Here is a 51,703-nt window from a genome sequence, read left to right as displayed (position 1 = left end):
GCACTTCAATTTTAAATCGAGGTTTTTTAATCTTCTGTAATAGCTTGATATTCGTTATCAACCCTATTTCGATTTTGCAGACGTTTATTAATTTCTAGCACAATCGTTGGAATAAACATCGTTACAACGACAATCAACCAAGCCATTGGTGGTAATGAAACTAACTCAAATAGATTTTGGAGTGGCGGTAAAATTGCAACTGCCAGAACTAGCACAACCGCAATGGTCATCCCCATGTTCAACGTTGGGTTTGATTTAAAACTCGCAACTCTGAGACTTTCTCTCGTTTTAATTGCGTAGATATCAATCATTGACCCCAAGGCTAGAACTAAGAAGAGCATTGTCATTCCTATAGCTGCGCCACCATTTGACATCCCAAAACGACCAAACGCGTAAATACTAAGGGTTAAAATAGTAAACGTGACGGCTCTAATCGCAACGCGCGTTCCTAATCCATTTGCAAATATACTCGTTAACTGAGTAATTGGCTTTTGTTTCATAACGGACTTTTCGCCTGGTTCACGACTTAGGTAGAAGCCTGGAATCCCGTCAGCAAGCACGTTAATTAATAATAGTTGCTCAGCAATTAGTGGCGCGCCCCACCCGATTGCCACGGAAAAGATCATAAGGAACAGTTGGGCAAAGTTAACCCCAATTAAAAATTCAACTGCTTTCAATATATTTTGATAGACTGTTCGTCCTTCTGAAACCGCAGCAACAATGGTGGCAAAGTTATCATCCGTTAGCACCATATCAGCGGCTCCCTTAGAAACTTCGGTACCCGTAATTCCCATTGCGATCCCCACGTTTGCGGCCTTCAGTGCGGGCGCATCGTTCACGCCATCTCCAGTCATGGCCACAACGGCACCTTGCTCCTGCCAAGCGGTCACAATCCGAATTTTATCTTCAGGTGATACTCTAGCGAATACCGTTGTCCCCTCAATTTGGTCCATTAGCTGCTCATCCGATAGCTTTCGTAATTCCGTACCCGTTAGGACGCTATCACCAGCATTTAAGATCCCAATTTTTTTAGCAATTGCTTTCGCAGTTTCTAAATGATCTCCCGTAATCATGACGGTTTTTATTCCAGCGCCATGCGCTTCACTAATTGCAGCTATTACTTCTTCTCTAGGTGGATCAATCATCCCTACTAAACCTAATAAGTCTACTTCATCCTGTAAGTTCTCAATCGATTCAGTTGGAACACCATCAAAAACTTTATATCCAACTGCTAGTACTCGTAAGGCTTCACGACCAAAAGCATCGTGATTTTTAAGTGCCTCCGCATATTCAGCCGTATCTCGATTAATCGGTAACCGGTCAAAGGCACCTTTGACAATGAGTAAGCTTTTATTATTTGGTAGCTTTTGTAAAGTTGCCATTGTTTTCTTTGTTGAATCAAATGGATCTTCAGCCAACCTCGGCGAATCATTTTCCAAAGAATTTCGGGACATTCCAAATTTGTGTAGTAATCTAACGATTGCTAATTCAGTTGAATCCCCGATTTCAAGCGCCAAATCATTTTCATCCTTGGTAATTTGAGCATTTGTCGCGAGTCCAAACATTTTTAAAAGTTTGGCTTGATGATCATCTAATACATCGACTTCATTGACCGCTGTAAGACCACCTTCGTTTACCCACAATTTAGTAATCGTCATTTTATTTTGGGTAAGGGTTCCAGTCTTGTCAGAGGCAATGACGTTAACATTTCCAATTGTTTCAACCGCACTAACCCGACGCATAATCGCATTTCGTTTTGCCATTTTTTTGACACCATGGGCAAGACTAATTGTGACGATAATTGGTAACGTTTCCGGTACGGCTGCAACCGCAAGTGAAACGCCAATCATTAGGCTACTTGCTAGTGGGTCACCATGAAGAAACATCCCTAGAAGAAAAATAATGATTCCTCCCGCAATGGCAACTCCAGATAAAGAGCTGACCAATCGGTTCAATCGATTTTGAAGCGGTGTTTGCTTGACCTTTGTTTGATTCAACATGCCAGCAATGGATCCTAACTCAGTCTGCATACCAATTTCGGTAACCACAGCCGTCGCATTTCCTTGGGTAACAGCAGTTCCCGAGAAAACAATATTTTGATAATCTCCAATTTCTTCGGGTTCTTCTCGTAACGGCTCTGAAATCTTATCCACAGGCAAACTTTCACCCGTTAGAATTGCTTCGTCTATTGAAAGGTTACTTGCCGTAATAAGGCGCGCATCCGCAGGAACCTGACTTCCTGGTTCAAGTAAAATAACGTCTCCGACCACTAATTCTGTTGCATCAAGCATTATTTTTTGGCCATTTCTCAACACTTGAACTTCATGCACACTGAGTTTCTTTAACGCAGATAAGGCCTGCTCTGCACTATGTTCCTGATACATGCCAATCATAACGTTAAGAACTAAAATACTTCCAATCACAATTGGCTTTGTCCAACCGCTATCAGTTGTTAATGCTAAATAAATTGATAAAACAACTGCAAACAGTAAAACAAGTGACGCGATGTCGGAAATATGTCGACCAATTTGCTGAAAAATATTGGGCTTCTTCGCCTCTGTTAAAACATTTTTTCCGTTTTCTTCCTGTCGACGAACAACCTCGGCGTCGTTTAAGCCGCTAGTTTGATTCGTCGAATAGTTCTGTACAATTTCTTCTATGGGTAGCTGGGTATTGGTCATCTTCATCTCTGACAGTCCTTTCTTGGTACTCTGTTAGGGATCAATAATCAAACTCGCTTATTGATATAGTTTCGTTAATTCCTCTAACTATCATTCTAAAGGAAAATCCACTTTTTAACAACTATTAATTATCGTTACCATAAAATAAATCTAATATAATTCACAATTTGGACAAACAAAAAGACTTCCCATCAGCGATGTGAAGTCTCTTCGATATCATTCAGGCCTCTTGCTTTGCCTGATTCGTCTTTAACTCTTTTTGCTTTTGTAATTCGGCCAAATGCACTTCATGCGTTAAAAATGCGTGAGTTCGTGCAGCATAGTCATTTTCTTTTCCTAATTTAACGAGGTAGCCATTAATGAAATCAACTTCCGTTGGGCGATAATTATGCATATCCTGATACATTGAGGGATAGTGCAGTGGATTAGCAACTTTACTAACATAATTAACGCTGTCTAATTCTTCTTGACGTGTATTAATCATCTTGACACCGGCTCGTTCACAAACATCATATGCTTCATTAATTAATTGTCGACTCATATCATCTGCACCTTTGTACGCAGCATATTCGCCCATTGTCATTTCAAACATGGTACATAACGTGTTCACAACTGAATTAAAAACGACCTTTGCCATCAATGTTCCTTTAAAGTTTGTCGTCAACGTCGGATTAAACTGTGCTTTTTCTAATTCAGTCACCAATTTATGCGTGAAATCATCAGGTTTTTCAGTATAATTCGCTAAATTCATTGTTCCGGCACCGCGCGCACCGATGAAATCGACATCGCCTGGCCCGTTTAATACGGTCGCAACCAAGGCTGTTCCGGCAATTAGTTTCTCTGGCGCAAAGTAGTTAAGTAATTTTTCTACGTGTCCCATCCCATTCATGCAGGTAAAAGCGTATTGAGTTGGCTTAAAAAATGCGTGACACCGTTTCAAAACGTCCGCTAGTTGCATTTGCTTCGTGAAAAAAATGTAGCAATCGGGATCTCCCTTATATTCTTCCGGATAATAGACATTAACGGGTACTAATTCCCGATCTTGATGATCACGTGAAACGTAAACGCCACCCTGCTCACGCATCTTTTCGACATGCGGTTCCCAGGTATCCACAAAATCAACCTGATTTCCTGCCTCTTGTAGTAAAACGCCATAACGCAATCCCATTGCGCCTGAACCAACAACCGTAAATTTCATATGTATGTCTCTCCTTATCATTTGACCTAATTATGTATGCCTTAAATTGGATCCTTTAATATCTAAAATTTCCAATCAAGTTAGGTAATAATTTAAGCCTAAAAATGTGAGAAGTCAAATTAATTTATAATCATATTTTAATAATATTGAAGGTATCAAAAAAACCTATCTCGAAAGATAGGCTTTGATGTTTAAAGATTAATATCCATATTAAAGGTTAGTTTTGAAAGATTCAGGCTCTCTGAAAGTAAGTCATAGGTAAATTGCGTTGTTTTCTCATTCATTTCCGTCGCAATTTCATGGTTCTGACGAGTTAAGAAAGCAGTCAATTTTTCTCCACTAAGTGAACTGGCTTCTCGATCTGCATCAGCAATATGAGTTCGGAATCGTTCCTTCGCTGCTGTCACAAAATCGGTGTCTGATTCAATAAATTGTTGGTAATGAGATTCCACCACCGCTGATAACTTTCGGTACGTCCAGTAAGCACTCTTACCATCCATTTTAACCGGAGTAGTTTGGTAACTAACATCTGTATCCGTTGCATTTGCGTAAAAGGGAACGTATGGACTAAATGCCGGAACGCCAAAGTTCAACCAGAAAATAGCTGATTGTGCTTCCGGTACATCATTTCTAATTTGTAACACGTGTGAGTTTTGCGTCCGATTCATTGAAATTGGTCGGAACTTCGTCTTCAATTCCTCTGGACCATTTCCTAATGGATCATAGTCCGTTTCATTATAGTGAGAGCTTAAGATATACTCAATATCCTCAACACTAATCTTTTTATCTGTATGGCAAATAAATGGTAATTCATTCGAATCTGGTTCCTGTTCGATTTCTGGATTTAAGTAACGTTGGCCAAACCATACTCTAGGTGTATTGTAATGGCGGTCTTTTTCATTACTTGTGCCAAAAATATGGCGGAAATTCCAGCCCTTTGCATCAGGATTTAGGTGATTTTTCTTAACAAATTCCTGGATACCTTCTGAAAACTTAAAATTGATGGCATCATCAAAGTCAACGTTTTGAATGGCAACTTGATTTGCAGTAATCACGTATGCATCATCAGGGATTCGTTGGGCAACCCAGTGGTGTCCCGTTACAATTTCCATATACCAAACTTCGTCCTTATCACTAAAAAGAACCCCGTTTCCTTCAGGAGAGCCAAACTTTGCAATTAAATTACCAAGATAGTCTACGCCCTCCGCTGCAGAATCAATAAAAGGTAAAACCATCGTCTGAAGTGAATCTTCAGCCAATCCATTTTTAACGAGCGGATCATAAGCGAGTGATTTAGCGTTTCCGTAGACACTTTCAGTCGCACTCATTGCAACGTTATGCTCGTTAAAACCGCTCTCATCGTACACGCCCTCTTTATCGATGTTAACGTTTGGCGTTGCCATGTAACGATAACCATTTTCAGGTAATTCAGCCGTGAACCCATTTTGATTGGAAACTAGGGTCTCATGACGATCACTGACAGCCTCATGAACGTAGAATCGTTGTGGCGTTAGTGGCAAAAATGTATCATCATTTCGGGCAATCAAAGTGGATCCGTCAATCGACGCTTTTTTCCCGACTAAAACGGATGTACAAGCTGATAAATGTTTCTTTTTCATAATTAGGACTCCTCAAAAATTTAGATAGTTTCATTTTACACCTTTCACAAAGAATATTTAGATCCCCCATTAATAAAAGACCGGAAATTCTCATGATATCGAAAATGAAAGCGTTGACATTTATGCTATATCGTTTAAAATAAAATTGTAGGCAATTAGTTTATTCCTACTTGTGATTTTTATTACAAGCTTTAGAGTATCTATATTTGGGAGGCAATATCATGAAGGTTATTGTTATTGGCTGTACGCATGCCGGAACATTTGCAACACAACAAATTTTAACGGAACACCCTGACTTTGATGTCACTGTATATGAAAGAAATGATAATCTCTCGTTTCTTTCCTGCGGGATTGCCCTTTGGGTCGGCGATCACGTTTCAGATCCAGATAAAATGTTCTATTCATCTCCAGAAGCACTTACTTCACTTGGCGCAAGCATGAAGATGCAACACGATGTTTTGAGTGTTGATACAGATGCCAAAACACTCGAAGTCAAAGATTTAGTTAGTGATGAAACTAGTACTGAAAGCTACGATAAGTTAGTCATCACCACTGGTTCTGCCCCTGTCATTCCACCTATTGAAGGTGTTAAAGATAATGACAAGGTAAAGCTTTGCAAAAACTTTGCGGATGCTAAATCTATTAAGGCTGCTTCAAACAACATTAAATCTGCAGTTGTGATTGGTGCTGGTTATATTGGTGCTGAACTTGCAGAACAATTTGCTGTAACTGGTAAGAAGGTTACCTTAATTGATGGCTTAGATACCGTTTTGGCTAAAAATTTTGATTCAGAAATTTCAGACAGAGTTGCTAAAGATTATACCGACAACGGTGTTACCTTAGCAATGGGCGAAATGGTTAAATCATTCTCTAATGATGGCGATCAAATTACGGTCACCACTACAAAGAGAAGTTACACGGCTGATTTAGCTGTCCTTTCAGCTGGATTCCGTCCACGGACCGAATTAATGAAGGGCAAACTAGATATGCTGGATAACGGCGCAATTATCACTGATGAATATATGCAAACCTCTAATCCAGACATCTTCGCAGCAGGCGACTCATCAGTTGTTAAATACAATCCAACGGGTAAGGATGACTATATTCCTTTGGCCACTAACGCTGTTCGACAAGGTATCTTAATTGGCCATAATATCGTTAAACCAACTGTTAAATATCTAGGCACCCAAGCCTCATCAGCAGTTGCCCTCTTTGGTAAAACCTTAGCTTCATCAGGCTTAACTGTCGGCGGTGCAAAAGCTCGTGGCGTTGAGGTTGATAGTGTAACTCTCGAACAAAATTATCGTCCAGAGTTCATGCTTTCAACAACCCCAATTCTCATGCGCTTAGTTTGGGATCCTAAAACTCACGTCGTCCTAGGTGGTGCTTTCTATAGCGAATATGATTGTGCTCAATCTGCCAACCTCATTTCACTTGCCATCCAAAACAAGATGACTATTGAAGACTTATCAATGGTCGACATGTTATTCCAACCAAACTATGACCAACCATTAAACTACGTAAACGCTGTGGCAATGCAAGCTGTTGCTAAAGCAACGAATGCTTAAAAACATCATGGTAATCAAAAAAGTGGCCGAGACAAAACATTAGTTTTGTCTCGGCCACATCTTTTTACTATTACTTTTCCTAATCAGGCTCCAAAAGGCACTAACTTCGTGTCGTTGTCGATTGCACTAAGCCAAAGATCGGCAAGTGTAAGTCGCAACTCCCTACGCCTAACTACGATTAACAAACAATCCAGGTACGGGATTATTCGTTAATCTAGGCTACGCTCGGAAGCTAACCACCTTTTGTCACACCTTCTTTTACAACTTTTCTGATAACTCAACGTTCGGATACTTATCCTTAAACCAATTTTCAGCAAATCGATTTTCAAATAGGAATAACGGATCTCCATTACGATCTTTAACCAAAATATTTCGACTTGATCCCATCTTTTCATCAAGTTGATCCGGATTTATCCATCGGGCCTTTTTGGTACCCATTGGTTCCATAATAACATCGGAATTGTATTCATTTTTCATTCTAAACTGGAAAACTTCAAATTGAAGTTGACCAACTGCTCCCAAGATATAATCACCAGTTGAGTATGATGTATAGAGCTGAACCGCCCCTTCTTGAACTAGCTGTTGGATCCCTTTGTGGAATGATTTTTGCTTCATCACATTTTTTGCGGAAACTCTGACAAATATTTCCGGCGTAAATTGTGGTAATTTATCAAACTTAACATCATTTTTGCCAGTATAGATACTATCGCCAATTTGGTAATTTCCAGTATCGTAGAGACCAATGATGTCACCGGCAACTGCACTATCGACGTTTTCACGCGTATCCGCCATAAACTGAGTGACGTTTGAAAGTCTCATTTTTTTTGACGTTCGCTCTAAGGTAACGTCCATCCCATGCGTAAACTTGCCAGAACAAATTCTCACAAATGCAATCCGATCTCGATGATTAGGATTCATGTTCGCCTGAATTTTAAAGACAAATCCTGAAAAGTTTTCGTCAGTAGGTTCAATTTCACCATCATTTTGCGTGCTATGGGCAGCCGGTCGTGGCGCATACTTCAAGTATATTTCGAGGAACGTTTTCACGCCAAAGTTCGCCAACGCAGACCCAAAGAAAACTGGTGTTTGATCGCCAGAGATAATCTTATCTTCATCAAATGAATTCCCAGCGTCTTCGATGAGTTCCATATTATCGCGAGCGTCTTGATACCAAGAATCCTGTTTTAGCTCCTCGTCATCACTTAAATCACCATTTTCATCAAGAGCTAAATGATCTGAATCGGCATTTGCACCCTCGCCAGATTTAAATAGTGTAACTTGGTGATTGTAGCGATCATATAGTCCCTTTAATTCTTTACCCATCCCAATGGGCCAGTTCATAGGGTAAGCTTCTATCCCCAAAACTTCCTCTAATTCACCAATCAAATCCATTGGTTCGCGACTATCACGATCCATCTTATTCATAAAGGTAAAAATCGGGATACCTCGCATTTTACATATTTGGAAAAGCTTCTTTGTTTGGGGCTCAATTCCCTTAGCAGCATCAATAACCATGACAGCTGAGTCCACGGCCATTAGGGTTCGGTAGGTATCTTCAGAAAAGTCCTCATGTCCTGGTGTATCCAAAATGTTAATTCGTTTGCCTTCATAGTCAAACTGCATGACCGAACTTGTCACAGAAATACCACGTTTTTGCTCGATTTCCATCCAATCCGATTTAGCGAAGTTGCCACTTTTACGGGCTTTAACAGTCCCCGCCTCTCGGACAACGCCTCCATACAGCAATAATTGTTCCGTAATGGTTGTTTTCCCCGCATCAGGGTGAGATATGATGGCAAACGTTCTTCTTGAGTTCACAGCGTCTGCTAATTTAACTTCACTCATGTTAGTCTCCTTTTTTCGGTCAAAACCGAAACTCGATATTCAATCACAATGCTTGTATTGTACCACAAACTGGACTTTTCTCGCTGATATTTTAACGACCTATGCTAAACTAGAAACATTAAAACGAATCGGGTGATATTATCTTTGCAAATACTCAAATTTATATTTTAAAATCAATCTTAATAATAGGGCTTTTTATCCTTGCAGTGGGTGCGGTGGGCTTTTTGATACGGAAGCGAAAACACACCTCCCAAACTGGCCCTATCGGTTTTATAATGATTGGTGCTTTAATCTCGCTCATTTCAATTATCATTATGGTTACTTTCTTCAAATCATATGCAGGCGTTCCACTTAAGAAAGCGGATTATTACGAAGTAACCAGCTATGTCAAAAATATGAAGATTGCAATGAACTCCCATAGCTCGCAAAAGGAAAATCAAGCAGAAGATAATATTGTCTATCTTGCAAAAGCCAGTAAGTTTAGTGCTTCAACGATAGCCCTAACTAAGACTGCTAAAAAATCAAGCAACCTTCAAACTAAAAAAACATCCTACACAAAATTTTCAACTGACTTAGTTCAAAAACTAACTGATAATCCAGATGAGCAAAAGATCTTAATCCATCAAATTAAAAGTCATGCTAAATTAGATTAACTAGATTACGCTATTTAAAATTAAGCCCACCGAAAAGCCCCTGATAATGGATTTTATGCCATTATCAAGGGCTTTTTTATTAACTATTTTTCTCAATTTGATGGACTACATAGTTCACAACTTTAAGTGAACTTAATCCGTCATTTATGGCACAGAAGCGTTTGTAAAACTTCATGAATTTCTTATTTTCAGCCATATCTGAATTTGCTAATCCAGCTTGAATACCGTCTAAAAGTTCCGATTCATTTTGGGCAATCTGACCAGGAAGTTCCCGTTCATAATCAAGATAAAAGCCCCGTAGTTCATCCTTATACAAGTGATAATCATATGGATAAAATAAAATTGGTCGTTTCAAATAGGCGTAATCGAAGAATACTGATGAATAATCTGTAATCAGCATGTCTGAGACTAAATACAAATCCGATATATTTGGATAACTTGAGTAATCATAAACAAAATCCTGATAATCACTAATGTCTAACGCGTTCGAAATTAAGTAGTGCATTCTTAAAATCAAGACCGTATCTTCGCCAAACTTTTTCTTAAAGTCAGACAAGCTAAATGGTAGCTCAAATGTGTATTTACCCTTCGCAGCAAATTGGTTATCACGATAAGTCGGAGCATACATGACAACTTTTTTATCTAACGGTATCCCAAGCTTAATTTTCAATTCACGGACATCATCTTTTGAAGAATTAATTAATTCATCATTTCTAGGATATCCAACTTTTAAGATTTGGTTATTGTACCCAAACGCCGAACGAAAGATTCGTGTGGAATAATCATTAGGTGAGACCAATGCATCCCATCTATTTGCTTCCTTCACAAAGTTCACGTGATACTTCGCCGTTGTCGTACCAGGCATCGACACATTTTCAATGTCCAATCCTAATTTTTTCAGAGGTGTTCCATGCCAAGTTTGAATATAAGTCAGGTAATTTGGCTTTCTTACCCAAGAAGGAAAACGGGCATTACTGATCCAATATTGCGCTTTTTCCAATGTGCGGACCCATTTAGCGGTTCGTCGAATAATGTAAGCAATCCCGTTCTCTTTACAGAACGCCTTCTGACTCCGATCAATCGACCAGATGAAATTAAATCCAGGATATAATTCCTTAAATAGCTTATAGATTGCGTATGGACTATCACTAACCTGACGTCCTCCAAAGCTTTCAAAAATAATAGTAGATTGATCAAATGGCCGGTGTCCACGTTTAAATAATCTCCGTAAGCGCACCAAGTTTACTTTTTCCATGAGGTCGCGTCCCGTTTGTGCACCATTAGCAGCCTTTTCCGGAATCGTGGCTAATTTTTCACTGAATGTTGGTGCGGGAAAGCTCTTAATTAATAGTCCGTTATCTAAGCTCTTATCTAACATCAAGACCTGTTCCTTGGTAAGCTGAGCCTGAATATTTTGACCAGCCAGCGTTTTTGCAAGCATGATTCGTTGCTCTAAAAGTTGACCATCATAGTTAAATTGAATATATATTTCTTGAATCGAATCAGATGGAATATCTTTCAGCGGTATTCTCGCAATAAATAAACCCTTAAGACCACTCTTTTCAATCGGGTACTCCATATGGCTAGTTGTATCTTTGCCGCGAAGAATCATTTTCATGTTTTCCAAGGGAATTCCATCAATTAATCGATGACCCGTAATCTGTAGTTGATCTTCAGATAAATTGGCTGCACTGGCCGTGAAAGCCATCTTTGATTGATGGGTATGTAAATTCAACACTGCCATTTCTGCACTATCGGCGCTCGCCTGAATATAACTCTCTAGTGAGGTTTGATGGCGATCACTCAGGTATTCACTTTCCACCTGAATCATATAATCATTATCTGAATTGGTGAAACTTAGGTAAATTTGCCAATTAAATTCACTTTGACCATTATTTTCAAATTCAAATTTTATTGGATTAATTTTTATCCTAAATATATTATCCTGGTCCATTTTAGTAACCGGTATATTAATTGATGCTAGGCTACTCTTTTCAAGAAAATTTACCGTTAACTTTTCAAGAGGGCTTGGCACATCAATCAGTTCAAATTCCAGTTCTTGTTCTTGTTTTAACTGACGTAAATCTGAAAGTATTACTCGCACAATTAACGGCTCCTTAATAATTAAAAATCAGTTGTTCTGATAAATAAGTTGCTAGTCTAATGTTGTCATCCATATCAACATAAAAATCTGCATTAGAATCTGCACACTGCTTAAGCACCATGATGTAAAACTTAAAGACGTCTTGATATTGCTCAAATGTCTCATTATCCAGCACTTCGAAATCTCGAATTTCCTGGCTAAATTGAGAAACGATTTCCATCTGACTATCCACTACTTTATTATTTGACTCATTGTCGTTAGTTAAACGAACTGCTGCAGGCAACTTGATGACTGAACTGCTACCTAAACTATATGTCAATTGTTGCTGGCAACTTTGATCAATGAATTGGAAAGTAACTTCACCCTTTTGGTTTAGCAGCTGACTTTCTTCTAATCGTCCTTGATTAAAATAATTCAGACTAATTAATTTTCCATCTGCATTATAGTTAGCACTACGGAAAGGCTGATGGCTCTCGTTAAATTGGGTAACTCTTACCAGATGACCATTCGTTGCGTTCACTATTTTTTCAGCTTTAATATTTCCAGTCTGAATAAACCGAGTAGCGGTCAATTGATCAGTCATCTTAAACTCAAACTTAGTTAATGATTCATCAACGACCACGGCTTCATCCCCTTGTAGGGCAATTCCAGGTTTGGACGCAAATATTTCGCTTAAATCTTGAACATTAATCTTAGCGAGTTGCTTTTCTTTAAAGGCTTGATTGAAAAGTTCTCGTGCCTTACGAGTTCCAGACATATTTACAAGTGCCAATACAACCTTAATTTCATAATTACGATCCAATAATTGCTTAATTTTTCTTTTTAACCGATTTTTTTGCACACCGTTTAAGGACGTTATCAAAAATACTGCTTGATTCATTATTTGCCTCCGCATGAAAATAATAAAATATCCCTAGCCGTGACTGGGGATATTAAGCGTTCATTCAGTTATTCTATTCTTTCCAGTCTTTTTTATCTTGCAATCCTAGGTCCTGCTTAATCTTAGTTGTTGAAATTCCTTCAGTTCTTGGAAGATAAATAACTTCACAATAATCTTTCAAGAAATCAAATTTACCTTCCCAGTCATCACCCATAACGAACGTGTCAATATCGTACTTTTGCACATCCTTTATTTTTTGATCCCAGTTAGTTTCCGGAATTACTTCATCAACATAGCGAATTGCTTCCAAAATATACTTGCGATCTTCGTATGAAGTATAAGCACGTTTCCCTTTTTCAGCGTTGAATTCATCTGATGAAACGCATACTGTCAAATGATCGCCAAGAGCTTTTGCGCGCTTGAGCAATCTAATGTGGCCCTTGTGTAGTAAATCAAAGGTTCCATAAGTAATTACTTTTTTCATATTATCTCCTGCTTAATTATAAATTAATACACTTATTATATCATGAATTGACACTCTTATCACAACACCATAAATACTAGCATATTTAGCTCTAAGGTCAACAAAATTTAAAAAATCATGCTTTTTCTTTAGGCTTTTCAGGTTCACTTTTCCTAGACTCTGACTGCAGTTGCCAAATGTTATAGAAATATTGAACCATTACCTTCACAACCGCATATAACGGTATTGCCAATATCATTCCCATTAAACCAGCAATGTTCCCCGCAGCCAGTAATATCACAATAATCGTTAGTGGATGAATTTTAAGTGTCTTTCCAATGATGTTTGGATAGACGACGTTGCCGTCCACTTGCTGCACAACCAAAACAACAATAACTACGTAAAGAATTTGTAAAGTACTATCTCCAAATGCCACGATTAAGGCCGGTAGAATGCCAATGTAGGGCCCAACATACGGAATGATGTTACAAATACCCGCAAAAACGCCAAGTAATAGTGCGTACCCTTGTCCAACCAAAACATAACCAATGGCCGTGAACGTCCCAACGAATAGACACTCAATAATTTGCCCACCAATGTATTTAGAAATCGTTTTACTCATTTTAGACAGCAGGTCAATCGTTTGATCCGCATGGCGAGTTGGAATTATTTTTTTGATTGAAGGTAAAAACTTATGCCCATCTTTCAACATGTAGAACAACATTACGGGTACCGTAATTGCCACAACTGCAAAGCTCGTAATGGTACTGATAACAGTCCCAATACTTTCAGTTAATTTATTTAAAAAACTACTTGCATAAGAGGATGCCGATTTTTCAACTTCATTCATATACTGACTCAAATCAACATTTTTTAACCACGGTTGATTGGCCATTTTCTCAACCAAGTCCTGAGTTGTCGAAGCCAAAGCCGGTATATTTGAAATCATGTTTGCAACTTGCTGGATTAATCGTGGTAAGAGCCAAACTAAGCCAAGAATCAAAACAGCTAATAATACAAGAAATACAACGGTAACTGACCACGTATGGCTAATATGTTTTCCTCGTATTTTGATTTTTTCGAGTAGCCGAACAACTGGACTTAGTAAATAATATAAAATTCCTGCTAACAAAATTGGGATGAAAACCACTTGGAAAAATGTGCCAATTGGCGCAAATAAGAAGCTAATTTTCGTGCAAGCCCAAATAACTGCCACAACAATCAGGATTTCCAACGACCAAAACATCATGGGTGAATTTTTTATTCTTGAATACAACGTCATTCCCCTCTCCTGAACTAATTAGGGCTTATTATACAATACTGACCTTACTTTTCCCACGAAAAAAAGGTTGCCCATCTTATAAATGTGCAACCTGTTCCTCTTACCCTTTAAAATACGGAAATTAATCTGACTGATTTAGTCCTAAAATACCATTAATATCACTCTCAAAAATAGGGCTATTTTTGCAAAACAAAAAGCGAGACTATAAAAATCTCGCTTTTTCGACCTGAAGGTAATGATATAAATGGACAGCTTACTTATGTTGCGAAAGGTCTTTATACCGCTTGTACCATAGATTTACGTACTCTTCTGAAAACGGGCCCTTTTTATTATTAATCCAATCGACCAACGTTAGTACGTTGCCCTTTAAAATTCGATCAATCTCGGGTCCATAATTCCAACGTTTACTAAAATCTTCATACTCATCAGCATCCAATAGCCGCTTCTCACCATCTGGAAAAACTTTAACGTCTAAGTCGTAATCGATATACTTTAAAGCTTCTTTATCCAGAACAAATGGTGAAGCTAAATTACAGTAATAAGAGATCCCATTATCACGAATCATCGCAATAACATTGAACCAGTAGTGCTTGTGGAAATAGACGACTGCGGGCTCTCTAGTCACCCAGCGGCGGCCATCATCTTCGGTGACCAATGTATGGTCATTTACCCCAATAATGGCATTTTCACTTGTTTTAAGTACCATCGTATCGCGCCAAGTTCGATGTAAGCTGCCATCGTGCTTATAGCTTTTTATAGCTACAAAGTCACCTTCTCTAGGTCCCTTAACTTCACGCGCCATCATAACCCTGCTTTCTGCGTATAGCGGGTAATTAACAATTCTTTGACATTATATCAGATATTCGGATTATTGCGTAGTTTTTTGGCTAATCGCCGCTAGAAATAAGCTTCTCAATCAACCCGTTAATGTCTTCCATTGTGAAGCCTTTACGAAACAGCGCTTGTTTCGTTTTCATGATGCGCGTTCCCTCGCGTTCACCGCGAAAATGATGCCAGCTTTTCTCCCCTTGCTTTTGAAGGAGTTCTGCTTGCTTATCCATATCAGGTTTTACTTCGAGTTCACTCATTATTTGGGTAACGACATCCCCACCAAATCCGTTCGACATTAACCCTTGTCGAATCTTCTGATTCATCATTGATAACGGATTTTTTTCATACCGCTTAGCTAATTTTTGACCAAGTTTGAGTCCATTTTCGACCTGAACTTTTTCTGGATAATCTTGTAGTCCCTTTTCGATATCTATCTCTCCAATTCCCTTTTGACGCAAATGGGTTGTTATTGTTCTGGGACCTTTTGTTTCCAATCGAACCTGCGTATGAACATAACTTTCAGCATAGTTCGTATCATCTACAAAATTTTGTTCACGCAGTTTTTTTAAAACCTGTTCAATAACCTCTGGTGAAATATCAATTCCCAAAAGTTTATCGCTGACTTCCTTTTCTGATCTAAGTTGTGATGCAATGTAGTCGAGTGCTCGATTATACGCCTTGGAAACCTCATCCGCCTTGGTTAGCTCCGCAATCAAGTCGTCAGTCAATTCCATCCCTTTGAAAACTCTAAATTTAATCATGACTGATTCGCTAATTGGAAAGGCATATTTATCATTTACGTAGACGTTATATCTACCTTTACGTTTTTGCGTCTCAATTTTTGAAATAACCTTGCTCAACTAAACCCCTCCTAATTAATAGCCAAAAATTCACAATTGACCAAATTTTTGCTATACTTCATAGCGTAGAAATTGAAAGAATGAGGATGACTAAATGGCAACTGCACATGTAGTATACGCAACGATTACTGGCAATAACGAAGATGTTGCCGACATTATCACTGAACAATTTGAAGACTTAGGAATCGATGTTACTGAGACCGAAATTTCTCAAACAGATGTAACCGTCTTTAGTGACGTCGATATTTGCGTTATTTGTCCATACACTTACGATGAGGGTGCACTTCCTGAAGAAGGCATGGACTTCTTCGAAGACTTACAGGAATTAGACCTTTCAGGTAAGATTTTTGGCGTTGCCGGATCCGGTGATGTTTTCTATGAAGATGATTACAACGTTGCAGTTGATAAGTTTGCGGACGCCTTTAAAAAAGCCGGCGCAAATCAAGGTAGCAATGCCGTTAAAATTAACCTTGAACCCGACGAAAAAGACATTGACGCCCTTGATCACTTTACAAATGAGTTAGCTTCTAAAATTAACTAGATCCGTTTCTGTGGTTTCTTAACCGGAGTCCGTTTAACCTGCTTAGGTTGAATGGGCTTCTTTTTTGTCGGAACGGGTGCTTGTTTTCGATTATTCCTTCTAAACTTAACCGTTTGCGCCCGAGTTCGATTAATGAGCCTTGAAAAATTTAAATCTTGCTCTTCAATTTGACCAGTAAACAACTCCTGAACCGCTGAATTAATGACTGCTCCAATCAACAATATTTCGCCAAGATAATTTAGCCAGAACATCAATACAATGAAGGTTCCAATAGTCTTGTAACCAGTAATACTTCTTGCAAAATAACGGAGATAAACGGTAAACAGTTGTGACAACAGTATCCAGCCCGTAGTCGTAACAATTGCTCCCGGCCAAACGTAACGCCACTTTACTTTCGCGGTAGGCACAAAGTAAAAAAGAAGTAAGGACAGCACAAACACACTTAGCATCGATAAGGGCCACTTAATGTTAGCAAAGGTATTCGTAATATAGCCCGGTATCTCAACGAAATTTCGAAGCCCTTCTAATGCTAATTGTCCAAAACTGAAGACCACCATAATTAAGAATAGAAAAACAATTAATAGTAACGTCCAAACAAATGAAATTAGTCGATTGAGGATGGCGTTGGGTTTCTTGATTCCATACGCTAAATTAACCGTTCGTTGAAACGCCGCAATAGCCCGACTTGCCGACCATAGTGTCACCACAATCCCGATCGACAGAACGCCACTACCCCCCTGCCCTAAAAATGAATCAACAATTGGTTTTAGGGTGTTGAAAACCGTTGTCGGGATAACTGGCTTAACGTATGACATGATGTGACTTGTGCTAATATTGAAGTACGGTAGCATACTCCCAATCACCAATAGGATTGGTAAGGTTGAAAGTAAGGTATAGTACGCCAAAACGACCGACGAATCAGACACGTTGGCCATTTTAAAGTGTTTAATTGTAATCTGGATAAGGTCCTTCGTTTGATTTTTAAGCCTTTCCCACATGACAATTTCCTCTCGTTAACTAAATTGTTTTTTAATGGCAGCTAAGATTCGCTCTGCAGCATGACCATCGCCATACGGATTTTTCGCATCCGCCATCTCTTTATAAACTTCGTGATTTGTGAGTAATTCCATCATTGCAGATCGAACTTTTTCAGGATCCGTTCCAACTAATTTTAACGTACCTGCGTCAACTCCCTCAGGCCGTTCGGTTTCATCTCGTAAAACAAGAACAGGTTTCCCTAAGGATGGTGCTTCTTCCTGTACGCCGCCAGAATCAGTCATAATAAAATAGCTTCGGGCTGCCATGTTATGAAAATCCACTACATCTAAAGGCTCAATCAGGTGGATTCTTGGATCTTCGCCTAACTCTGCCTTTGCAGCTTCTTGAACTACTGGACTTAGATGAACTGGGTAGACAACCTCAACGTCTGGATGCTCGTCAACTACCTGACGAATAGCCTTGAAAACCCGTCTCATTGGCTCACCTTGATTTTCTCGCCGATGCATCGTCAACAATATTAGTTTGTTTCCCTTAGCAACTTGACCTAACACTGGATGATCGTATGACTCAGAAACGGTTTGTTTAAGAGCATCAATCGCTGTATTCCCAGTGACCACAATATTTTGAGCGTCGTGATTTTCTTTAATCAAATTAGCACGGCTTAAATCAGTTGGTGCAAAATACATATCTGCAAGGACGTCTGTCAGTTGGCGGTTCATTTCTTCAGGATAAGGTGAATACTTATCCCAGGTTCGTAATCCTGCCTCCACATGTCCCACCTTTGTTTGATGGTAAAAGGCACTAATGCTTGCAGCAAATGTCGTTGTTGTATCGCCATGCACTAAAACAATATCTGGCTTTTCGGTTTCAAGAATGTCATCAAGCTTCAACATCACTCGGCTGGTAATTTGACTAAGTGACTGATTTGGTTTCATAATATTTAAATCATAGTCAGGTTTAATTTTAAAAATTTCAAGAACTTGATCCAGCATTTCTCTATGCTGTGCCGTGACAACCGTAATCGGTATGAAATCAGCTTTATTTTTCTGCAGCTCTAGCACGATTGGTGCCATTTTAATTGCTTCGGGACGAGTCCCAAAAACGGACATTACTTTGATTGCCATTATAAAATAACTCCTATAGTCTTTTCTCTTATTATAGCAGACCCAATCTTCAGAGACCATTTGGCTGCCGCCATAAATATTGGCATTAATGCTTCAAAGAAGTTTCAAATACATTAATTTACTCTCATTTAGCTTTATTAAATATATTATATTGGATAGAATAGGACATGATGTTTGTTAATTGAACACAAAAGGGGCGGATTCAAATGAGTACCATTAGTATCGTTGTGCCATGTTACAACGAAGAGGAATCAATTAACCTCTTTTATAATGAGGTTGAAAAAGTCTTTACACAAATGCATGACTCAAACATGCCATATGAGCCAGAATACTGGTTCGTAAATGATGGATCCTCGGACAACACTTTAAAAATACTTCAAGACTTACAAAGTCGCGAATCTCAAAATGTCCATTTTATTTCATTTTCACGAAATTTTGGAAAAGAAGCAGCTCTTGCGGCAGGCCTAACTGCTACCACTGGTGAGCTAGTAACCGTTATGGATGTTGATCTTCAAGATCCCCCAGAGTTACTTCCAAAAATGATTAAACTAATTGAAACTGAAAACTATGATTGTGTTGGCACGATTCAGCATGACCGAGCTGGTCAAGGTAAAGTTCGTGCCTTCCTGTCTAGTGCTTTTTATCGAGTCGTTAACTGGGTTTCGAATGTTCGGATTGAACCCAATGCTCGCGATTACCGCTTAATGACCCGTCAAATGGTAAATTCAGTGTTATCTCTCCCTGAGTACAATCGTTTCTCAAAAGGAATTTTCGCGTGGGTGGGATTCAAGACCACTTATATCCAATACGAAAGCCAGCCACGTGCTGCAGGAAAAACTCACTGGTCAATGAGTCAGCTACTAGAATATTCACTTGAAGGAATTATCGATTTTTCTGATGTCCCCTTGAAGTTAGCCACATGGATTGGCGCAATATCATTCCTACTCTCGATATTTGGCCTCATCTTTGTTGTGTTAAGAGCTTTAATCGTAGGTGGTTCGGTTGCAGGCTGGGCATCACTGGTTTCAATTGTTCTACTACTTGGCGGTATTCAATTATTCTGTCTTGGGCTCTTGGGAAATTATATTAGTAAAATTTACTTAGAAACAAAGCATCGACCAAAGTACATTATTAAGGAACAAAAATAGGGGCGAAATGTTGGATAATCTTAAATCACTTTGGTATAAATACCATGACATCATTACTTACGTTTTCTTTGGCGGCATTACAACGCTTGTCAACATCGTTGTTTTCGACCTTTGCAATTACGTGATGAACTATCAAATTGCCAACATCATCGCCTGGTTTGCATCTGTAATCGTTGCCTACGTTACGAACAAGCTTTGGGTTTTCAATTCTCACTATGATAATTGGAATGCGGTCTTTAAGGAGTTATTTCTCTTCTTCGGTCTCAGAATTGCTTCATTAGTTTTGGATCAAGCAATTATGACGGTTGGTATTTCCCTTCTAGGCTGGGATGCATTACTTGTGAAGATTCTGGATCAAGTTGTTGTCATTGCTTCAAATTACATTTTTTCTAAATATTTTATCTTTAAATCAAAAAAATGAACGCCAAAAATGGCGTTCATTTTTTTATTTTAAATATTTTGCTAAAAACTCTGGATCCTGTGACGTTAGAATTTCGGGACCATCGTCCGTAATGACTAAAGTATGCTCATATTGACAGCTCAAACTTCCATCAAGGGTTCTAACGGTCCAGCCGTCCTTTTCATCTGGATCATCGGCTTCCCAGCCACCCACGTTGACCATGGGTTCAATTGTAATCGTCATCCCAGCCTTTAATCGTAATCCGTGACCGGCATTCCCATAATGAGGAACGTTGGGTTCTTCATGCATTGTAGGTCCAATTCCGTGACCAACATATTCACGAACATCGCCATAACCGTTATCATCTTCAACATACTTTTGGATAGCGGCACCAATATCGCCAATCCGATTACCAACAACGGCTTGTTCAATTCCTAAATCCAGTGCCTTTTTGGTAACCTTCATCAATCTTTTTACTTCATCGCTAGGCGTTCCAACAGCGAAGGCCCATGCTGAATCTGCCATATAGCCATCAACACTGATAACTGTGTCAACCTTGACCAAATCGCCATCCTTTAACAGAACATCTTTTCTGGGAATAGCGTGACAAATTTCATCATTGATACTAACACAGGTGGCATATTTATAGCCTTCAAAGCCCATTTCTTCAGCCTTAGCGTGGTGTTCGTTGATCCACTTTCGACTAAACCGTTCAATTTCCCAACTCGTAATACCGGGCTTAATAATATCTCTCAAAGCTACGTGCATCCCGGCTAATACAGCGCCTGCTCGACGCATCCCCTCGATTTCTCGTGGTGATTTTAACGTAATCAAATAGATTCCTTCTCTCAAATATTTAGTGATTATTTCTTAAATCCAACAAAAATTTAGAAACGATTGTTAACTCTTCCATTGAATAGTTTTTGACCATTTCTCGGTGCTGCTTATCAATGATAACATCCATCTCAGCTTCAGCCGCGACAATTTCACGCCCAATCGCTGTTAATTGGAACGGGACGTCTTGTCGGTGAGCGGTTGATTGCACTTTATTAATAATTTCATCGTGCATTAACATCTTAACTGATTTATTAATTACACCTTCTGCAAAGCCTAATTGACTAACAAGTTCATTTTCACTGATAATTTTTTGTTCGCCAATTGTTCTTAACACTTTTAAACTCATCTGCGAAAGTTTAGAAATTGCATGCTGAACTTCATGACTTTTTACATGAATTTCTAGCCATTGACGCTTAAAATTGTCATCCTGTGAGTGAACGTTGATAATTTCAGTTAATGGATTCTCAATGCTTTCTTGGAAGTATTCAAATTTGTCCACCGACCTCATCCTTTCATACAGTTCACCTAAAACTATATCACAAAAATGCATCGCTTGTTACTTTCTACCACTTATCATGATTATTTTGAAAACACTTCTCCATCCAGCTCGCATCATTTTTCATTTTGATCAATTTTAAAAAAATTTTAGAGATAAAAAATGTTTGTCTCTTTGTCTCCAGTCGGTACTTTCGACATGTTGATCAGCTACTTTGTCTCTTAAATAAAAAAAGGCAGTGACATTTTCATCACTGCTTAAAAGTTATATTAATATGATAAGTTATGATAAGTGTTGTAAAGGGCCTTCACATCACCACTAGAAATAGATATCTTGTTACTGATATATGGATACATAATTGATGGTCGCTTTGAATTATGCTTCATCCCAATTGCATGACCTAACTCGTGAATCGCCGTGCGTCTGAGATTTCCATTTGTAATATGAAACTTCTTAATATTATCCGTTAGAAGGTAACTCGTTGCACCCTTAACTAACGTATCACTTGACTTGTAATATGATGTATACGTTAATCCAATAACATTTTTTCCAGAACTATAATCGCCCAAAATCTTCAATGACTTTTGACGAAGGTAGATATCTGGTTTCTCAGAACCACTCGATACAAACTTAACAACGTGCACATTGTTTCAGCTCTTTATCGCGTAGTTATAGGCTGATTTATATTTACCAGACATTCCAACAAACTTATACGTAATCTTTCGTACTGACCAATGACTGCCATGATTGACCTGCATAGGTGTTAAAGCTGAAACATCAATCTTTGGATTGGAACTTCCTGCTGGTAATGCAGGATTAGCAGTGGATAATTTTACCTTTTTAATGGCATCAACTCGTGTCTCAACAAGTAGATTTTTGGCAGTATATGAAGTTAAGTCAATGTTTGCAGCAGATGCTCGGGTTGAAAAAATGAAAATCAGGCTCATTAGGGAAACAGACAGCAAAAATAGGAAACGAGTAACGTTTCGGGAGTTAAAACTTTTTATCAAGAAAAATCTTCCTTTAATTTAATAACTAGAAAGTCCAATGCTCCCTCATCGGACTCCCTAATCAATCGTTTTTACTTAAGTTGATAAAATCATAAACCAAAGTGGTTTCCCTAGATAATTGACAATTCAAGCATGGCTTCTATTATACGTTTATTCTCTACTTTGTCAATGCGTTTTTTTAATTATTGCTTATTATTTCAATAATTACATACAAAAAAAGACAAACGCTTTCATTTTGTCTTTTTGTGAATTCCTATACAAGTATTTATCTAACAATCATAACGGAAATTGGTGCGTATTTAGCCATATAGGCTGCTTGGCTACCAAAGTACTTACGAACCCCATCCTTGGACAAGGATCCAACAACAAGTAAATCCGGATTGACTGCGGGAATAACCTTTTTAACGATTGTCTCTCCAGGATCACCTTCCGCAATGACGGTTCGAACATTTTCAACGCCGAAACCTTCAGCCAACTTTCGATAATCTTCCAAGTGATTTTCAAGGTCACCTCGTTTACCATGAACATAGTCTTTGCTCATGATTTGGTAAACACTCATTTCATCTGATTCTAAGACCGAACAAATAAATAGCTCAGCTGAATCTTGCTTCGCCCTGTTCATTGCATACCTAAAAGCTAATTGAGCATCTGGTGAATCATCCACCCCAACCAAAATTCTATGGACTTGTTTGGGATCAAAATTTGGTATCTCTGACATGTCATCAACCTCGTTTCTTAAGACGTGATTTTCTCTACGCTTATTATACCAGCTTTCTCATTCAGACATTACAATTTAGCAAGATTAGGCCACCAAAAAGGGCATTACGTATTTGCGTAATGCCCTTTTATGTTCCCACCCGGACTCGAACCGGGATCAGCCGCTTAGGAGGCGGGTGCCCTATCCAGTTGTGCTATGGGAACAAAACTGAATCCAAACAATATTTTCGCATGGATTCAGACGAAAGTAAAGCTACACTTTGTCAGATTGTTCACGACGCTTCTTCCGCATCCCTTTATTTTTTTGGTGCTTTTTGTGCCCTTTTTTCTTAATTGGCGTTTCAACTACTTTAGCAGAGCTATATGGTTCTCGCTTAGCACGCTCTGCCCCTTTATGGGTTTCCCGACCAGTTGGTGTAGAAGTTGAGTTGGTGGTGCTGGCCTCAACTCGTGCTTTGGGCTGATCTGGAATTCGTTCAACTAGTGCCTTCTTAAAGAAGTAAACTCGTTTATATTCGTAATCACTTTTAGCCATTTGGTGTCGAAAATCACGCAAATCATGATCGTCTCCCATTGAAACCACTAACCCTGGTTCACCCATTCGACCTGTTCGTCCAGCTCTGTGAACATAGGTATTAGGAGTTGATGGAAGGTCAAAGTTCACAACTGCCGGTAGCTTAGGAATATCTAGTCCCCTAGCTGCCACATCAGTCGTCAAAAGTAACTTGACCCTGCCTAATCTGAAATCTTTTAGGGCCTTTTCTCGCTGTACCTGTCGTGCATCACTTGTCAGTTCAGCAAAGGCAACGTGTTCATGCCGGAAACGGCTAACGACATACTTTAACGTACTCATTTGATTGAAGAAAACAAGTGCTCGAAAGTTTTCCATCGTTGAGAGTTTCTTAAGTGATTCTACGCGTTTTTTAGGTGATATTTGAAGCAAATCATGTGCAACTTGTCCCTGAGTATCATCTATCAAACGGACATCAAAGGTTTCCACCTCTTGACCAAACCACTTTGGTAATTCATGCAGGATTGGCGTTTCCGTAGCTGAGAAGAAGCCTAGTTGAACGTCTGCCGGTGCTTGTTCAACTGTATTTCTAACCGTTTCTAGCGTCTCACCTGCTAATAAATCGTCGGCCTCATCGATGATAATCGTCTGCATTAGATGCAGCTTTAATTTACGGTCCTCCACCAAGTTAAGAACTCGACCTGGCGTACCAATAATAATTTCTGGCCGTTTTCTCAATTGCTCCATTTGGCGTTTAACATTCGCACCACCGGTTAGCGCCAGCACCTTAACATCGTACGACTTCGCCCAATCACGAATGACACTCGTCGTTTGCATTGCTAATTCTTGAGAGGGTGAAAGAATCAAAATTTGACTGCCATCCCCCGGTACCACTTCACCTAAAATGGGTAAAATAAAGGCAACCGTTTTTCCAGAGCCCGTTGGTGCAAGTCCTAACACACTCTTATGTTGACTCATTGGTTCAAACACAGCCTCCTGAATTGCAGTTGGCTTTTCATACCCGCGTTTTTCAAATTGTTCCTTAAATTGTTCTAACATTCATATGCTCCGATCATTAATCATCTGGAAATTCTAGTTTACCAGATTGACGTAAATTAAATAGTACTTTATTAACGTTAATACTTAAACTTAACCATTTTTCATAGTTTTCTCGATTCTTTGGTGCTTCTGGCGCCTCTAATATCTCTGCAAAGTCATTAGCTTCATCAACCATTGGATTGCCTTCAGGCGTGTCACCAATTTGTGTCACCTTACCATCTTCATCGTGGTATTGGACGTCCGTTAACTCGCCGGCATCGTCAATGACAATCGTATCCTTCATACCATAAATTTCTGAACTAGCAAATGAATTGGTAATCTTACCGAAGTTTAAGGTTACATCAAATTCGGGATATCGAAGGATTGCCGTTCCTTTTCCGTCAACCTGAGTACTAATAAACTGTGGATAGTAGGCAACATCATCAGGCATCCCAAATAGTGCAATTGCATCATATGCTGTATACACACCAAGATCTTGTAAGGCGCCACCGGCAAATTTAAGGGTGAAAATATTTGGCGTTTCACCAGCCAGAACTTGATCATATCTAGAAGAATACTTCATATAAGTGAAGCTGGCTCCTTGGATGCGATCCATCGCTACAACCTGTTTTTTGATTGCGCTGAAATTCTTCGTATGAACATTTCTCGCGGCTTCAAGTAGGTGAACACTGGGATTTTTAGTTAATAGTTCTTGAATTTTCTGCATTTGCTTTTGGTTTGTAAACGCAGGCTTTTCCACTATAATGTTTTTCCCGTGATCTATGGCCAGCTTTGCCTGTGCAAAATGAAGACTATTTGGTGAGGCAATGTAAACCGTATCAAACGTGTCCGATTTAAAGAACTCAGTCAAATCATCAAAGAATTTTGTTGCGCCATTTTTTTTGCCAAAATCTTTGGCCTTTGCTAACGTTCTTGAGTAGACGCTAACCAGTTCATACCGCTTTGTTTCAGCTGCCGCTTCTACAAATTGTTGCGTAATCCAATTTGTCCCAATAATACCTAATTTTAACATTTAATATGCCCTCCAATTAGCTAACAATCGTTAACTTCATGATAACAGTTAATTTACCTAAAGTGTATTTAAACCATTTTCACAGTAATTTACAATCCGTTTGCTATTCTCAGTCAAATAATCATGTTATAGTTGACGTGGAAGAGTTGGCTCTGTAGGGGAGGATGATCATATGAACAACAATAATGACGGATTACGGCACGGATTGTTTGACCAGTTCAAACGCCGCCTATCCAAACGTGATCGTTCTCACGTGAAAGAACCACTAACTGATGATGTCTCCCCACTATTTTATTCAGGAACCTGGCGTTACGTGGATGATCAACATAATCGTATCCACCAACTCGAAATTAGTCCTGACATGTCGGTGAAGATTGATCACCAGCCATTGCAGGTTACCGTGAAAAGTATGACAAAGGAATCGTTAATCTTCATCGATAAGTTCGGTTACCGCTTGGTTTTAACCGCAAATGACAAGCAGCCCACTCACCTATTTGATGAAGCCGATAATCAGGATTATTTAATCTTGATTGCAGATAAATAAAATAAAACCGTTCGAAAAGCAGGAGCCCTGGATAAAGTAACCTTTATCCGAGACGCCTGCTTTTTCTGTTTATTTAGTATTCGTAATTGCATTTAGATAGTTACGCCACTGCTTCTGATTGCCAGTAAAGACACTCTGTGACACCTGTTGTTCACTGCCACTTAACGTCATTTTGCCTTTGGGATTATATTCAATAAATGGCATCCGATCATTCGTCCGTTTTAACTTGCCATCCGCCATCCAGAAGGCTGCCTTTGGAACGCTTGCCTTCACCCATGTGTGCCAAATTGAGTCAGTGGTCCAAATAACAACACTTCTCTGGTAATGAGTAGAAATGAGGTTAGCCAGTTTTTTTAATTTTACCTGTTGGGCCGATTGATTAATGCTGTTTTCAGAATACGAACCATAATAGCTGACTTGCAGAGCTATTGGAAGGACGCCATCCGACTTTCCGATTGCCCGACGAAAGTTTACGTATTGGGCTGATGCAGAACTGGAAAAACTGAACATGTGGTAAACGCCAATTTTCAAATCCGTTCCTTGAAACTGGCTAAATGAATTACTAAATTGGTCATCAATGAAGCTTGCTCCTGAACTTGCTCTGAGATAGGTAAATTTAACACCTTTTTGTGCCAGCTGGTGAAAATCAATATAGCCGTCATCCTGACTTAACGTCACTCCCTTTACTGGATAGTGACTCAACTGCTTATTCTGGTGCTTTTGAAACAGCCAAAATCCACCAATCAAAATAATTAGAAGAATCAGAACTGTCAAAATCCGTGTTCTACGACGTGTACTTCGATGACGATACGTTGATTCATATATAGGTTGAACTTTCTTGCCCATAAACGACACTCACCCCCCGAAACATCTTTGCTCTATCCTATTTTAACACGGATCACTTTAATGACGCGTTTTCTCAATAACATCATGAACGGACTTCATGACGCCTTCCATATCATGAGAAATTCGAACGGCCGACATCATGAAGAGCGTATCCATAATTGTCATTTGGGCAATTAAAGAATACATTCCTTCAGATCGATAGTTAACTTCCTCTGCTAATGATAGTAAGGTTACATCCGCCTCATTTGCCAAGGTTGAATTAGCGAAGCTTGTAATCCCGATTATCGGGGTTCCCTGTTCCTTTAGTGTTTCAACGAGTAACAAGGTCTCATGATTTTCTCCTGAATGGGAAATAACGATGGCACAATCATCCTCGTTCATTCTGGCTGCTTGCATCAATTGAATATCATAGTCAGGATGGAAAACGCAATTTAAAGAGGTTCTTAAAAATTTATGATAGCCATCTAAGGCAACGATAGATGAGGCGCCAAGGCCAAAAAAGTTTAGTTGTTTTGATTTAATAATTTTTAGGACAGCACGGGCCAATTCAGATTCTTTAAGGGCAGCCTGTGTCGACTCAAGCGCACTGATTTGTGAATGAAATGTCTTCTGAGTAATTGTTGCAAGGGAATCCCCCCTGTCAATTTCTTTGAAGATTGTCTGACCACTCGTTGAATTTGTCTCAATCTGGGCAAGTTCAACTGAAAACTCACGAAAATTATGATAGCCCACTCGTTTCACAAATCTTGAAATAGAAGCGGTTGAGACGCCTACTGTGGCCGCCAAACTCTTGATGGTTTCTCGGCCAGACTTATTTGGATTTTTCAAAACATAGTTAGCTATTTTTCGATCCGTTTGACTTAAATTCGGAAAATAGGAGCGAATATTACTTAACGTTGAATGCATGATTATGTATCCCCCAATTGATACTTTTTTTCATTTTGTAAATATTTTACACTAAAACACTTGAAATGTGAAAAGTATTTTCATATAATAGTTTCGTTACTAAATTTTTGCTAAGGAGCGTTATTAATAATGAAGCTAGGATTAGTTGGTTTAGGAAAAATGGGTTTGAACCTTGCAAAGAATGCAATGGATCACAACCACGAAATCGTTGGTTTTGATTTAAGTCAAGACAACGTTAAAGAAGCAGTTGCTGCAGGTGCTGAAGGCGCCGACAGTTTGAAAGACATGGTTTCCAAATTACCATCACCAAAGATTGTTTGGGTTATGGTACCTGCTGGCAAACCAACCGATTCAACTATCGAAGATTTAAGCAACTTATTGGGTGCCGGTGACATCTTAATCGATGGCGGTAACTCATTCTACAAGGACTCACTTCGTCACAACGAATTATTAAAGAACAAGGACATTATTTTCTTTGATTCTGGTACATCTGGTGGTATGGAAGGCGCTCGTTCACACGGTAACTTCATGATTGGTGGCGACAACAAGGAAGCATTTGAAACAATTCGCCCATTATATGAAGATATTTCCGAAGAAGACGGTTACCTTTACACTGGCCGTGCTGCTTCAGGCCACTACCTTAAGATGGTTCATAACGGTATCGAATATGGTGAAATGCAAGCTATCGCTGAAGGTTTTGAAGTTCTTGAAGCAAGCGATTTTGACTACGACAACGAAGCAGTTGCAAAGGTTTGGAGCCATGGTTCAGTTATTCGTGGATGGCTCATGGAATTAGCAGAAGAAGCATTTGCTAAAGATCCAGAACTTGAACAAATTGCTGGTCGTATGCACTCATCTGGTGAAGGTGCTTGGACACTTGAAGAAGCACTTAGCCACAAGGTTCCAACGCCAGTTATTGCAATGGCTTTGATGACTCGTTACCGTTCAATGCAAGATGACACATTCACTGGTAAGGTTGTTGCAGCCCTTCGTAACGGCTTCGGTGGACACGCAATGGACAAACCTGGTAAATAATTAACTTAAATTGACCTTAGGTTATACGCACTATTTGAAAAGGGGTAAATCAATTGGATTACATGATTGGTATTGACATTGGAACAACCAGTGTCAAAACAGTACTTTATGATACTGCGGGTAAGGTATTAGGCTACTCCAATAACCTCTATCCCCTCTATCAAGATCAACCAGATATGGCTGAAGAAGATCCAGAAGAGATCTTCTCCGGCGTTCTGGATGGTTTAACAGCCGTTTTAAGAAAAGCTGACCTGAAGACTGGAACATTAAAAGGTGTTTCTTTCTCAGCTGCCATGCATAGTTTGATTCTACTGGATGAAAACTACAAACCATTAACGCGAGCTATCACTTGGGCGGACAATCGAGCCGTTAAGTATGCTGATGAATTACGTGAAAATGGCGTTGGTAAACAGCTTTACGAAAAGACTGGAACACCGATTCACCCAATGACACCACTTTCTAAATTAATCTGGCTCAGAAATGACCAACCTGATTTATTTAAGAAAGCTTCATGGTTCGTTGGAATAAAGGAATACGTTCTTTATAAGTTGTTTGGACAACTCAAAGAAGAGTATTCAACTGCTAATGCAACAGGGATGTTCAACATCTTCAATATGGATTGGGATGACCAAGCGCTAGAAGTTGCTGGTGTAACTCGTGATCAACTACCTGAATTAGTGGACACCACTGATAAGATGGTTGGCTTACGTGATGAATATGCACGAGTAATTGGCATCGAAAAAGACGTCCCATTCATTATGGGTGCGACTGACGGTCCTCTTTCTAACCTTGGCGTAAATGCAATCGACCCTGGTGTCGTCGCAGTTACCATTGGTACTTCAGGCGCCGTTCGGGTTATTACCGACAAGCCTCGCATTGATCCAAAGGCCCGTGTTTTCTGTTACTATCTTGCCCCTAACAAATGGGTGGTTGGTGGTCCAGTCAACAATGGAGGAATTGTCTTCCGTTGGGTTAGAGATCAACTATTTGCACCAGAAAAGATTACCGCTGAACAAATGCAAATTGATTCATACGATTTGTTAACGCAAATTGCAGAAAAAATTCCAGCTGGTTCTGATGGTTTGATTTTCCACCCATTCTTAGGTGGCGAACGTGCCCCAATTTGGGATGCAAATGCACGAGGCTCATTCTTCGGTCTAACTAGAACTCATACACGTGCTCATATGGTTCGCGCTGCGCTAGAAGGAATTGTTTACAATCTTTACACCGTTATGTTGGCGTTAGAGGAAGTCGTTGGAAAACCCAAGAGTATCCAAGCTACCGGTGGTTTTGCACGATCAGCTCTTTGGCGTCAAATGTTGGCTGATATCTTTGAACAGGACGTGACTATTCCCGAGAGTTTCGAGGGAACTGCTTTAGGCGCCGCTGTCTTGGGTATGTATAGTTTGGGAATCATTGATGACCTAAGCGAAGTTAAGAAGTTCGTTGGGGTTACAAATGTCCACCATCCTAATCCAGAAACATTTGAAGCATATCGGACATTGGTTCCAATTTATATTCGTCTTAGTCGTTTACTTCAGACTGAATACAAGAATATTGCTGAATTTCAGCGTAATGAGGAACAAAAAAAGCAAAATCAGAATGACGACTAGTTATTCAAAACTTATTCACTTGCCTTTCTCAAAAAAAGGCGTATATTAAAAGGTCTTAAAGCTAGTGGCTCATCCGAGTCACTACTTTATAAATAAACAATGAAAGGGCTTACTATCTCATGGCAATTCTTGCACTCGTTATCGGTGTCGTATTTCTACTTTTGTTAATCATTCGCTTTAAAGTAAACACATTCGTTGCTTTAATTCTTACGTCCGTTCTTACCGCCCTTCTTCTTGGTATGGACATGACTAAAATTGCAACCAGTATTCAAGATGGTATTGGAAGCCAACTTGGTGAATTATCACTAGTCTTTGGTTTTGGTGCTATGCTTGGTCGATTGGTTGCTGATGCTGGTGGTGCTCACACCATCGCAACTACCTTAATTGATAAATTTGGTCGCAAACGGCTTCAACTAGCCATCATGCTTGCCTCATTTATCATTGGTATCGCCTTATTCTTCGAAGTTGGTATGGTTCTCTTGATTCCTATCGTCTTCGCAATCGCTCTTGAAGCCGGCGTACCAATTCTTTACCTAGGTATTTCAATGGCAGCTGCTTTATCAGTTACTCACGGATTCTTACCACCTCATCCAGCGCCAGTTGCTATTTCAGCAGCATTGAACGCAAACACTGGTAAAGTCCTTATCTTTGGTTTAGTTGTCGCAATTCCAGCCGCTTATGTCGCTGGTCCACTCTTCACTAAGTTAGCTCAAAAATTTGCACCATCAGCTTTTGAGCAAAAGGGTAACCTCAGCTCATTTGGTGAAATGAAAACCTTCACTAAAGAAGAAGCGCCTTCATTTGGTATCTCAGTGTTAACTTCCCTCTTCCCAGTTATTTTGATGGCAATTACAACCATCTATTCAATGGCTGTCAATGGTGGAGAAACACCAAAAGATCCAACAATGGTTGACCAAATCATTAGTTTGATTGGATCACCAAGTATCGCCATGCTTATCTCACTTGTGTTCGCAATGTTCACAATGGGCTGGGGTCGTGGTCGTGCAACGACTGACATCATGGCTTCACTAGAAAACGCCGTTAAATCAATCGCCATGCTTCTCTTGGTTATTGGTGGTGGTGGTGCCTTCAAGCAAGTCCTAATTGATGGTGGTGTTGGTAATGAAGTTGCCAAGATCTTCACTAACTCAGGAATGTCACCACTAATTCTTGGTTGGTTAGTCGCCGTTGTCCTCCGTGTTGCGCTTGGTTCAGCAACTGTGTCAGCATTAACAGCTGCCGGGATTGTTGCTCCATTAATGGCACAATCTGGTGTAGATCCAGCTCTGATGGTTCTTGCCATCGGTGCCGGTTCACTTGCTGCATCTCACGTTAACGATGCCGGTTTCTGGATGTTCAGAGAATACTTTGATTTAACCATCAAACAAACTCTTTCCATCTGGACCGTACTAGAAACAGTGATTTCTGTCGTCGGTATCATTATCGTTATGATTTTAAACATGTTCTTCCATTAAAAGTTAATCTATTAAGGCTACGACACAGTGATGTCGTAGCCTTTTTTGTCGCCTTGCGTTTTCCAATTATGGTATACTTATCGGGCTGAAGTTTTTGAATAAGGAGTATTTATATGGAAGAGAAACATTTAAAAAGAGAGATAGGTTTTTTCACTGCATTTTCTACCGTCATGGGTACCGTTATCGGTGGTGGTGTCTTCTTTAAAGTAGCAAGTGTCGTTAGCTCTAATTATTCAGCTAGCATGACAATTATTGCTTGGTTGCTTGGTGGAATCCTGACACTCTGTGCAGGGTTAACTAGTGCTGAAATCGCTGCCGCCCTCCCGCACACTGGTGGGGCAATTAAATATGTTGAATATACATATGGTAAATTACCCGCCTTCTTAATGGGTTGGGCCCAAATCCTCGTTTATTATCCAGCAAATATTGCCGCACTTTCCATTATCTTCTCCACCCAATTTTTAAATTTATTTCATTTGCCAATCATTTGGCACATCCCAATTGCCATCATTTGTGGTCTAAGTATCACCCTGATTAACTTTTTGGGTGCCCGAGTTGGCGGACGACTCCAATCAATCACACTGATTTTTAAGCTCATTCCGATCATCCTCATTATTATCTGGGGGATCTTTACCCCTGGCCAAGTTGACGTTTCTTGGTGGCCGGTTGCAACGGGTCACCATATCGGATTTTGGACCGCGTTTGGTGGTGGACTGCTTGCCACAATGTTTGCTTACGATGGTTGGATTAACATCGGAACCATCGCTGGTGAACTCAAGAATCCTGAAAAGGACTTGCCCAAAGCAATTGCATTGGGCCTCTTATTTATTACCATTGTGTATGCGCTCATTAACTTCGTCTTTCTAAAAACAATTCCAATCGACCAAATTGCCGGTAATCAAAATACCGCGGCGGAATCTGCCATGGCACTATTTGGCCAATCTGGCGGTAAATTAGTCACGATTGGGATTCTAATATCCGTTTACGGTGCCATCAACGGCTATACGCTGACAGGTATGCGAGTACCATTTGCAATGGCAGAAGAGAACTCACTACCATTTAGCAAATACTTCAAGCGTTTGTCGCCACACACTTATGTACCTTACTTTGCTGGTAGCGTTCAGTTGTTAATTGCCGTCATCATGATGTGTCTCGGTTCTTTTGATTTGTTGACTGACATGCTTGTGTTCGTTATGTGGATTTTCAACGTAATGATTTTTATTGCCATCTTTATTTTACGAAAACGGGAACCCAAACTTAAGCGACCGTACCTGGTTCCCTGGTATCCTGCCGTTCCAATTATCGCAATCGTTGGTGGGATCTTCATTCTCCTGCTAACCATCTTCACTCAGCCTTTATTGGCAATGGTTGGCCTTTTGTTAACAGGGATTGGTATTCCAGTTTACTTTTATAAGCAGCACAAAAATAAGGAACTATGATTTTTTCAATCATAGTTCCTTTTTGTTTACATTTCGAAGGTCGGAAACAATTTGTGAATTAATTGTTCCGGTTCGTATTTTTCAATATCAATCATCAAGATAACTTGGGTGATGCTTTCATAAGTCAACATCAGTAGGTCGCCACCCTGCTCATCCTTAATTTGATAGTACTGAATCCCTCGTTGAATCGCAATTAGGATAACCTGTTGTGCCTTGTGCGAAAGTCGACCAATTGCTGGCAAGAGCTTTCGCGAACTTAATCGTTCAGTCCGCCAACGAGTTGCAACACTCAACGCAAACGAATCAATAGCTTGATTTCCAGCTCGATTATAAATCATCGCTGCCGGTGTTAACTCGGGATGCGTCATGACTTCAAATAAATCATCTAAAGCTGCCGTTTGCTCAATGTGCGCATTTAGCTCTGACGCCAACACTTTAAGGTCGCTAAAAATAGACACGCCTTCATTCTCAAGGTACGTATGAGCAGTTGGTAACTCTAGAGCAACGCGATTATTCTTTTCAATCCCTAATTGTAAAATTGCAGATAGCCGACTAGTATCCACTGGTCGAACCATCAAATCAATCATAAAGAATTTCATAAAGTACAAGGCGTGACGACTAATCCCATTAGAGGTAAATGGTGTATTATCCAAGGCACGTATTTCAAGATAGCGCGCACCGATTGACTTTAAGGTGTCAGGTGTTTCTGACCCCCGCATCCTGATTGGCGCCTGGTAATCAGCAATCGTTGCCAGCTGACCCAATTTAATTTGCTGGTTGAGATCTGCAATGTGTGCTTCTACAGACGCATAGCTCAATTTTTTAGTTGTTAAATTTACGAAACCCAAATCGCTATTTCGGATACTCCGAACAGGATGATCAATTTTTGAAAATGCTGAATGAGTTGACTCAGGACTAGCGCCAAATAGATACGTCAATAACCAACGATTACAAATAAAGTTTTGCATCATTCGCAAGTAAAGATTATTTTTAAACTCAATAACGGTTGCATACTCTGATTGATAGTGGCTGTACAGGCGATTGATCACTGGATCAGGGATGCTGTAGTTAACGTGTACGCCGGTTGTACGCTCGTCACTATTAACTGTACCATTTGTTGTTCCATTGGCCCGAGGCGGCGTGCTAAGCGGCCAAATTCGATCGTCGCCTTCTAGTGAGCGATAAAAAGCGGTCTGAAGTGTATCTAACTGGTCAAGAACACCACCAATATTCGGATTTGGATCCGTCACAACTTCAAATTTAGTTTTCGTTTTATCCGCCTTTAGGTAGGGATGATATTCGTGCTTACCCAATTTGCGGGGATAGGGTTGCTCGCTTAACCGACCCTCTTGGTCAACTCGATACGCTTCTACTTCAATTCCAATCAGACTATGAAAAAGCTGCTCAGCAACTCCTTCATCCTTGATTACTTGTAGTAAATTATCCAGCATATCCATCCCCCGTTTTACCGTCTTTAGCATTAATTATACCCAATTCAAAATTAATGAACAGTAAAAATCACTCGGTTATTTAATGATTTCTTTAATGAGCTCTGGTGCTGAAGCGGAATCAGTGATTTTAACGTTCTGGTAAATTTGTTCCTTGATATCATCAATTTGTTCCGTGTCACTGTAAATGGTCATGAGTGACTCACCCTTGCTGACCTTATCACCAATCTTCTTATGGAGCACGATACCAACTGCATAGTCCAGCTGATCATCAGCTTTTTGTCGGCCACCGCCTAAAAGCATGCTGGCAATTCCCATCTCATCTGCTTCAATTTCGGAAACAACGCCACTTTCCTTTGCAGGCAGTTCAATCTTAAACTTGGCTTGAGGCATAATCTCTGGATGATCAACGACACTTCCGTCTCCACCCTGGGCCACAACCATCGCTCTGAACCGCTCTAGAGCTGATCCATCTGTAATCGTCCCTTCGAGCTTTTGCCGAGCTTCGTCAAGCGTTTGTGCTTTGCCAGCAAGAACTACCATGTGGCTTCCTAACGTTAATACCAGCTCAAGTAGGTCTTTGGGACCATTGCCATTCAGCAAATCGATCGATTCTTTAATTTCAAGGGCATTCCCAATCGCATTACCCAAGGGTTGATTCATGTCTGAAATGAGTGCCATGCAGTCCATTCCAACTCCCTGACCAATTTTTACAAGCGCCTTAGCAAGTGCTCGCGAGTCATCAAGCGTCTTCATGAACGCACCTGCACCAGTTTTAACATCAATCACCAGCGCATCTGTTCCTGATGCAATTTTCTTAGACATGATTGAGCCGGCAATCAATGGAATTGAATCAACCGTTGCCGTAACGTCACGTAGCGCATAAATTTTCTTATCAGCTGGGGCAATATTTCCTGTTGCGCCAATAATAGCCAACTGCTCTTTCTGAACCTGTTTCTTAAAGTCGGATTCGCTAATTTCCACCTTGTATCCTGGGATCGCTTCCAATTTATCCAACGTACCACCCGTATGGCCTAAGCCACGACCGGAAATCATTGGAACTGGGATACCCAGCGCTGCAACTAGTGCAGCAAGCGGAATACTGGTTTTATCTCCAACACCACCGGTTGAGTGCTTATCAACTTTGATGCCTTCAATTGATGACAAGTTCAAATGATCGCCAGAATGCATCATCGCCATCGTCAGTTTAGTCTGCTCACTATCCGTCATCCCATTGAAATAAATTGCCATTAACAAAGCACTCGTCTGGTAATCAGGGATAGACCCATCAACGACGCCATCAACAAAAAATTGAATCTCATCATCTGATAATTTATTTCCTTGTTTCTTTGACTCGATAATATCTAGCATTCTCATATTATTCACCTCATCTATTTAGTCATAATCCAAAAGTTTTTGCGCTGCATGCTGATCAATTACCAAACAGTTGGCATAACCACCCTTTAATGCAGCGTCAGTCGAAGTCACCTTTTCATCACCACAAACAACCAAAATTGCGTGAGCCTTTGTTTTCAAATCAGGTAGTGAAATCCCAATTGTTCGCTCATTCAATGTTTCATCAGCAATCTGGCCGTCCTTATCAATAAATCGAGAAAAAATATCACCAACTGCGTGTTTTTTTAAATAGGTAATTTCAGCCTTTTTTAAATATCCTAACTGAAAAATCATCGCGTTATCTCGAACCGTTCCAACCGAAAAAACAGCAATATTTGCTTCTTTAGATAGTTCCGTCACCTGCTGAATATGCCGTTCTTGTTCAACGAGTTGCTTAGTCTGCAAGTTATCAAATATCACTGGTAGCGGTAAGTACTGGGGGTAGGTTTGAAATGCATGGGCAAACGCGTTTATTGACTCAAACGCATAAGTCGGCTGCTCCGAGTAGGAAACGCCACCCTTCATTTGCACAACCATGACACCTGGTACTGCCATCTCTGACAAATGAGATCCAACTGAGTAAATAGTTTTCCCCCACCCAATCCCAATGATATCTTGTGGCTTCGTGATAGATTCAAGGTACTGCGCCGCTGCTTGTCCAACCACACTTAAGCGTTCTTTAACGGCCAGCCCTCTAGTGGGAACCACGTGAACGTCAATTTGATACTTGCTTCTAAGTTGAGCCTCTAACGTTGAGACATCCATTAATAAATCGTTTATTTGAATTCGAACGATTCCTTGATCTCGAGCAAATTGTAAAAGCCGAGACACTGTTGGTCGCGAAATTGACATTGCTTTTGCAATTTGGCTTTGACTCATATTTTGTTCGTAATATAATTTAGCAACTTGGAGCCCGTGCTCAAATCTAACTTGTCGTGACTCGCTCAATCAATTCCACTTCCTTCACAACGGGGGGCGAATGCATCAAACGCCATTCGTCCCCCTCCTCAGTATTATAAACTAGCCTTTAACGGCTGTTTCTAAAGCAACCTTAATCATGTCATTAAACGATTTTTCTCGTTCTTCAGCTGTCGTTTCTTCACCCGTAATCAAATGATTACTGATTGTCAAAACTGCTAAAGCTCGTACATGGTACTTTGCTGCCAATAGATAAAGTGCAGCGGTTTCCATTTCCGTTGCTGCCACGCCATAATCAACTAATTTTTGACGGTCCATTTCATCATTATAGAAACGATCTTCAGAAAGAACGTTTCCAACTCGAACTGGAATGTCTAATTCATCAGCTGCGTGATAAGCCGTATCTAGTAGGCCAAAATCAGCAATAGGTGCAAAATAGATTCCACCGCCAAACGTGTTATGGATAATGGATGAATCGGTGGTTGCGCCCTCTGCTAAAATCACGTCACGAACGTGGACATCTGGACTCATACCGCCTGAAGAACCCACTCTGAACAACGTTTTTACACCATATTCATTAATTAATTCATTCGTGTAGATGGAAATTGATGGAATTCCCATGCCCGTTCCTTGAACGGATACTCGTTTTCCCTTATAGGTTCCTGTATAGCCAAATGCGTTTCGCACTGTGTTATATCGAACAGGATTTTCAAAAAAAGTTTCGGCAATATATTTTGCTCGCAGTGGATCACCAGGAAGTAATACTGTATCTGCAATATCGCCCTTTTTTGCTTCAATATGCTCACTCATGAAATTTCCTCCTTAAGGGAATTATTTTAGTTCGTCCAAGAAACTTTGTCCGTTACCATTTCCAGAAACCTTGAAGTTATCAAGAACAGTTGCACCAAAATCAGCAAATGGTGAACGAATTCCTAGACTACCAGACTCTTTCATACTTGGCGAATAAGCAAGTAATGGGACAAATTCACGGGTATGGTCTGTTCCCCTAAAACCAGGGTCATTTCCATGATCAGCGGTAATGAGCAAGAGGTCATCTGGTTTCATGTTGTCTAAAACCGTTCCCAAACGTTTATCAAATTCCATCAATGCATTTCCGAAGCCTTCTGGATTACGACGATGACCATACATCGCATCAAAATCAACCAGGTTAATAAAGCAAAATCCGGTGAAATCTTCAGTCATCACGTGATCCACATGATCCATTCCATCCATGTTGCTTTCGTTATGGTAACCTTCATCAATTCCGTGACCCGAGAATATGTCATTAATTTTACCAACACCAACGGTATGAACACCAGCTTGTTGGAGAAAATCAATATCAGTATCACTAGTAGGCTCCAAAGTGAAGTCGTGACGGTTTGCGGTTCGCGTAAAGTGATCCTTATCAGGACCCACGTATGGTCGTGCAATAATCCGACCAACCGTATATTCAGGTCCATTAACGATGGAACGCGCATACTCACAAATTTTGTATAGTTCCTTGAGCGGAATAACGTCTTCATGGGCGGCAATTTGGATAACAGAGTCACCTGATGTATAGACAATCAGATCCCCCGTTTTCATCTGTTGCTCGCCAAGTTCGGCAATGATTTTTGTCCCTGATTCTGGTCGGTTTCCAATTATCTTACGTCCTGAGAACTTCTCAAGCTTAGATAAAATTTCTTCAGGAAAGCCATTTGGAAATGTACTGAGCGCTTTTTTGACTGGCAAGCCCATCATTTCCCAGTGGCCGTCCATACTGTCCTTACCCGCCGATATTTCTTGCATTTTGCCATAGTAGCCAATTGGCTTTTCTACTGCTGGAACACCCTCAATAGGAACCGCTCTTAAATTTGAGATTCCTAATTTCTGAAGATTGGGGATCTTTAATTTACCGGCAAAATGTTCACCAACGTGGCCTAAAGTATCAGCACCACCATCATTGAACTTATCAGCATCGGGAGCTGCCCCAGTACCAACTGAATCTAAAACGAGACCAAAAACACGCTTATAAGTCATGAAATAACATCCTCTCTGGAAATTTTAGTAGCCTTTAGATGTATCCTTAGAACCTGTTAAAATAGCGACCGTTGCACTAACACCTAAGCGAGTTGCACCAGCTTCAATCATTTCAATGGCTTCCTCATATGAGTGAACACCACCAGAAGCCTTAACACCAAAATCAGGTCCAACGGTTTCTCTCATAATTTTAACATCTTCTAGTTTAGCACCAGATGTAGAGAATCCGGTAGAAGTTTTCACAAAATCTGCTTCGCCCTCAACTGTTAATTTGCTAGCAAGCTTGATTTCATCCTTGTTTAAGAGTGCTGTTTCAATAATAACTTTTAATAGTTTATTTTTTGCATGAACAGCTTTTGACAAAGCTTTAATATCTGCTAACACAACTTCGGTATTTCCACCGCGAAGTTCGCCAATATTGATAACCATGTCGATTTCTTCAGCACCAGCGTCAATCGCGTCATTTGCCTCATAAACCTTGGCATTAGTTGACATTGCACCTAAGGGAAAGCCAACAACTGCGATTGGATTAACAGTTGTGCCCTTTAATTGCTCCGCAACAAATGGAATCCAGTACGAGTTAACACAAACGGAAGCCGTATTATACTTTGCGGCCTCTTCGCAAGTCTTTTGAATATCAGCCTTAGTTGCCTCTGCCTTTAAGTTAGTGTGATCAATATATTTTGCTAATTGTTCTATCGTTAATTTCATTGTTTGAAACCCCTTTCATTTACAAACATAGAATACCTTATTTTTGAACAAATGTAAAATAATACAATGAAATTCTGTTCAAATTCTCATAAATAAAAACAGCCACCCTTTTAAGTGACTGTTTCATTGCTTATTTTCTAGCTTCCTGACGCGCATTTGCCAATCCAATCCACCGTTTACTAATTGAATTATCGATATTCAAATGATCGAGAATCTTCATGACGGTATGGTTCACAATGTCATCCACCGTTTTAGGTTGATTATAAAAAGCCGGAATGGGTGGAATAATTGCAACGCCCATTTTCGAAAGTTTCAACATATTTTCCAAATGAATTTGATTAAATGGGGATTCCCTTGGGACAATGATTAATTGTCGTTGTTCCTTCAGCGTCACGTCAGCGGCTCTGGCAATTAAATTATCACCCAAGCCCGTTGCGACGGCAGCAACTGTTTTCATACTTGCTGGAACAATGACCATTCCATCATGAAGAAAGCTGCCACTCGAAATGGTGGCGCCCATATTTTGTTCCGGATAAACAAAATCAGCCAATGCTTTGACCTGTGCATCTGTATAACCGGTATCCTCCACGGCAAGGTTTTCTTTAGCCCATCGACTCATGACTAAATGAGTTTCCACATCGGGGTCTTGCTTTAACGCCTCTAGCAAACGAATCCCGTATATGGTGCCGCTTGCACCTGAAATACCAACAACAATTTTTTTCATGTGCCCCCCCTAAATTAATCTAAATACTTCTTCCAATCTGTAACTTCTTTAAATTGCGCCCGCTTAAACGTGTCCCGCATATCATAAGGGAATGTTCCATCTAAAACTAGCTTTGAACTCATTCCTCTAATTCTGATTCGCGCAGGATCATATTCAGGCAATTCGGATGGATCAAGTGGATGATTTCGCATCCCCTCTAAAACCATAATATCGCGATCAGCTTGGAACCGCGTATTAATGGTCCACATGACATCATTCCAATCAAAAATATCAACGTCTTCATCAACTAAAATAACCGTTTTAAGTTCCTTAAATGATGAAAATGCCAACAATGCGGCTTGGCGTTGAATCCCTTCATCGGCCTCGTTGTCTTTATGAATTTGCATAATCGTCATGAGCTTTCCACCACCAGCTGGTGCATTGTACACATTTAGGACCTTACCTGGAATTGCACGATCAACCAAATTTAGAATAGAAGCTTCTGTGGGAATTCCGGCCATTGAGACGTGCTCTTCAGACGGACCAATTGTCGTTTGAACGATTGGATTGTCTTTCCGATGCGTCACAGCCTTTATTTTAACCACGTTGACGGCAGGATTTGCTTTACCATTGTATCCTGGAAATTCTGGCATGGCGTATCCTGAATTCGTATTAATATCTTCTTGCATTTTCTGGTTTGGCATAATTTCAGCCTCAATAATCCACTCAGAACGAGCGATTCCCATGGCGTCGACTGCGACACCAGGAACAACTTGGACAGCTTCGTTTCGGAGTGCCCCAGCGACCTGAAGTTCATTATAACCAAGTGGTGTTGTCGGTGGCTCAAATGTCGCACCAATCGTGATTGCTGGATCTAAGCCAATATTGATTGTAATGGGCATCGGCTTGTTTTGATCTTCATACTCTTTCAAAAATGCCCCAATATGACGGCCACTAGGCATGATGTACATCCCGATGGTGTCTTTATCTTCCAAGACCATTCGATGAATCGTAACGTCGCTTTCTTGGCCGTCTACGCTATGACCATAAACAACCCCCATCGTAATGTAAGGACCAGCATCAACTGGTGTATTAGTTGGTGCTGCAAGTAATTTACGAATATCAAAGTCAGCGTCCGTTGCCAAATGGACAACCTCTTGCGCTGGCGCGTTCGCTTTTGTAACCTCAACGGGAGCCATTGGATGAGTCACAGCCTCATTTAACATTTGACCCAACGTTTTATAGTCATGATGCAAAATTTTTCCAACCCGTTTCCTAGATGCCTGTAAGCCAATCAAAACTCGGCTACCTGGGAACCCTTTTACGTTATTAAACATCATTGTTGGACCTTCGCTCGTTGGTCGTTGAACGGTTCCACCTGAACCAATATAACGATAGACACCAGCTAAATCAGCATCTGGATCAATTTCGACATTGGTTTCATGATATTGTTTAGGATCATCTTTTATTTCGCTTAGTACTTTTCTTAAATCGTATGGTTGTTCTGACATGAAAAGAACCTCCTCTTTTACTTACAGTATTTAGTATCGTTCATTTCTTGAATCAAAACAATTCAAAAAAATAGCAGACCTATTCCATAATGGAATGAGTCTACTATTTCTGGTTTTGTTGCGCAAATTTCCAGAACTGGTCACTTGCCGATGACTGGTTCTTCTTCGTTCGCACAAATGCTAATCTACTGTATTTAAGCGGCGTAATGGGAATCGCAACGACCTGATCAAAATGGCTTAAATCAAATGATTTATTCATCATAATTGAAACTCCCATTCCCCGATTTAGCATTCCCAAAATCAAATCTATTCGTTTACCCTCATAAATAATGTCTGGTTTAACGCCCGCCTCCCTGAGTGAAGCGACTACCGGCGCCAATAGTTGGGTAGAATCATCTAACAGTAAAAACGATTCCCCCTTCAACATATTCGCTGAAATCTCTTTTTGTTTCGCTAACGGATGAGTTTTCGGTAACAATGCGACAAAATAGTCTTGTTCGCTAGTCAACACGTCAAAACGAGGAATCTTATCAAAAAGCCTCGTAAAAATAATATCAGCACTTTCGTCAGCTAATTGATCAAAGAGCGAATCCGTTTCAACTTCATTAAATTTAAGCTCAATTTGAGGCTGTTGTTTGGCAAATTCCGTAATAACGTTAAAAGCGCCATACTGGGAAACTGAGGGAATTGTTTTAATAATCAGACTATTTGTTCGTTGATTATTTTGCAGTTCAATCACTTTTTGCAACTCGTGCTCTTTCTCCAATAGTGAATTTACCAGAGGGAGAATCTTTTTGCCTTCTGCCGTCAAAGAAACGGTTCGATGGGCTCTGGAGAATAACATCACATGCCATTCTTTCTCTAACGAGAGAATATGCTTAGAAACGGTCGCCTGCGTTGAATAGAGGCGTTCCGCCGTTTTACTATAATTGTTAGTTTGTGCTAAATCTACAAAAGTAGCTAATTTTCGAGTATCCATATTTACGCCAATCTCTTTCATTCCTATTTGGAATATTTTAACACAAAACTTGAATTGCTAGTATTTTCTTTTATCTGTAAACTTTTCTCTTGATTAGGCAATATAGTCTGACAGATATTAGGAGGTCTTCGTTATTATGCCAATTGGTATAACAGTAAACGCCCTTTCAGTCCTTCTGGGTGGTATTTTTGGTGCCCTAGGTGGCAAGAAAATGTCAAAAGGGTTTAAGGAAAGTCTCAACATGGCATTTGGTGTTTGTTCAATGGCCATGGGAATTTTCGCAATTGCACCCATGAAAAATATGGCGGCGGTTATTTTCTCAATTATCATTGGAACAGCCATCGGCCTTATTTTTCACCTCGGAGAATGGATCAATCGTGGTGCTTCAAACATGCAAAAATTTATATCAAAATTCATCCACGCACCAGCAGCGCTTGATCAAAAAACGTTTGATGCAACTTTGGTCACGGTCATTGTTTTATTCTGTGCAAGTGGTACTGGCATCTATGGTGCTTTAACTGAAGGAATGAATGGGGACGCGACCATTTTAATTTCCAAATCAATTCTTGATTTCTTTACGGCCGCCATTTTTGCTGCCAATTTAGGCTACGTTGTTTCACTGATAGCGGTGCCTCAATTTGTTATTTTCATTATCTTATTCTTTGCCGCACACTTAATCTATCCCCTAACAAATCCAGCCATGATTCTTGACTTCAAAGCCGCTGGTGGCGTACTGATGCTTGCAAGCGGATTCCGAATGGTTCAAATTGTCATGTTTCCTACTGCGGATATGATTCCGGCAATGATCGTTGCCATGCCGATATCCTGGTTTTGGATGGCAATCATTCTCCCAATACTTTAATCTATTCCAACCAAAAAAGCCGACATTTTTGTCGGCTTTTTCTATTTGAATTTAATTTCGTAACAATATTCTAGTTGCTTATGATAATCCAACTCAATAAAGTCTGTTGGTCGAACTTGGCCGTCTTTCTTTTCAAAATACTGTAGCCCAGCAATACCGAGCATCTTATACACAAATTGAGAACAAAACATGATGTTAGGTCGAATTGAATGTTTCGTGACCAATCCCAAAATATTGTAGGCACTGCCATCTTCGTTAATTTGTTTAACCTTCTCTGCGACCGCTTGTTTCTGTCCGCGAGTCGCTTGGATTCGATAAACAAGAATTGACGCATCCGGTTTTTGATGAAAAGCTTCTACAGTTTCAGGATTTAATCCAGGTGGATACACATTAACGCCACCATTATAACTAATAATTGTTTTTAAGTCTTTATCAAACGATAACGATGCATGATTAAATTGCTTCATCGTAAACATTGCAATCATTTCGCTAGCAGGACTTCCGGTATTTGAAATCACAATGTAAAGATACGGATCTGCCAGACTTTCCTCAACTTTTTCAAAGTACGCTTCAGTTAAAGAACCATTATTAATATAATTGGTGGAACTATGACGATGTAAATCACCAAAAGTTGCGCTCAGATTTTTTACCGATAATGTGGACTTTAACTTATCTGCACTTTTTGTCGCATTAACAACCTTATTTAGGTTGTTTTTGAGAAAGTTAAAGCTCAATGTAGCGGCTTCCTCCACTGAAGGTGGGTAAAAATCTGCCGGTTTATTTGAAATAATAAATCGTTCTAACATAAGTGGTAAAGGAATAATCGCAGTGGCAAATACTTTAGCGATTAAATGACCAATTACCGATGTATGGGACTGTGCAACAAATACGACGGTGGTACAGAAGACAATTTGAACCACCATCGCAAGAATAAATGAGATGATTAATCCAAACTTTACCGACCGCTTTGTTGTTCCTAACATCGTCCGAATTGCCATTGCTAAAGCAAAGAAAACGTAAATTAAAATATAAATTGGTGCTGTGCCAACGACAAACAATCCAAGTAGGATAATAATGACAACCCAACTTGTTGCTTGCCTATATTGAAGCAGATCGTTCAATATGAGTCACTCCCGGTTATTATCTATTGCCGTTCCAATTTGGTGAATGAGACCTATGCTCGCTCAAGTACAGTTACCGACTCAACATGAGTCGTCTGTGGGAATTGATCAACTGGCTGAATCGGTTGATTAACTTTGTAACCTTGATCAGCAAATAATTGAACATCACGAACTAAAGTAGCGGGATTACAGCTAACATAGACAACCTTCTTGGGTTGCATCTTAGTGGCACTCTCAATTAGAGAAGCTGCTAACCCCTTACGTGGAGGATCTACCACAATCACATCCGGTTTAAGACCAGCTTGTTGCCATTCTGCCATCTTATCTTCAGCCTTGCCAACCTCAAACTGAATATTATTCAAATGGTTCTTTTGAGCGTTCACTTTTGCATCTTCAATAGCATCCGCAACAATTTCCACACCATAAACTTGCTTGGCGTGTTCAGCCATTGCCAAAGAAATCGTTCCGATTCCACAGTAGGCATCAATAACCGTTTCCTTACCACTTAAACCGACTTGCTCGATCGCTAGTTTATATAACTTTTCAGTTTGAACCGGATTAACCTGGTAGAAAGAGGTTGGTGAAATAGCGAATGTTAAACCAAGGAGCTTGTCGCTGATGGTTTCTTTACCAAATAACACCTTGTTCTTCTTACCCATAATAACGTTTGTCTTAGCTTGGTTAATATTCTGAACGATACTAGTTACTTCTGGTAGTTGGGCAGTAATTTCCTTTACCAATTCATCAACCATTGGTAATTTTTGGGTTCTGGTTATGAAACAAATCATCGTTTCGTTTGAATAATAGCCACGACGAATCATCAGATTACGAACAACCCCAGTGTGTGATGCTTCATTAAATGGTTCAATATGATATTTTCGAAGTAAGTCTCGAACCACAACGATGGCTTCATCAATCTTAGGATCTTGAATATAATAGTCTTCAATTGGGACTAAGTCGTGAGAATGTTGACGGTAGAAACCCGTCTCCAACTGACCATTCACCATTCGAACTGGCACTTGGGCCTTGTTACGGTAGTGAGTAGGATCATCCATCCCAATTGTTGGTAGGACATCGATATTTAAATCAGTTTTATTTAGTAAATTTTGAATTTGGTCATGCTTGAATTTTAATTGTGCATCATAGGCTAGATGTTGTAAGGGCGCAATTCCAGTCTGCGTTAGCTTTTTATCGCCAGTTTCTACCCGATCTGCAGATTTTGACAGCCATTTCTCAACTCGACCAAAGCTAAAGCTCTTCTGAACTTTTGTGACCTTAACGGTTACTTTCTCGCCAGGAAGTGCTTCCGCAATAAAGATTGGAAAATCTTCAATTTTGGCAACGCCCATTCCTTGGTAGGTTAAATCTTCAATGGTTACTTCATACGTACTATTTTTCTCAACTGGTGCTTTAATTTTCATGTTTTCTCCGTTCTATCTATTAAAAGGGATTTTACTGTACTTGTGACATAATACAGCAAAATCCCTTATTTTCAAAGTAACCGAAGCTATTCGGCCTTCTTTTTTGTTTCAGGCAACTCATCAGGAAGCCCTTTTACCTTCTCAACAAATTTTCGTTCAGCCTCAATCATGTCTGGTGTTTCGGTAGTCAACAAACTGTTTGGCATGTCGTCAACGTTGGCAAACATTTCAATATGACGAGGTAAATCGATAAATTTCATAGGTGCATCCCCACCATACTCGCCATCCAAATTGATCATCATTTTAGAGTTTACGGGTTTCGCAACCAACTTGTTCGTCTTCTTATAAATGATTCTTGGATCATCGACATGCTTACCGCCAGTTAACACAAGAACCATTAGATGAAGCATTTCAGCCAGGTTACTTGTCTTAACGATAATCATTGTAAACTTGCCGTCATCCAAAGATGCATCTGGAACAATTTGTTCAAACCCACCAATGGAGTTCGTGAGTGCCAAAAGGAACATTGACGCCTTTCCTTTATATTCACCACCATCATATTTCAAATCCATTTCAATTGATTTCATTTGGGGAAGTAATTCCGCTCCCTTTACTAAGTAAGCGAGATAACCAAATATTGACTTCAAATTGGATGGAACGTCGTAAGTGAGTTCGGTTAAAAGTCCGCCGCCCGCAATATTGATGAAATAATTATCACCAGCCATGCCAATATCCATGTTAATGGTCTGTTTCTTCAGTACAATTTTGGCAGCAGCTAGTGGATCCTCTCGAGGAATATGCAGGGCACGGGCAAAATCATTCGTTGTTCCAGCCGGAATAATTGCCATTTTCGGTCGCTTTTTCAAACCGGCAAGTCCGTTAACGACCTCGTTTATGGTGCCATCTCCTCCGGCAGCAACGATTAACTCAAAGCCCTCTTTTGCAGCTCGATTTGCTTCATCTTTTGCTGAATTTGGCTTTGGTGTCGTTGCGTATGCGCTAGTCTCGTACCCAGCCTGTTCAAATACCGCTAGTATATCAACGAGATCGTTCTTTAACGCTTCCCTACCTGATGATGGATTATAGATGATTCGTGCCCGTTTACGCATAATTTTCCTCCAGTGAGTTTAACCTTTCAACGAGGCTATGAGTAATTTGTTGACGACTTGTGGGTTGGCCTTACCATGAGTTTGTTTCATGATTTGTCCAACTAAGTATCCAACGGCTCTATCCTTACCATTATTAAAGTCCTCAATTGATTGTTGATTATCTGCTAAGATTGCATCAATAATCGGTTGAAGCTTTGCTGGATCAGACAATTGAACCAATCCGTGAGCCTCAACGAATTGCTTTGGTTCATTTCCTTCAGTGATTCCTTTGAAAACCTTTTTAGCCATCTTTGATGAAATAGTTCCGTCAGAGATAAGCTTTACCATTCCGGCAAGGTTATCAGGAGTTAGTTTTGTATCTTGCAAATCTAAATGATTGTCATTTAAAAAGGCGTTTACGTCTCCTTGGAGATAATTGGCTGCCATTTTAGCATCGGCACCCGCATTAACCGTCGCATCAAAAAAGTCTGACATTTCCTTTGTTTGGGTTAAAACCATTGCGTCATAGTCCGTAACGCCTAAGTCATTCACATATCGATCACGACGGTTAGCTGGCATTTCTGGCATTGAATCACGAACCTCTTTAATCCAGTCGTCAGAAATCTCTAAAGCTGGAAGATCAGGTTCAGGGAAGTAACGATAATCATCGGAACCTTCCTTAACTCGCATCAAAATAGTTTTACCGCTATTTTCGTCAAAACGGCGAGTTTCTTGCTGAATTGTTCCGCCAGACATCAATACTCGTTGCTGACGTTGCTCTTCAAACGCAAGACCTTTTCGAACGTAATTAAATGAGTTCAGGTTCTTCAACTCAGTCTTTGTCCCATATTCCTTTTGACCGATTGGTCGTACAGAAATATTAACATCGACCCGCATAGAGCCCTCTTCCATCTTAACGTCGGAAACTCCGGTAAATTGAATTCGTTGGCGCAGAGCTTCCAGGTAAGCGTATGCCTCATCTGGAGAACTAATATCTGGCTTCGAAACAATTTCAATCAATGGTGTCCCTTGACGGTTCAAATCAACGTACGAGTGGTCCCGTTCATGTGTGTTTTTACCGGCATCTTCTTCAATATGCATTTCGGCAATTCCGATTTTCTTTTTATTGCCTTCAACTTCGACTTCAATCCAGCCATCATGAGCGATCGGCTTTTCAGCCTGAGTAATCTGGTAAGCCTTTGGATTATCTGGATAGAAGTAGTTTTTACGATCAAAGTGGTTATGCTTTTCGATATCGGCATGAAGTGCAAGTGCTGCCATAATACCTGAAGCTACAACGCCTTTATTAGTCGTTGGTAATACCCCAGGATAACCCCAATCAATTACGTTGGTATTAGCGTTAGGCTGATCACCAAATTCTACGGGTGATGGACTAAATATTTTTGAGTTTGTTTTTAATTCAACGTGGACCTCAAGTCCAATTGTCGTTTCAAAGTTCATTAAGCTTGGCCCCCTAACTCAGGTGTTTTCTTATGGAAATCAGTATTTTGTTCGAATACGTATCCAGCTTTGTATAGTGTTTCTTCATCAAATGGTTTCCCTATCAGTTGTAACCCAATTGGCATTCCATTACTAAATCCTGCAGGAATTGACATTCCTGGAAGTCCAGCAAGGTTAACTGGAATCGTCAAGATGTCGTTCATGTACATCGTCATTGGATCTGAAATTTCAGCACCAATACTAAAGGCAACTGTAGGTGCAACTGGACCCATGATGAAGTCATGATCTTCCATGACCTTTTGGAAATCACGAATAATTAACGTTCTAACTTTTGCGGCCTTCTTGAAGTATGCATCATAAAATCCTGCTGAAAGTGAATAGGTTCCCAGCATAATTCGACGCTTTACTTCATCTCCAAAGCCCTCAGAGCGAGATTTAACGTAGACATCTTCTAAGTTCTTTACGTCATCAGCACGATAGCCATAACGGATACCATCAAATCGCTGTAGATTAGATGATGCTTCTGAAGAGGCGATAATATAGTAAGCAGCAACACCGTACTTGTTGTGAGGAAGAGATACCTCATCAACGGTTGCACCTAGCTCACGGTATTTATCTGCCGCTGCAAGAACAGCGTTCTTAACGTCCTCATCGACACCCTCACCAATAAATTCCTTTGGTAAGCCAATCTTCATCCCTTTAACAGTCGTTTTTTCATTCAATTCAGCTGCAAAGTCTGGGACTTCTTTGGTTGATGTTGTCAAATCATGATCATCATGCCCAGCAATAGCAGAAAGTGCGACCGCATTATCTTTAACTGAACGAGTAATTGGTCCAATTTCATCCAAACTTGAACCAAAGGCAATTAAGCCCCAACGAGAAACTCGTCCATATGTAGGCTTCATTCCCACAACACCATTAAATGATGCTGGTTGGCGAATTGAACCACCCGTATCTGAACCAAGTGCCAATGGAACTTGACCAGAAGCCACTGCAGCAGCAGATCCACCGGACGAACCGCCAGGAACTTTCGTCTTATCCCAAGCGTTTGTCGTCACTTTAAACGCTGAGTTTTCAGTTGAACCACCCATGGCAAATTCATCCATGTTGGTTTTACCAACATTAATCGTTTGCTTAGCAGCTAACTTCTCAACTGCAGTTGCGCTATAGATTGGCTTAAAGTTTTCAAGCATCTTTGAGGCGGCCGTTGTCGTTAAGCCTTTTGTTACTAAATTATCCTTAATTGCGACCGGAATCCCTGAAAGAAGGTTTTCTGGATCAATCCCTGCCTTATCAATTTCTTGGGCGGTCCTAACGGCTTCGTCTTCGTTTAAATTTAAGAAGGCTTGGGTCGTTTGGTCCGTTTGCTTCATATTGGCAAATGTCTGTTTCGTCAATTCTTCAGCAGTTATTTTTTTATTCACCAAATCATCGTGAAGACTAGTTAAATCTTTATCAAAATAATTCATGCTTAATCCTCACTTTCATCAATAATGGTTGGCACTTTAATATAACCATTTTCAGTTTCTGGGGCGTTTGCTAATAGGGCTTCCTTTTGATTCCAATTGTCAGCAACATCTTCCCGCATAACGTTTAACTGGTCACTAACACTCGTTGTGACTGGGACATCAGTTGTATCAACTTCATTCAATGTTTCAAATAGCCCAATAATATCACCCAATTGATCAGTGAAATAGTCTAATTGTTTGTCATTTAGCTCAAGCTTTGCTAACTCAGCAACGTGTTTAACTTGGTCCTGCGAAATGTTATTTGCCATTATAGATCCTTCTTTCTTAATTCACATTTAATCATTAAAAGCTCATCTAACTAGTTTACCACAACGAAATATTGATTCATCATCTTAATAGCTATTAAAAACGTGAGACGTAAATTTCTTGGCTTTAGCCGTTCTACTCAAGAAGCTCTGAACACCGTCCGTAGAACTAACTGTAATGTCGATTGGGACATTAGACGGCAGATACTTTTGCGCCGCTGATTGTAGGTATTGCGTAAAATTAATGATTTCAGTCTGACTATAAAATTGGGTCGTTATCTTGATATTCATTCCATCAAGTTGCTTATCCGTGTACTGTGCTTGGGCAGTAACCCCACTTAAATTAGGAAAGAAATCTTCTACTTGAGATTTAAAATTAGTGAACGAAGTTGTGTCATTTGTGTTTGGAGAGGATTGGCTATCAGAAAGTGGAAAAACGTAACTCTTCTGATTAATTGACTTCCAAGAACTAACAGATGTCGATTCATTTTTATTAACAGAGTAGGAGAAGAAATTCCCACCGACTAAACTATCGTTAGAAGCCTGTTTATAAAGAGCAATAACGATTGGCACATTTTTCAATGCTGATTTTTTAC

Annotated in this window: 48 protein-coding genes and 1 tRNA gene (1 of these 49 running past the window's edge); 11 read left to right on the top strand and 38 right to left on the bottom strand. The window is 40.0% G+C overall.

Features of this window, described 5'->3' with window-relative positions; translation table 11 throughout:
* Window positions 1-26 precede the first annotated feature (26 nt).
* The 3 genes from FD44_RS00590 to FD44_RS00580 form a co-directional block, all read right to left on the bottom strand.
* A complete protein-coding gene (locus FD44_RS00590; RefSeq protein ID WP_010619682.1) occupies window positions 27-2,687 on the bottom strand; it encodes a cation-translocating P-type ATPase in 2,661 nt (886 codons plus the stop codon).
* A 214-nt stretch (window positions 2,688-2,901) separates the two neighbouring features.
* Window positions 2,902-3,879, bottom strand: coding sequence for a ketopantoate reductase family protein (locus tag FD44_RS00585; RefSeq protein ID WP_010619681.1), 978 nt, complete (start codon window positions 3,877-3,879; stop codon window positions 2,902-2,904).
* 191 nt (window positions 3,880-4,070) lie between these two features.
* Entirely contained in the window at window positions 4,071-5,498 is a 1,428-nt protein-coding gene (locus tag FD44_RS00580) for a C69 family dipeptidase (RefSeq protein WP_010619680.1), read from the bottom strand.
* Between the two features lie 221 nt (window positions 5,499-5,719).
* Here FD44_RS00580 and FD44_RS00575 point away from each other — a divergent pair, with 221 nt between their 5' ends.
* On the top strand, window positions 5,720-7,066 hold the full coding sequence (locus FD44_RS00575) for an FAD-dependent oxidoreductase (RefSeq protein ID WP_056973792.1): 1,347 nt from the start codon (window positions 5,720-5,722) through the stop codon (window positions 7,064-7,066).
* Window positions 7,067-7,324: 258 nt separating this feature from the next.
* Here the strand turns inward: FD44_RS00575 and FD44_RS00570 are convergent, their stop codons facing one another.
* The gene (locus FD44_RS00570; protein ID WP_010619678.1) at window positions 7,325-8,911 is read right to left on the bottom strand and encodes a peptide chain release factor 3; all 1,587 of its coding nucleotides are present in this window, start codon (window positions 8,909-8,911) and stop codon (window positions 7,325-7,327) included.
* 224 nt (window positions 8,912-9,135) lie between these two features.
* Here FD44_RS00570 and FD44_RS00565 point away from each other — a divergent pair, with 224 nt between their 5' ends.
* On the top strand, window positions 9,136-9,564 hold the full coding sequence (locus FD44_RS00565; RefSeq protein ID WP_010619677.1) for a hypothetical protein: 429 nt from the start codon (window positions 9,136-9,138) through the stop codon (window positions 9,562-9,564).
* 79 nt (window positions 9,565-9,643) lie between these two features.
* Here the strand turns inward: FD44_RS00565 and FD44_RS00560 are convergent, their stop codons facing one another.
* The 6 genes from FD44_RS00560 to recX form a co-directional block, all read right to left on the bottom strand.
* Window positions 9,644-11,668: a CDP-glycerol glycerophosphotransferase family protein gene (locus tag FD44_RS00560; RefSeq protein WP_010619676.1), complete on the bottom strand. Its 2,025-nt coding sequence runs from the start codon at window positions 11,666-11,668 to the stop codon at window positions 9,644-9,646.
* A 13-nt stretch (window positions 11,669-11,681) separates the two neighbouring features.
* Window positions 11,682-12,548, bottom strand: coding sequence for a hypothetical protein (locus FD44_RS00555; RefSeq protein ID WP_010619675.1), 867 nt, complete (start codon window positions 12,546-12,548; stop codon window positions 11,682-11,684).
* 73 nt (window positions 12,549-12,621) lie between these two features.
* Window positions 12,622-13,032 carry a glycerol-3-phosphate cytidylyltransferase gene (gene tagD, locus FD44_RS00550; protein ID WP_010619674.1) on the bottom strand — a complete coding sequence of 137 codons (411 nt, stop codon included), beginning with the start codon at window positions 13,030-13,032 and terminating at the stop codon, window positions 12,622-12,624.
* Between the two features lie 115 nt (window positions 13,033-13,147).
* Window positions 13,148-14,293 (bottom strand): AI-2E family transporter, encoded by a 1,146-nt coding sequence (locus FD44_RS00545; RefSeq protein WP_010619673.1) that lies wholly within the window; start codon window positions 14,291-14,293, stop codon window positions 13,148-13,150.
* Window positions 14,294-14,546: 253 nt separating this feature from the next.
* Entirely contained in the window at window positions 14,547-15,095 is a 549-nt protein-coding gene (ntdP, locus tag FD44_RS00540) for a nucleoside tri-diphosphate phosphatase (protein ID WP_010619672.1), read from the bottom strand.
* Between the two features lie 85 nt (window positions 15,096-15,180).
* A complete protein-coding gene (gene recX / locus FD44_RS00535) occupies window positions 15,181-15,984 on the bottom strand; it encodes a recombination regulator RecX (RefSeq protein ID WP_010619671.1) in 804 nt (267 codons plus the stop codon).
* 94 nt (window positions 15,985-16,078) lie between these two features.
* Here recX and FD44_RS00530 point away from each other — a divergent pair, with 94 nt between their 5' ends.
* Complete coding sequence (locus tag FD44_RS00530) at window positions 16,079-16,525, top strand: flavodoxin (RefSeq protein ID WP_010619670.1); 447 nt, start codon at window positions 16,079-16,081, stop codon at window positions 16,523-16,525.
* Here the strand turns inward: FD44_RS00530 and FD44_RS00525 are convergent.
* Both FD44_RS00525 and wecB read right to left on the bottom strand, forming a co-directional pair.
* The gene (locus FD44_RS00525) at window positions 16,522-17,523 is read right to left on the bottom strand and encodes a YihY/virulence factor BrkB family protein (RefSeq protein ID WP_010619669.1); all 1,002 of its coding nucleotides are present in this window, start codon (window positions 17,521-17,523) and stop codon (window positions 16,522-16,524) included. The two genes, FD44_RS00530 and FD44_RS00525, sit on opposite strands and share 4 nt — an antisense overlap.
* A gap of 15 nt (window positions 17,524-17,538) precedes the next feature.
* Window positions 17,539-18,651 (bottom strand): non-hydrolyzing UDP-N-acetylglucosamine 2-epimerase, encoded by a 1,113-nt coding sequence (gene wecB, locus FD44_RS00520; RefSeq protein ID WP_162097564.1) that lies wholly within the window; start codon window positions 18,649-18,651, stop codon window positions 17,539-17,541.
* 203 nt (window positions 18,652-18,854) lie between these two features.
* Between wecB and FD44_RS00515 the strand changes: the two genes are divergently transcribed.
* Entirely contained in the window at window positions 18,855-19,796 is a 942-nt protein-coding gene (locus tag FD44_RS00515; protein WP_010619667.1) for a glycosyltransferase family 2 protein, read from the top strand.
* 10 nt (window positions 19,797-19,806) lie between these two features.
* Window positions 19,807-20,217, top strand: a complete 411-nt coding sequence (locus FD44_RS00510) for a GtrA family protein (RefSeq protein WP_225423043.1) — start codon at window positions 19,807-19,809, stop codon at window positions 20,215-20,217.
* A gap of 24 nt (window positions 20,218-20,241) precedes the next feature.
* On the opposite strand, the gene map is transcribed toward FD44_RS00510, so the two are convergent.
* The 8 genes from map to FD44_RS00470 form a co-directional block, all read right to left on the bottom strand.
* The gene (gene map / locus FD44_RS00505) at window positions 20,242-21,030 is read right to left on the bottom strand and encodes a type I methionyl aminopeptidase (protein WP_010619665.1); all 789 of its coding nucleotides are present in this window, start codon (window positions 21,028-21,030) and stop codon (window positions 20,242-20,244) included.
* A gap of 22 nt (window positions 21,031-21,052) precedes the next feature.
* Complete coding sequence (locus FD44_RS00500) at window positions 21,053-21,532, bottom strand: helix-turn-helix domain-containing protein (RefSeq protein ID WP_010619664.1); 480 nt, start codon at window positions 21,530-21,532, stop codon at window positions 21,053-21,055.
* Window positions 21,533-21,798: 266 nt separating this feature from the next.
* A complete protein-coding gene (locus tag FD44_RS00495) occupies window positions 21,799-22,173 on the bottom strand; it encodes a matrixin family metalloprotease (protein ID WP_010619663.1) in 375 nt (124 codons plus the stop codon).
* A 6-nt stretch (window positions 22,174-22,179) separates the two neighbouring features.
* The gene (locus tag FD44_RS00490) at window positions 22,180-22,539 is read right to left on the bottom strand and encodes a hypothetical protein (protein WP_010619662.1); all 360 of its coding nucleotides are present in this window, start codon (window positions 22,537-22,539) and stop codon (window positions 22,180-22,182) included.
* Between the two features lie 265 nt (window positions 22,540-22,804).
* Window positions 22,805-23,257: a universal stress protein gene (locus FD44_RS00485; protein WP_010619661.1), complete on the bottom strand. Its 453-nt coding sequence runs from the start codon at window positions 23,255-23,257 to the stop codon at window positions 22,805-22,807.
* A 130-nt stretch (window positions 23,258-23,387) separates the two neighbouring features.
* Window positions 23,388-23,460: transfer RNA gene (locus tag FD44_RS00480), tRNA-Arg, on the bottom strand.
* Between the two features lie 49 nt (window positions 23,461-23,509).
* Window positions 23,510-24,826, bottom strand: a complete 1,317-nt coding sequence (locus FD44_RS00475) for a DEAD/DEAH box helicase (protein ID WP_010619660.1) — start codon at window positions 24,824-24,826, stop codon at window positions 23,510-23,512.
* A gap of 16 nt (window positions 24,827-24,842) precedes the next feature.
* On the bottom strand, window positions 24,843-25,838 hold the full coding sequence (locus tag FD44_RS00470) for a Gfo/Idh/MocA family protein (protein ID WP_010619659.1): 996 nt from the start codon (window positions 25,836-25,838) through the stop codon (window positions 24,843-24,845).
* 172 nt (window positions 25,839-26,010) lie between these two features.
* Here FD44_RS00470 and FD44_RS00465 point away from each other — a divergent pair, with 172 nt between their 5' ends.
* The gene (locus FD44_RS00465; protein WP_010619658.1) at window positions 26,011-26,382 is read left to right on the top strand and encodes a DUF4828 domain-containing protein; all 372 of its coding nucleotides are present in this window, start codon (window positions 26,011-26,013) and stop codon (window positions 26,380-26,382) included.
* A 69-nt stretch (window positions 26,383-26,451) separates the two neighbouring features.
* On the opposite strand, the gene FD44_RS00460 is transcribed toward FD44_RS00465, so the two are convergent.
* Complete coding sequence (locus tag FD44_RS00460; RefSeq protein WP_010619657.1) at window positions 26,452-27,228, bottom strand: GH25 family lysozyme; 777 nt, start codon at window positions 27,226-27,228, stop codon at window positions 26,452-26,454.
* A gap of 57 nt (window positions 27,229-27,285) precedes the next feature.
* Entirely contained in the window at window positions 27,286-28,134 is an 849-nt protein-coding gene (locus tag FD44_RS00455) for a MurR/RpiR family transcriptional regulator (protein WP_010619656.1), read from the bottom strand.
* A gap of 129 nt (window positions 28,135-28,263) precedes the next feature.
* On the opposite strand from FD44_RS00455, the gene gnd reads away from it, so the two are divergent.
* The 4 genes from gnd (at window position 28,264) to FD44_RS00435 (ending at window position 33,696) form a co-directional block, all read left to right on the top strand.
* Window positions 28,264-29,169 (top strand): phosphogluconate dehydrogenase (NAD(+)-dependent, decarboxylating), encoded by a 906-nt coding sequence (gene gnd, locus FD44_RS00450; protein WP_010619655.1) that lies wholly within the window; start codon window positions 28,264-28,266, stop codon window positions 29,167-29,169.
* A gap of 53 nt (window positions 29,170-29,222) precedes the next feature.
* On the top strand, window positions 29,223-30,782 hold the full coding sequence (gene gntK, locus FD44_RS00445) for a gluconokinase (RefSeq protein WP_010619654.1): 1,560 nt from the start codon (window positions 29,223-29,225) through the stop codon (window positions 30,780-30,782).
* Window positions 30,783-30,901: 119 nt separating this feature from the next.
* Complete coding sequence (locus FD44_RS00440; protein WP_010619653.1) at window positions 30,902-32,257, top strand: gluconate:H+ symporter; 1,356 nt, start codon at window positions 30,902-30,904, stop codon at window positions 32,255-32,257.
* A 113-nt stretch (window positions 32,258-32,370) separates the two neighbouring features.
* Window positions 32,371-33,696, top strand: coding sequence for an APC family permease (locus FD44_RS00435; protein WP_010619652.1), 1,326 nt, complete (start codon window positions 32,371-32,373; stop codon window positions 33,694-33,696).
* A gap of 26 nt (window positions 33,697-33,722) precedes the next feature.
* On the opposite strand, the gene FD44_RS00430 is transcribed toward FD44_RS00435, so the two are convergent.
* From FD44_RS00430 to FD44_RS00390, 9 genes are all read right to left on the bottom strand, one after another.
* Complete coding sequence (locus FD44_RS00430) at window positions 33,723-35,177, bottom strand: gamma-glutamylcysteine synthetase (protein WP_235786619.1); 1,455 nt, start codon at window positions 35,175-35,177, stop codon at window positions 33,723-33,725.
* A 45-nt stretch (window positions 35,178-35,222) separates the two neighbouring features.
* The gene (locus FD44_RS00425) at window positions 35,223-36,521 is read right to left on the bottom strand and encodes a pyrimidine-nucleoside phosphorylase (protein WP_010619650.1); all 1,299 of its coding nucleotides are present in this window, start codon (window positions 36,519-36,521) and stop codon (window positions 35,223-35,225) included.
* A gap of 18 nt (window positions 36,522-36,539) precedes the next feature.
* Entirely contained in the window at window positions 36,540-37,487 is a 948-nt protein-coding gene (locus tag FD44_RS00420; protein ID WP_010619649.1) for a sugar-binding transcriptional regulator, read from the bottom strand.
* Between the two features lie 72 nt (window positions 37,488-37,559).
* Entirely contained in the window at window positions 37,560-38,267 is a 708-nt protein-coding gene (deoD, locus tag FD44_RS00415; RefSeq protein ID WP_010619648.1) for a purine-nucleoside phosphorylase, read from the bottom strand.
* 21 nt (window positions 38,268-38,288) lie between these two features.
* The gene (locus tag FD44_RS00410) at window positions 38,289-39,476 is read right to left on the bottom strand and encodes a phosphopentomutase (protein ID WP_010619647.1); all 1,188 of its coding nucleotides are present in this window, start codon (window positions 39,474-39,476) and stop codon (window positions 38,289-38,291) included.
* Between the two features lie 24 nt (window positions 39,477-39,500).
* Window positions 39,501-40,187 (bottom strand): deoxyribose-phosphate aldolase, encoded by a 687-nt coding sequence (gene deoC / locus FD44_RS00405; RefSeq protein WP_010619646.1) that lies wholly within the window; start codon window positions 40,185-40,187, stop codon window positions 39,501-39,503.
* A gap of 130 nt (window positions 40,188-40,317) precedes the next feature.
* Entirely contained in the window at window positions 40,318-40,911 is a 594-nt protein-coding gene (locus FD44_RS00400; protein ID WP_010619645.1) for a UbiX family flavin prenyltransferase, read from the bottom strand.
* Window positions 40,912-40,925: 14 nt separating this feature from the next.
* Window positions 40,926-42,401: a UbiD family decarboxylase gene (locus FD44_RS00395; RefSeq protein WP_010619644.1), complete on the bottom strand. Its 1,476-nt coding sequence runs from the start codon at window positions 42,399-42,401 to the stop codon at window positions 40,926-40,928.
* Window positions 42,402-42,504: 103 nt separating this feature from the next.
* A complete protein-coding gene (locus FD44_RS00390; RefSeq protein WP_010619643.1) occupies window positions 42,505-43,380 on the bottom strand; it encodes a LysR family transcriptional regulator in 876 nt (291 codons plus the stop codon).
* 136 nt (window positions 43,381-43,516) lie between these two features.
* On the opposite strand from FD44_RS00390, the gene FD44_RS00385 reads away from it, so the two are divergent.
* Window positions 43,517-44,242 (top strand): DUF554 domain-containing protein, encoded by a 726-nt coding sequence (locus FD44_RS00385; RefSeq protein ID WP_010619642.1) that lies wholly within the window; start codon window positions 43,517-43,519, stop codon window positions 44,240-44,242.
* 41 nt (window positions 44,243-44,283) lie between these two features.
* Here the strand turns inward: FD44_RS00385 and FD44_RS00380 are convergent, their stop codons facing one another.
* From FD44_RS00380 to FD44_RS00350, 7 genes are all read right to left on the bottom strand, one after another.
* Window positions 44,284-45,363 carry a hypothetical protein gene (locus FD44_RS00380; RefSeq protein WP_010619641.1) on the bottom strand — a complete coding sequence of 360 codons (1,080 nt, stop codon included), beginning with the start codon at window positions 45,361-45,363 and terminating at the stop codon, window positions 44,284-44,286.
* A gap of 53 nt (window positions 45,364-45,416) precedes the next feature.
* On the bottom strand, window positions 45,417-46,784 hold the full coding sequence (gene rlmD, locus FD44_RS00375) for a 23S rRNA (uracil(1939)-C(5))-methyltransferase RlmD (protein ID WP_010619640.1): 1,368 nt from the start codon (window positions 46,782-46,784) through the stop codon (window positions 45,417-45,419).
* A gap of 86 nt (window positions 46,785-46,870) precedes the next feature.
* Complete coding sequence (locus FD44_RS00370; RefSeq protein WP_010619639.1) at window positions 46,871-47,893, bottom strand: diacylglycerol kinase; 1,023 nt, start codon at window positions 47,891-47,893, stop codon at window positions 46,871-46,873.
* A gap of 18 nt (window positions 47,894-47,911) precedes the next feature.
* Window positions 47,912-49,333, bottom strand: a complete 1,422-nt coding sequence (gene gatB, locus FD44_RS00365) for an Asp-tRNA(Asn)/Glu-tRNA(Gln) amidotransferase subunit GatB (protein WP_010619638.1) — start codon at window positions 49,331-49,333, stop codon at window positions 47,912-47,914.
* Window positions 49,333-50,802, bottom strand: a complete 1,470-nt coding sequence (gatA, locus tag FD44_RS00360; RefSeq protein WP_010619637.1) for an Asp-tRNA(Asn)/Glu-tRNA(Gln) amidotransferase subunit GatA — start codon at window positions 50,800-50,802, stop codon at window positions 49,333-49,335. Before gatA ends, gatB begins: the two co-directional genes overlap by 1 nt.
* Window positions 50,803-50,804: 2 nt before the next feature.
* Entirely contained in the window at window positions 50,805-51,110 is a 306-nt protein-coding gene (gene gatC, locus FD44_RS00355; protein ID WP_010619636.1) for an Asp-tRNA(Asn)/Glu-tRNA(Gln) amidotransferase subunit GatC, read from the bottom strand.
* Window positions 51,111-51,194: 84 nt separating this feature from the next.
* Window positions 51,195-51,703, bottom strand: the 3' end of a protein-coding gene (locus FD44_RS00350) for a CamS family sex pheromone protein (protein ID WP_010619635.1). The gene runs 637 nt beyond the window's last position; only the last 509 of its 1,146 coding nucleotides appear in the window; the start codon falls outside the window, past its right edge — the gene reads right to left on this strand; it ends in the stop codon at window positions 51,195-51,197.

Origin of the sequence: Secundilactobacillus malefermentans DSM 5705 = KCTC 3548 (assembly GCF_001436395.1) — a bacterium.
Taxonomy (GTDB): Bacteria; Bacillota; Bacilli; order Lactobacillales; family Lactobacillaceae; genus Secundilactobacillus; species Secundilactobacillus malefermentans.
Note: the sequence above shows the minus strand (reverse complement) of the source record. Positions and strands in the feature narration are given on the sequence as shown.

What these genes read in the sequence shown, in the direction of transcription:
- FD44_RS00385 (WP_010619642.1), top strand. Translation starts at nt 43,517, where the DNA reads ATGCCAATTGGTATAACAGTAAACGCCCTTTCAGTCCTTCTGGGTGGT.
- FD44_RS00410 (WP_010619647.1), bottom strand. Translation starts at nt 39,476, where the DNA reads ATGACTTATAAGCGTGTTTTTGGTCTCGTTTTAGATTCAGTTGGTACT.
- FD44_RS00585 (WP_010619681.1), bottom strand. Translation starts at nt 3,879, where the DNA reads ATGAAATTTACGGTTGTTGGTTCAGGCGCAATGGGATTGCGTTATGGC.
- FD44_RS00570 (WP_010619678.1), bottom strand. Translation starts at nt 8,911, where the DNA reads ATGAGTGAAGTTAAATTAGCAGACGCTGTGAACTCAAGAAGAACGTTT.
- FD44_RS00575 (WP_056973792.1), top strand. Translation starts at nt 5,720, where the DNA reads ATGAAGGTTATTGTTATTGGCTGTACGCATGCCGGAACATTTGCAACA.
- FD44_RS00470 (WP_010619659.1), bottom strand. Translation starts at nt 25,838, where the DNA reads ATGTTAAAATTAGGTATTATTGGGACAAATTGGATTACGCAACAATTT.
- FD44_RS00435 (WP_010619652.1), top strand. Translation starts at nt 32,371, where the DNA reads ATGGAAGAGAAACATTTAAAAAGAGAGATAGGTTTTTTCACTGCATTT.
- FD44_RS00475 (WP_010619660.1), bottom strand. Translation starts at nt 24,826, where the DNA reads ATGTTAGAACAATTTAAGGAACAATTTGAAAAACGCGGGTATGAAAAG.
- FD44_RS00590 (WP_010619682.1), bottom strand. Translation starts at nt 2,687, where the DNA reads ATGAAGATGACCAATACCCAGCTACCCATAGAAGAAATTGTACAGAAC.
- rlmD (WP_010619640.1), bottom strand. Translation starts at nt 46,784, where the DNA reads ATGAAAATTAAAGCACCAGTTGAGAAAAATAGTACGTATGAAGTAACC.
- FD44_RS00485 (WP_010619661.1), bottom strand. Translation starts at nt 23,257, where the DNA reads ATGTCAGAGATACCAAATTTTGATCCCAAACAAGTCCATAGAATTTTG.
- tagD (WP_010619674.1), bottom strand. Translation starts at nt 13,032, where the DNA reads ATGAAAAAAGTAATTACTTATGGAACCTTTGATTTACTACACAAGGGC.
- FD44_RS00545 (WP_010619673.1), bottom strand. Translation starts at nt 14,293, where the DNA reads ATGACGTTGTATTCAAGAATAAAAAATTCACCCATGATGTTTTGGTCG.
- FD44_RS00395 (WP_010619644.1), bottom strand. Translation starts at nt 42,401, where the DNA reads ATGTCAGAACAACCATACGATTTAAGAAAAGTACTAAGCGAAATAAAA.
- gatB (WP_010619638.1), bottom strand. Translation starts at nt 49,333, where the DNA reads ATGAACTTTGAAACGACAATTGGACTTGAGGTCCACGTTGAATTAAAA.
- gatA (WP_010619637.1), bottom strand. Translation starts at nt 50,802, where the DNA reads ATGAATTATTTTGATAAAGATTTAACTAGTCTTCACGATGATTTGGTG.
- gnd (WP_010619655.1), top strand. Translation starts at nt 28,264, where the DNA reads ATGAAGCTAGGATTAGTTGGTTTAGGAAAAATGGGTTTGAACCTTGCA.
- FD44_RS00430 (WP_235786619.1), bottom strand. Translation starts at nt 35,177, where the DNA reads ATGCTAAAGACGGTAAAACGGGGGATGGATATGCTGGATAATTTACTA.
- FD44_RS00580 (WP_010619680.1), bottom strand. Translation starts at nt 5,498, where the DNA reads ATGAAAAAGAAACATTTATCAGCTTGTACATCCGTTTTAGTCGGGAAA.
- FD44_RS00440 (WP_010619653.1), top strand. Translation starts at nt 30,902, where the DNA reads ATGGCAATTCTTGCACTCGTTATCGGTGTCGTATTTCTACTTTTGTTA.
- gatC (WP_010619636.1), bottom strand. Translation starts at nt 51,110, where the DNA reads ATGGCAAATAACATTTCGCAGGACCAAGTTAAACACGTTGCTGAGTTA.
- ntdP (WP_010619672.1), bottom strand. Translation starts at nt 15,095, where the DNA reads ATGGCGCGTGAAGTTAAGGGACCTAGAGAAGGTGACTTTGTAGCTATA.
- FD44_RS00555 (WP_010619675.1), bottom strand. Translation starts at nt 12,548, where the DNA reads ATGAATCAAGCAGTATTTTTGATAACGTCCTTAAACGGTGTGCAAAAA.
- FD44_RS00515 (WP_010619667.1), top strand. Translation starts at nt 18,855, where the DNA reads ATGAGTACCATTAGTATCGTTGTGCCATGTTACAACGAAGAGGAATCA.
- FD44_RS00455 (WP_010619656.1), bottom strand. Translation starts at nt 28,134, where the DNA reads ATGCATTCAACGTTAAGTAATATTCGCTCCTATTTTCCGAATTTAAGT.
- FD44_RS00460 (WP_010619657.1), bottom strand. Translation starts at nt 27,228, where the DNA reads ATGGGCAAGAAAGTTCAACCTATATATGAATCAACGTATCGTCATCGA.
- FD44_RS00525 (WP_010619669.1), bottom strand. Translation starts at nt 17,523, where the DNA reads ATGTGGGAAAGGCTTAAAAATCAAACGAAGGACCTTATCCAGATTACA.
- FD44_RS00425 (WP_010619650.1), bottom strand. Translation starts at nt 36,521, where the DNA reads ATGAGAATGCTAGATATTATCGAGTCAAAGAAACAAGGAAATAAATTA.
- deoD (WP_010619648.1), bottom strand. Translation starts at nt 38,267, where the DNA reads ATGAGTGAGCATATTGAAGCAAAAAAGGGCGATATTGCAGATACAGTA.
- FD44_RS00530 (WP_010619670.1), top strand. Translation starts at nt 16,079, where the DNA reads ATGGCAACTGCACATGTAGTATACGCAACGATTACTGGCAATAACGAA.
- FD44_RS00390 (WP_010619643.1), bottom strand. Translation starts at nt 43,380, where the DNA reads ATGGATACTCGAAAATTAGCTACTTTTGTAGATTTAGCACAAACTAAC.
- FD44_RS00400 (WP_010619645.1), bottom strand. Translation starts at nt 40,911, where the DNA reads ATGAAAAAAATTGTTGTTGGTATTTCAGGTGCAAGCGGCACCATATAC.
- deoC (WP_010619646.1), bottom strand. Translation starts at nt 40,187, where the DNA reads ATGAAATTAACGATAGAACAATTAGCAAAATATATTGATCACACTAAC.
- FD44_RS00370 (WP_010619639.1), bottom strand. Translation starts at nt 47,893, where the DNA reads ATGCGTAAACGGGCACGAATCATCTATAATCCATCATCAGGTAGGGAA.
- FD44_RS00465 (WP_010619658.1), top strand. Translation starts at nt 26,011, where the DNA reads ATGAACAACAATAATGACGGATTACGGCACGGATTGTTTGACCAGTTC.